Source organism: Chryseobacterium bernardetii (assembly GCF_003815975.1).
Lineage (GTDB): Bacteria > Bacteroidota > Bacteroidia > Flavobacteriales > Weeksellaceae > Chryseobacterium > Chryseobacterium bernardetii.
In genome coordinates this window covers 1,326,447-1,384,117 of sequence record NZ_CP033932.1, presented here as the reverse complement: position 1 = coordinate 1,384,117, position 57,671 = coordinate 1,326,447, and the positions used below count along the sequence as shown (strand labels likewise).

Sequence of the window (57,671 nt, the reverse complement as noted above, 5' to 3'; positions counted from 1 at the left end):
TCCTTTTGGAGATCCCTTCACATTAATGGTTTGTTTAGGTGCTCCTAATCTGTTAAAATATTGTATCTTATTAATTTGCTTAGCTGTTGAACTACTCACATTAACAGGTTCCAAATACTTCTTTTCTTGTATATAATTTTCTTCTGTACTTGGAGAACTTTGCGCATATGTTACTCCAATACAAGTAAAAATTTTAATTAAAATTATAATTTTTCTCATCTGTTACTAGTTTTTATCGTATTCAAAATATAATGTTGCTGAACTTCCTGAGTTTCCACCTGTAGATCTTACTGTAACATCTCCTGCTGGTCCTAATGATACGCTCCATCCGCTACCATTGGAGGAGACATCTATGCTTTTATAAGAATTTGGTCTGCATAAGCTATCTAGTGTCCCTATAAACACTCCATTAGACCAATTGGGTGTAGATCCATTATAGCCGGTTATAGGAAAACTTAGAATAACTTTTATATGACCCAAAGAAGTTTCTTGAAAAGATGAGTAATAAATATCTGCAAGATGAGTGGGGGTAATAGTACATACATAAGGTTTGCATACCCCATTACTATTCACATAGTTTTGGCCATTAGCGTCAACATCATTTTGTGCCTTTTGATCAGCATCGGGTTGACTTAAAGTAGAAGTATACTTCCCTTCCGGAACAGTATAGAGACTTGGTTCTGGTAGAGTTCCTGGTCCACAATTAGCTCTCAGAAAACTTCCGCTTTTTGGATTACTGTAGAATATTCTTGGAGCGTAATTGTAATTATATTCCTTTAAAATGTTTCCTTCCTGATCAATGATTTTTTGTAATTTATTAGTAGTGTTATATTTATAAACAGTTTTGATTCCTGTCTCGTCATATTCTGTCTTTATTCCTATTAAAGTATTATAAGTATAGGTGGAAATTTTATAATTTTTAAATTCTGCCTTTTTTCTAAATATTTCTAAATTAGAAATTAAATCTCCTTCTGTTCCATCATTAACATGTAAATCCGACTTCTTAACAATATCCAGATTTAAATAAGAATTAGAATTATTAGGATCTAATGAGAAGGCTTGCATTACCTCTGCATAGGTTGCGCCTTCAATTTTTGCAATTAATGAGTTTTGGCCATATCCCCAAATAAAAGTTGTTGGGGTCTGTACAGAGTTTTTTACTTCAATAATGTTTCCCTTATTATCATAGCGGGTAAAGTAAGTCTTATCAGAATCATCCTGTGGGTAACCTTTTATTCTTTCTGTTAAATTAATACTCCCAGTAGGCGTATAAATAAATTTATCAATGTTGGAATTCGTAAATTTCCCATTTTTAAACTCTTTATTACCAACAGGCATTGTTTTAACATTCTCATCGGTAGACATCTGTTGGTTAAATTGATCGCCTTGTTCAAAGCTGTATAAAACTTCATTTTTATATGTATCTGCACCTAAGTAATCTGTAGTACTCTTTAACAAATTATAAGAATCCAGATAACTATAAACCTTATTTTTAGTGAGACTTCGGCTATTAAAAAAGTCAGTTGTCTTTACCTCTAATAGGTTATTACGATACATTCTGCTATCCTTTCCTACGGTAAACGAGCCTGTACTAGCCCCAGGAACGAGGTTGAACAATGCAGCAGGAATCTTTACATTAACTCCAGGTCCTGTATAATCAAAAGCAAAAGTATATGGTATGTTATTATCTTGTATATATTGCTGGTTCGCATCATACCTAATCATATCCATTATAGGAAAGTCCTTATTTTCTAAAGTATATTTATATTCTGTCTTTCTAATTAAATCATTTGAATCATTATATTCATTTCTTTCTAATAGTTGCCCCACGAGAGGATGTTTTAACATATACAAAAACGATTCTGATCCAACAGGAAAATAATAATTATAAAGATCAAAGTTTGCATTTGTAACTGTATTTATAGCAGTCACTTTTTGAGGATTATCACTTATGGAAGAATATTTTTCAAATATTCTTCCACCATTAGGGAGTTTCTCTGTTACATTTTCGTATTGAACTACCCCGCCATTATATGTAGTCTCTTTACCATATAGATTTTGCGAAAGAAAAGTTGTTGGAATTGTGCCTCCTGAATAGAAAAAATTTTTCCCATTGCTTATTATTGGGAGGTGAGCAATTTGCCCACCAGAATATTGGTATGTAGTAGTATAAATTTTACCACCATCAATTAAGTCGATACTTGCAATTCTTATACCTGCTCCAGATATTTGCTGCCCCTTCCAATTAAATGTATTGAGTTCGTAATTGAATTTTTGCAATCCTTGAGTTGCATACTGAATTGATTTAAGACTCCAAGCTCTTGAATCCTCTAATGTTGAAAGCTCTTGATTATATCCACCATAATTTACTACAACTGGAGATAAAGCTGGTATTCTTAATGTTGAATAGTATTCTAGGTTAATACCGCCTTGATTTTCCGTATATCTATATACAATTGGTTTTCTAGGCATTCTTTTATTGACATATTTTTTCCCATATTCTTTAGTTGGCCAATCTACAGGATCCCATTCATTATTAGATAATAAATATGACGTTGCAGAAGGGTCCAAAGGGGACTTATAACCAAAAGGATCTACATGATAAGTCCCTATTTTAGGTTGATCACGGTCTTCATAATATTTAAAAACCTGATAATCAACAACATTTTGCATTTCTGCATCAGAATATTTATAAACTGATGTCAATTTCAATCTACGGCACTGCTCCACATTATATGTCAAATTATAATCCGTACATTTTGAATCAAAATAACTGTAATTAAAAACGTACAACCACTTAAGGTTACCCTTATAATCCTTAATATAAACTTTAGACAAATAAGGGTCTTTATTGTGTCCTACCCAGTTTGTTGGACTACTCAGCAAGATGTCAAGAGATTTGCTGTCTTCCCTTCCATTAACATACTCAAAATCTATGATTTCTTTATCTGTTTTAATTTGGGCAATATTTTTCTTAATAAATCCATCATAATCATGATTTACAGCATCTTGTATTGAACTTTCTGCCTGATAATCTCCATCATAACCACGTCTTAGTACATTATATGTTGCTCCCTGCCTAATATAATCATTTATCCCACTATGCACCATGTATGAAAAAAGTACCTTTTTCTTCGTTACATTGTCTGTAATAGAACTAATATGATATTTATTAACATATCTAGTTACTTCGCTGGAACGTGTAGAGGAATAGTTTGCCCCAGAATCTGTTAGATGCCCTAAATCAGATGCATTTGATGGTATTTGTACCGAGAAGTCATTAAAGTCATAAGTAAAGCGATCTTTAATGATATTAATTTTTTGTACATCTTTATATGGCAAATAAATCTCATTACAACTAAAATTATAATAAAGAGCTAAAAAATACACTGGTTCTTTAGTAAGACTAGGATTACTAGGGCATAAATGCCCTACTGGATATTCGTGATAAAATCCATATTTGTTTACAAAATTAGGATCAAACCGTCCATAAGTAAGTGATATTTTTTGTCCATTAAATGGACTAACGTGTACTGGTTGTAAATTAGGATCAATATAAAATGAAGAGTTTAAATTTAAAAAATTCACATCATATACATCGGGTAAATCTCTATTATAAGATGGTATGGAGTTCGCAAAATCCATCGTAATAGACGAAAGATATCCTAGACAAAATTCATACAACTTATACAAACCAAAAGAATATTGTATATTTGATTTTGCATCATTCATTTTTACAATATTTTTATTGATTTCCCCTCCAGTGTTTAATGCCCAACCCAAGCCAACCTCAGTAGCAAATTGATCAGCCTTAACTCCTCCAGAATTATAAACAAGTTCAATCGGAATCTTCAATCCCTGAAAGTCAACTTCATATAAAGGAATTTTAACATTAGCCTTACCTACAACCTTGTTCAAGCCAAAAGGTTCTATTTTATTAAATTGGAATAAATCTCTGTTAGTATTGAGAGCTTGTGTATTATATTGAGAGCCATCATTATCAGTAGAATTTTTACTCGTAGATCCACCAGGAGATGATATTTTGTCTAAAGATCTAAGAACATCACTTTTGGCCATTGAGTCTATTACACTTTTTTGAGAATATATACTACCATAGCTATATAATAGAAATATTAAAAATATTTTTTTCATTATTTATCCTTATTTTTTTATCAGCTTTGCATTCGCTGTTTTATTATTATCAGTTTTTATCGTCACCAAATAAGCTCCCTGTACTAAAGCTTGCGTATTAATTTTAGTCACTCTATTCTTGGTTTCGAAGTTTTGAAGTTGCCTTCCGCTCATATCATATAGCATAATATCAGCTTCTTTGAAATCAAATCCGATTTCTACATAGGCATAATCAGTTACCGGATTTGGATAGACTTTGATATCGTATTTTGCAATTAAATCATTCACCTGTTTGTCACCCAACTTTACAATCTTCCAGTTTTCTTTCCCTAATTCTTTGGCACTGGTTCCTGCTAAAACAATTGAACCATCACGATTTAGTTTCAAGTCCGAAAGCCGCTCTTCTTTTTGCCTAGATTCTCCTGCTACATGCTTTCTCCACTGCTCATTGCCGTTGCAATCCAGATATAACATCCAGAAGGTTTCATCATCTTTTTCTATTCTTCCCTCGGCTTGGGTGTAACCACCTAACAGAATTCCTTTAGATTGATTGTCTGAAGAATGAATCACATTCATTCCCATCAGTATATCCCGATTTTTGAAATTGTAGGACTTCTGCCACTGCTCATCCCCTCTTTCGTTAAGAGCAATGATCCAAAGATCTGTGCCTTCTTCAATTCCTACGGTTTTGTTGCCAGACCTTTCTGATCTCGATTCCCCACCGATGATGTAACCATTTGATGTTAAAGCCAATGTTCTGATATGATCATCTCCTTTACCACCAAAGTTCTTTTCCCATTCTACTTTTCCGTTTTTATCCAGCTTAACGATCCAGTAATCCCCTTCACCGAAATTACTGCTTTGTTTTGAGACTGCAGATAGCAGGTTGCGGGTAGCAGTATCTGCAGCAGAAGATCTTGCTTCAGGATATCTAATCCCGGATCCCGAACCTCGGAACTCGGAGCTCCTTGAGTAAATCCCTAATAAAGCGCCACCGTCTTTTGTGGGAATCATCTTTTCCACTTCATCCAGGCCTTTTCCGCCTAAAATCAGCTGGGAAAGTTCCTTGCCATCCTTATTGATCCTGGTGATCCAGACATCTTTTGAACCATAGCCACTGGAAGAGTTCTGTACATTTCCGGCGACAAAAAAGCCTAAATCTGTACTTTGAATTACTGCTCTGGCTTCTTCATCAGAAGAGGTTCCCAACGTTTTCTGCCATAATTCATCCCCGAATTCATTGATTCTGATGAGCCAGATATCTGATCCGCCTTTGGATTCCTCTTTTTTATCTAAACCTTTCTCCGAATAGCTGGTTCCGGAAATTAAAAATCCACCCTCCTGGGTGCTTACTGTAGAAGATAAATAATCGTGATTGTCCCCGGAGAAATATTTTTCCCAGACTTCTTCTCCCTGCTGGTTAAGCTTAACCAGATGGAAGTCGTAACCGTTGTTCTGTTTGCTTCCCTGCTGAAGTTTATCGCTCTGTATGGAGCTTCCCGTAATAAGATACTGCTGATCGATGGTAGTGGTAACCTGACTTAGAAAATCCTGGGTAGAAGATCTGATATCTTTCTGCCACAGAACCTCTTGGGCAGACACCCCAAGAACTGTACATATAAGACATGCACTGAGATAAATCTTTTTCATTCCCGTGTTGTTTTGAGTTTAGTAATTAGCTTTTCAAATTTTGCACAAATTTAACTTTTTTAGTTCATATAAGTCGTATATACGTGATTTAATACAAAATATTTCCAAACATTAGGAAATCTTCTGTGATTCTATAGCCCTTCATTGATTCTACAAATCTACTACAGTACAACGACAGAACTCGACGCAAAATATTAAATACTTTACGCCGATATCAACTACGGTAAGCACTCAATGATTGCATCAGTAAGCCTTAGACAAACCAGGAATTTCGATTTCAGAAAAATAGATCATCATCCAGGTAAATATAGCTTGCTACTCACTAATGGTTCATTACTCATTATGAAAAGTGACCTTTAGGAGTATGGGATATAGAATTTCTAAATCAACAGTACTATGAAAGAACTGATTAATTTAACTTTCCAACTTCGATTGAAATAAGTTTTTTAAACTAACTTGAAAATGTTTAATCATTTCATTTTGTTATAATGGAGCTATCCTTTAAATTACTTTCCTTAAACAAATCTCCGAACTCTTTAATGATATATCTTTGATTAGTTGTATTTTCAAAAATCACAAACTTATCATTATAATATCTAAATTCAGCTTTAGGATACTGAGCTTTTACTTTATCCGTTAATAAAGAAATATTTTCTATAGAATTATAATCAAATTGCCTATCCAAAATATTTAGTAGTATCGAGAATAAAACAGCAGTGATAACAAGTTCAAAAATCTTTAAACTAGTCTTTGCATTTCCCATATTTTTATAAAGAAAAATGAAAAAAATATTAATTCCAAGTAGCATAAAACTTTTGAAGAGTTTATAATAATTTTCATCTACGAAATCCCTATAAATATTTAGTCCTAGGGCTAGCAAAGCAAAAAATAAAGTAATCCAAAATTTTATGTGTTGTCGTTTATCATTCTTAATAGCCAGATAAAAACCATATGAAAGAATTCCTATAAGATATAAGGGAGACCTAATAAGTATTAAAATACCATCAATTAGAAGCTGACTAATAGAAAAGTATTCTATAAGAGATGGAGAAAGTGATACTAATTGGTAAAGCTGCCCCAATCCCCCTAATAATGTAGGAACAAAAATAATAATTGCGAAATATTCCTTTAAAAATGTTAATATACTATTTGCAAGAAGTGCATCAAAAAATCTTTTCATTTTTTATTTATTATGTTATTCGAATAAATCAAAGTAACAAATAAACAAATTAAACTATTCATAAAATTACGGATTCTCGTAAATAACTATTTAAAGTATAGATCACCTGAAATTACTTAATAATATCAGGTTTCCAAAATCCTTTTAACTTCCCCTATTTTATCTCCTATCAATTTAGAGAATATAATTAATTTCTTTTGAGTAACGCTCTCATCAAATTTCTTTCTAGCATCTTTTCCTTTATAAACAACAACACCTCTTTTTTCTGATGTGTCAATCAGCTTTCTTAATTCTACCTTTTTCATATAAAATTTACTTATCAGGTTCATTATATGTGCTGATAGGAACCTGCCGCATATTTTTATTCTTAGCAATTCTCTTAATTTTGATTTCCTTAATCTCAAGTTTAAAAAATTCCTTTAACATAAAATCTAAATCCTTTTCATTAATTTTTAGAATAACCTTCATCATTGCATTTAGATTAACTATTTCTGATTTAAAATTTTATTCTTTTCGGTTTCAAATTCTTCTTCATTAATAATACCTTGAGAACGCAAATTATCTAATTTACTAAGCTGATCGTACTTATCAAGTATTAAAGGGTCTTGTGACTTTCGCCTAAGATTAATAATATTCTTACTTGAAAAAGCCTTTGCAAATGCCAGCCACCAACCATATAAAGTCCAGCCAAAAAAAAGATTAATAAATAATACACTGAAGAATTTAAACTTTATAATTGGAGTTCTAAATAAAGCTATTATAGTAGGAGCAAAATAAATGAAAAGAATTATTCTAAAAAAAAGAGCTTCTCCATCACTATGGCTTATAGCAGAAAGTATTACCAACATTATTTATAATTTATTTTTAATCTATTTCTCTTTATGTCAGCAGCCTCACAATAAAGAATAGGTCAAATATAAAACTTTTCTTAAAAAAAGCTACTAATAAGATACATCTTTTTAGTGGTAACATAACTGGCGCTTATTTCCAAGCTTTGTATTCTCTAATTGAGGCTATATGGAGGAAAAAGAATTTTTAAAGGAAGAAATCCTGAAGAAGCTTGGGAAAAGAATAAGAGAACTAAGAATAGCTAAAGGTTATTCTAGCTATGAATATTTCGCTTATGAACACAATATTTCTAGAGCTCAATTTGGAAGATACGAAAAAGGAGAAGATTTAAGATTCAGCACATTGGCGAAAATAATATATGCTTTTGATATGACTCTGGAAGAATTTTTCTCAGAAGGATTCGAAGAATAATAAAAAATAATCATATACTTCCTTTTGAAAGCGACTTTAGTTATAGTTGAAAAAAATAAAAAGTTTCTATAAAGAAACTTTTTATACAAATAATACTAGCTTTTAATATTTAAAATGTCATCTAATTTTTTTGAAAATTTATTAAAGTAAGATTCATTCACTTTTTCACCATTAGCATTTTTTAAAAGAACTAACATTTCTCTAATAACATTTTTAATACTAAGTGAGTTCTTCTCATTATTTCCTGAATTTAGCACCAACCAAGTAATATAAAAATCTTGGTACGACCTTCTAAAGGATCTAGAGTTTTTGACATTAAAGAATTCATTTATTTCGTCCTTTCTAGTTGTTTCATCGAACAATTCACCAAACTTATCTATTAATTCTTGTGTTTTCTCAATACTTTCCATAAACAACTGTTTTTCCACACTGTTTTCATCTAACTTTGTTAAAAAATCTGTAATTGCAGATTTATTTTTTATTCTGCAAGTAATTCGATCTATTCGTGGAAACAACCCTAATACTTTGTTATAAGGTTCATTTTTTTGTAAATGATAAACTAGATAAGACAGAATAGTTATTAATTCCTCATTCTCCATTCTATCAGTTTTCCCATCTGTTCTTTCTTTGCTATAAAACCAAGAAATATTTTCATCCGTAACTTGCTTAATCTTATTGATAACATCATTATCTACAGTAGAATTCCACATTTCAAAAGAATTATTATTAATAGGATAAGGCTTTTGATTTAATCTTATAAATAAATCAGTCGCCGAAAACCCTTCATTTAAACTCTCCTCAATTATAATCTCATCAATAATAAAGTCTAAGATTTTATCTTTTTCCAAACTCGATAAAGCCGAATATACCATTCCATTCTTATCCAATATTTTTAAACCTTTTAGTTTAAAATTATTATTAATAGAATGTGTTAACTCTCCATTTTCGTTTACATATTTTCGTCCTAAAAAAGCAATAATAGACAACAATCTTTGTTGTCCATCTATCACCTCCTTAACATTATCTTTCCTCTTAAATATAAATACAGGAGGCAAATTAATACCCAATAAAATACTTTCAATAATAGATGAAGCCTTATATACAGATATTTTTTCCTGTCTTTGATAGGAAGGTCGAATCAAATATTTGAAGGACTGCACGTCTGATAATATTTCCTCAATAGGTTTAGAAACAGGGGATGGCTTATTAATACGTAAACTTGCTAAATTCTTTAACACATCTTGAGCATCACTATCCGTCTGCAATAGATCTTTTAACTCATCTTTAAATTCCGTCTTTCTAATATATATATCAAAATTAAACCTAAATTTTTTTTCAAAAAATTGAGTAATATTAGTAAAGCGATCTATGATATTTTTATAATAATAAGCACTATCCTCGGCATAAACAAATTGATTATCTTTTAAATATTTTAATAAATCTTTCTGAATTTCAATTGGTTCTATATTAATGCCCTCTTGCTCTAAAATGCGAATTGCCCAAAGTACAGCTTCATTTATAAATCTATTCCTATGAACAAAATTGTTATTAATAAAAAAGTTGTTAAGAATAAATAATTTTTCAAGCTGATTTTTATATAGTACAAACTCTTCGGATAAATCATCCGATGAATTAACGAATGTTTCATATAGTATTGACAATATCTCATTTCTCCTAGCCCCTCTTGCATATTGAGATATGGGAAATTTTGAAAGAATAAATGAGCGTCTTAAGAAATCATTCATTTTCTCTATAATGTCAGCAGTAGCATAATCATTTGCAAAGAAACATTCTTTCAAATTGGAATAAAACAATTCATTGTTTTTGATTTCTTTTTCAAATAGTTCTGATAAGTAGTCTGTATCATATTTAGCAGCATCAACTTCTACAGAAGTCAGTGAAGTAATTCCAGTATTATACCTCCTGAAAATTTCTTTTTTTATTTTGTCTTCCAACTTTTCATCAATTCCTACAATTACTTCAAATTCAAAAATTCTAATATTAGAATTCCAGAAAATCTCTCTAACTTCTTCACTTAATTTATTATAGTTTTGTTTAGCAAGAGCAGGAAGTGATAATAATCCTTTTTCTGTTAAAGTGAAATCGTTTTCAATGAACCTTTTTAATGTTTCAAATCTTTGCCTACCATCAATTACTTCAATACTAGTACCTGATTTAAATAAAATTAAAGGAGGAATTTCAGTTCCTAAAATCACACTTTCGATGAAAAATGTTTGTTTAACATTATCCCAAACATAATTACGCTGATAATAAGGTTTGTAGTCTATTCTTCTAAGATTACGTTCACTTAAAAGAGTTTTGATTGATATTGTTCGAGGGGTAATCTTTAAACTACCTTTAAATATATCTATAAAATTTTTCTCAATTAAATTGCTCATATTACAAATTTTCTAAGTTTTCGACAACAAATAAAAACTCTATTTTGTGTTCTCCTTCAATAACAGAAACATCTATTTCTGATTCAGTGGGATTTTGATATTTAGAGAAAAATAAAATTGCATATAAATGTCGACAAATAATTTTTTTTAGTAATTCTTTACTAAGTCCAAGTTGATTATTAAAATCATTTATGTCTAATACTATGGAAAACTGAAACTTATCATTTATAACAAGTTTATGTTCTAATTGTACTCCCAATAATTGATATTTACTCGATTTTGAAATATCAGAACTTGTCTCTATACTACCATATTCTTTTAACCCTTCAATAATAAGATGTTCATTTGATCTTAAAAATTGCTCTAGCTTATACTTTTTAATCCCACTTAATCCGCATTCAAACTCAAGTTTATCTAATATATTTAGGTGTTTAAATATATAATACTTAATAACATAAGATCTTGCTTTAATACCTAAACTCGTTTGATAATTATAATTTAAAATTAATAATTCATCGTCAGAAAGTTGAGACCTTATTAATTTGAAGTATTCGTTTTTTTTATACTCGTCAATATTTGAAGAATCAACTAGAGCCATCAGTCTATATAAGGTTTTAAAGTATGGTGATAACTTATCCCTATTTTCATTATAAATCTCCAAATACTTTTCACAAATAATCTCAATAGATTTACTCATATTCATACCTTCCAATTCAACATCTCTTAATTTTTCAGTAAGCATTCCAAAAAAATTACTAGACTTATGGGAAATATTCAGTGAATTCTTATAATCATTTAAAACAGATAAATAAGAAAAGAAGCTTGCATCAAATTGCTGAGCCTTAGCAATACCTGATTGTTCTTTCAGTTCCTTATTTTGCAACCTATACAAATTAGTTTGCTCCATAATTAGCCTAGTTTGTTCCTCGTAAACTTTTCGAGTTTCTACAAGCTCTTCCTTTTGATCTTTAAATTCATTTACTTGTTGATTTAATGCATCAGTTTGCAAAGTAAGGTTTCTCTGATTTATATTAATATCTTTCCTCTGTTCTTTTAAAGCAACATAAAAAAGAATAACACCAGCAAGGGAAAATAAACTTCCAATAAAGCCGCCAATAAAATCTCCAAACTGCCCCATTATCGCCTCATCAAAATACCATTCAAAGTACCAGCTACCCAAAAAAAGATATAAAATAATTGTCAAAGCAATGATTGCCAGACCAAATATGCTCAATATCTTACCTGTCTTCTCAGAAAAAAAATTCTCATTATCAATTGGAGAATCGTCGTTTACTATATCATTCATATAGTTTTAAGAATAAAAATTGTTAGTAGTTTTTTATACAAATGGATTTAAAACCCTATTCCAAGGTTTTTTCAATTGTAACTTAGTAGGCAATTCCTATTAAATAACAATAAAGCCATATACAATGTATTTTGTAAAAAATAAAAAGATTAATCTTTAAATTGAGCAACAGCTATTTTCAAAAGATTTTTAAGAATCATAATAATATTTAATTTAAGAGGTTAGTTATTAGTTTTTCTTGATAATTAGTTGGTAGCTAAAGTTTATTCTATTATAAAATACTATAACTAGCGTTATATAGAAACGTTTCAATCCTAAAGTTAGGCATTATTATACATTCCAATTCGTAAAGAAATATCTAAATAATAGTAAGTATTTTTAAATAAAAATTCAATTTTTCTTTTTAAGCCACTTTTAAATTTATACAAAAATATCTTTTTTTATTAATTAAAGCACTACTACAAATACTTCTATTTACGTAATAGTTAGATTAGATCAGTTTAAGATACAATTTTAAGTAAAATTTTATAACTATAATTATGGGAAACCGTAAATATTATCGAAATAGAGTTATCAAAATATTCATTGATTATCAATCTCTTATTATCATAAACTATTCTCAACTTACGATTAAAAATAACTTTCGATAATCAATACTATAAATTTCATAGTCTACAACATAAGAACAGGCAATATTAATGACCTGTTGGCTCTTATAGTTATAAAGTTCAAATTTTGCAGAAAAGCTTTTTACATCATGCTCTTTAAAAAGATCTTTGTATTGAAATGCTGGGGCTGCCATAGGAATTCCCAGGTCTTTTGCCTCCTTACTTCGGGATACAACACATCCATCGTTGTTGGAAAGTACCACAACGGGCTTGCCTTCAAGGTTAGGATCCAAAGTCCTTTCACAGGAAACAAAGAAGTTATTGCAATCTACCAGCGCATACATGATGATTGTGAATTATCTATACAAAATTATTATTTTTCAGAAATAAAATCACTTTTTAATCCGGAATTAACATCACATTTAACACACTGAAAAACAATTGAATATTATTTTTAAATACGACATGTTTTGTCGCATTAGGAGTATAGCTTTGTTTTCAAAAACAATTTCTAAATTATTCTTTAGTGCTGATGGTTTTTTAATTAATATACGTCAAGTTTTGTCGCTTCCTGCTCCTACTTTTGTTTCAAATAATAAAGATTATGGATAAAGTAACATTGGAACGAATTAACAGCCTTCACCCATTGGTAAGAGATGAAGTGAAGCAGATTATCAGGGAATGTGATGAGGCCCTCACCGGTAGAGCCAAAGTAAGAATCACCCAGGGGCTAAGGTCTTTTGAAGAACAGGAAAAACTTTATGCAATTGGAAGAATAACGTCTGGTAAAAAGGTAACAAAAGCTAAAGCCGGGCAAAGTATTCACAATTATGGTCTCGCTGTGGATATCTGCCTTATAATTGATGGGAAAACAGCCAGCTGGGACACTGTAAAAGACTGGGATAATGATAAGGTTGCAGACTGGTATGAATGTGTGAAGATTTTTGCAAAACATGGCTGGGACTGGGGAGGAAACTGGAAAACATTTAAAGATCTCCCTCACTTTGAAAGAAAGACAATCCCGTTAAAGAAAAAGGCCGCAAAAACCCATTGGAAAAGGCTTTTAAAGATGCAGAGAGACCAGCAGAATTATGTTGTTTTTTAATTCTTTTTATTCAAATTAAATATAATACGTCAAGTTCTGTCGCTTCCCCACCCTACCTTTGTTCTGCAAGAAAACAACAAAAAACAACAAGATCCGGACATGGGATTCAATCATTTTTTTCTTATCAAATTATGGGTTCCGTAGGATACGTTGCAAAGTATTCTTTTAAAAAATAAGTAACAAAATAACATGAAAAAGACAACCATTCTTTCTTTGGACGGAGGCGGAATAAGGGGAATTATTACCTGTATTATTCTGCGCTACATAGAAGAACAGCTCCAGTATTATGATAAACCGAGTGCTAAGCTTGGGGATTATTTTGATCTGGTGGCAGGCAGCAGCACAGGAGGACTGATTGCTTCTATTATTCTATGTCCCGATGAAGTCCGTAAAGCAAAATATTCTATCCAGAAAGGATTGGAATTGTATGCTGAAAAGGGCGGCGATATCTTCCAGGTTTCCTTTTGGGAAAAACTGGTTAATCCATTTGGATTATTGAATGAAAGAATTTCTCAGGAAGCTCTTGAGAAAAACCTGAACGACTTTTTTGGAAATTTAGAATTAAAGGAATTAATAAAACCATGTTTAATAACAAGTTATGATATAGAGAACAGAAGAGCTAAACTTTTCAATTCATCTGAAGCACATCTTAGCACAGATAATTTCTATGTAAAAGACGTCTGCAGAGCTACTTCAGCAGCACCTACCTATTTCAGCCCGGTACAGATCAAATCTATGTATGGCCAAATCTTCAGCCTGATTGATGGTGGGATGTTTGCAAATAACCCTGCGCTTTGTGCTTATGCAGAAGCCAGAAAAATTCCTTTTGCAGAGGTCTTAAAGAACCATCAGAAGGCCAACCATCCCGGAGTAAATGATATGATTCTTATTTCTATCGGGACAGGAATTGAAGCCAGACCATATTCTTTTAAAAGACTGGAAAAAGCTGGTAAAATTGGCTGGGTAAGCCCTATTATAGATATATTAATGTCTGCCAACGCAGAAACTGTGGACTATCAGCTTTCTCAAATGTTTCAGACTTTGGGGTTGAGAAATCAGAAAAACTATTACCGTTTAAATCCTTCACTGAAAAATGCTTCGCCGGCGATGGATAATGTAAGACGGTCTAATATTGAAAATTTGATACAGGCCGGATTAAGCTATATTGACGATCACAGGGATACATTGAACCAAATTGTTCAGAAACTCATTAAAAATAAAATATAAGCCTTTTACCTTATAATTCTCTCATATAAGCTCTGGAGATTATATTAAAAAAAATAAAATATTTTTTAACACGTCAAGTTTTGTCGCTTCACTCTTCTACCTTTGGAGTATCAGAAAGACACAAAAACAACTATCAACAAAAATCTAAAAACACCTTTGAATTCACCATTCACTTATGCTGAACAGCCCAAAATATGTTCAAAATATAACCAACACCAAATCACAAAACAAAACATGGAAACATCCAGTCACAATACAGATATACTCTTCGATGAAGATCTCTACACCGTGGAATGGAGTGACATCGAAAATGCTGAGATGGATTATGAAAACTATCTCAATGATATTGAAAATTTCTTCAGACAGGATTTTGAAGAAGATATTCTTGAAGAAGATACTTTTTAAATAAAGTTTAAAAACATGACTAGTTCTGGTGCTGTCTGCCATTATCTTTAGAATCTCTATAATACACAAACAGTCTCATTACATTCTCAATACCTTTGAATCGCCATTCACAAAATGTTAGACAGCCAGAACTATGTCTGAAAATATAAAATCACGTGGAAATTCGGTTTGTGACCACTAAAAACAAGGCCAAGATTCTGAAGCAATCTTATAAAGCTTCGCCTATAACCAAATCGCAATTTATTGTAAAGAGTTATTTTCAAAATTAAGATTAAAGTATTTTGAGTAATAATTCAATAAGCCACAGTATTTCTGTGGCTTATTATTTTGTCCAACTTCATAATAAAAAATTAAAACACGACAAGTTTTGTCGCATTAAGCCCATATATTTGTGGTACAAAATTTTACCATGAAGAAAGATTTTTATCTGACAAGATATGCCTTAATTATTAAAAGATTAGAAAGTTCCCCGGCTACCTATTCACAGCTGGAGGACTATCTTTTAAATTCTTTTGAATTCCAGGATGCAGGAATCAAAAGCTATTCTATCCGTACCTTGCAGAGGGATATCCGTGAGATTTCCGATCTTTTCAACCTTTCTATTCACAATAAGAAAAAAGGTGATAACCGATATTATATCGAAAGCCGCCCCATCATGGAAGTGGATGAATACAACCAAAAGCTGCTTGAATCTTTCCAGGTAAGCAATGCCCTGAATCTTCATCCTGACTTTTCAGACTTTATTTTCTTTGAAAGCCGGAAGCCAACCGGAATAGAGCATTTTTATGATCTCTTCTTTGCCATCCGGAACAAAAGAGTGGTAACCTTTGAACATTACAATTACAAAAACAAACTGATGACTTCCAGAAAGGTTCATCCATTGGCATTAAAAGAATCCAAAGACAGATGGTACCTTATCGCAATTGATACTAAAGATAAGGTTTTAAAATCATTTGGATTAGACAGGATTAATTATCTGGATGTAGCTAAAAACCAGTTCAGAGAGAAATACAAATACAATTTCCGAGAACATTTTAAAAATGCTTTTGGTGTGATGAATCTGGCAGAGCAAAAGCCACAGAATATTGTACTGAAATGCAGCCGTCATCAGGGGGAATACATCAGAAGTTTTCCTCTTCATCAATCCCAGAAAGAAACGAAAGAAACCCCGGAAGAGATCTATTTTGAGTTCTTCCTTCACCCTACTTATGATTTTATGCAGGAAATTTTATCTTATGGAAAAGAGGTAACGGTATTAGAACCGAGATGTTTAGTTGATGATATCCGTAACCATCTTCAGGAATCTCTGAACCGCTATCTGGAAAGTTAAAGAACCGTGAATCATTCTCATATTTTTTAATTATATTTACATAAATATCCCTTTTTGAGAACTTTATTCATTTGTGTCTTTTGTATGATCTCTTCGTTTTGCTTATCTCAGCAGAAAGAAGAATTCCGGCTGGTGAAAAATTATTACAACCAGCACAGAGGTATGCTGAATAATGAATTCAGGAAAAAGTTTGATGCGGAACCCAATGCCCTTAAAAAGAATGTAATAAAAGGAGATTTCCTCTTTTTCATGAAAAAAATGGATAGCATTGAGAATACCGCATTAATTGGAGCTTTATTGAGAGTAAGAAATATTGAAGATCTTCAGACTTTAAAAACTACAGCAGGAATTGTTCAGGATTTTAATGATACGTCTGCAAATGTGGAAAAGATTGCAGACTATCCCGGCGGCATCAATACCCTGAGGCAGGAGGTTGCAGATCTTTTGTATGTAGATGGTGTGAATTCCAACTCCAAAACAGTAAAAACAGATGTTGTCTTTATTGTAGAAAAAGACGGAACAATCAGTAATGTTCATGCCCAGGGAGATAATTTCACGTTTAACAGGCAGGCAGAAATTGCGCTGTACTCTATTTCTGAAAAATTTTCCCCAGCAATGGTAAAGGGTGATCCCGCAAGATTCCGTTTCAGAATTCCTTTAACGTTAACGATGGTTGATTAAATTAGATGTTTACTGACGAATATTATATGAGAATGGCACTGCAGGAAGCAGAGGCAGCTTTAGAGCAGGATGAAGTACCTATTGGATGTGTGGTTGTCTCCAATAACCGTGTTATTGCCAGGGCACATAACCTTACAGAAACGTTAAATGACGTAACAGCCCACGCAGAAATGCAGGCGATAACCTCAGCAGCCAATTTCTTAGGAGGTAAATATTTAAAAGACTGTACACTGTATGTTACGATGGAACCATGTGTTATGTGCTCAGGTGCCCTTTCATGGTCACAGATTTCCAGAGTAGTCATTGGTGCCCGGGATGAACAGAGAGGCTTTATTAATAAGCACCTTTCATTGCACCCAAAAACAGAGGTTGTAACAGGCATTATGGAAAACGAATGTTCTGCTATTGTTAAAGACTTCTTTAAAAGCAAGAGGTAATTTTTTCACCAAATATGAATGAATAAGAGCAATCAAATAAACTAAAAAAACAGCCATCAGGCTGTTTTTACATTTTTATAAAGGGTTACTCCAATGAATCTTTAAAGATAGAATACATGGCAAGGTCATAATATTCCCCGTCTTTTTTTACATGCTGCTTCAAAAGCGCTTCCTGTTCCATTCCTATTTTCTCCATAATTTTTCCGGAGGCAGGATTGTGAAGGAAATGAGTAGCATAAATTTTATTGATTTCCAGATCTTTAAAGCCAAAATTAATAACAGCTCTGGCTGCTTCGGTAACATACCCTTTGTTCCAGTAAGGAATTGCTATCCAATATCCTAATTCCGCCTTATCGTCCTCTCTGTCGTGAAGTCCGATAGCTCCAATAAGCTGTTCTTCCTTGTTTCGAATCCCAAACGTAAAGCCTGTCTTGCTATCAAAGGCCTCTTTAGACATTTTCAGCCAGAACTTAGCATCATTTTCAGTGTAAGGATAAGGAATATTGGATGTAAGATCCGAATAGATTCTATGCTGAAGAAATTCCACAATAAAAGGAATATCTTTCTCTTCCAATCGGGAGAGAATCAATCTTTCTGTTTCTATTACCGGAAATTCTTTTAACTCTTTCATTTTATTTATAGTTATCTGGGAAAAAAATTAATCACAGGTAAGATATTTACAAATCTTTTCCAAGGAAGTAAAGTCCTTTCAAAGTATGCAGCCTATCCATCACGTGAATTTTCTCCGTTAAAGGTTTATATACATGGGAAACACCTCCTGTAGCTACAACAAAGCAGTCATCATTCACCTCATCATTAATACGATCAATGAAACCTTCCACCATTCCAAGGAAACCATATACCATTCCGCTCTGCATACAGGTTACTGTGTCTAATCCAAGTACTGATTTTGGTCTTTTCAATTCAATTTCAGGAAGCTGGGCAGTTTGGCTGATTAAAGAGTTTAAAGAAGTAACAATTCCAGGAGCAATAATTACACCTAAGGTTTCACCCGTTTCCGCCACACAGCTTGCTGTAAGCGCTGTTCCGAAATCAATAACGATCTTTTTCCTGTTGGGATAAAGATTATGGGCAGCAACAAGGTTAGCATAAATATCTGTTCCCATCTGCTTTGATTTTGCCTGCACTCCTGATGGAGTTGCACGGTCTACAATTACCGGAGTAATGCCATGGATTTTTTTTATTCCGGAGCTCATTACTTTCGTAAGCTGAGGTACTACAGAGCCAATAATTACTTTCTGTATTTCTTTAGGTTCTACTTTATAAGTCTGATAAAGCATCAGCATCTGTACATAAAGTTCATCTGCCGTTCTGTAAGGTTTTGTATTGATTACCCATGAAATATCACAATTATCACCATTAAAAAGGCCGAATCTGATATTGCTGTTCCCTATGTTAATTACAATTGAATTCATTTATATTTAAACAGGCTATGATTTGAAAAAATTTGAGCTCCAAATTTATAAAAAAATAAAAGGAGTACTTATAAATACTCCTTTTATCTCTATGTTTATCTTTTATTTTACTTCTACAATATTATCTGCCATATTCACATCTGCAAGTCTCTGGCTGAAATCTATTCCCAATACAGACAATTGAGATTTTGTATATGGAATGGTGATGGTATATTCTTTTTGGGTCCAAGGCCAGTAAGGCATCGTCTTGAATTCTCCATAAGCATCTTTTTCCTTCCAGGTATGGGTCATATTCATTGGGATCTGATAGGTAACAATCTTTTTATCCGTAGTCATTATGCTGAAATCAATCGGCATTGGTACCTGACCGTTATTGATAAGGGTTACAGTTGTAGATTTCGCATCATATTTTATATCCTTAACTCCGTAATCAATTGTTTTGGTGGTATTGATCCAGTAATTGTGGAACCATTTTAAATCCATTCCTGAAACTTTTTGCGCAATATGAAGGAAGTCCCTGTCTGACGGATGTTTCATACTCCATTGATCATAATATTGTTTTAAAGTTTCTGCAAGGTTTTGTTCACCCATTATATAACCTAACTGTACCAGATACAATTCTCCTTTTACATAAGAAGCATAAGTATAAGATGTTCCGTTATCATGGTGATCTCCTAACCAGACAGCAGGTTCTTCAATGCCTTTTTTAACAAAGTTTCTGTATGCATTCAGTGTATTGGCAAACGGATTAGGAAGTTCTTCCGGAAACAGCTGATACATGGTATATCCTTCTGCATAGCTCGTAAATCCTTCATCCATCCATGGGCGTACAGATTCATTGGTTGCAAGCATTTGCTGATACCATGAGTGGGCTCCTTCATGCGCCATTAATCCCATCAATCCCTTAATATCTTTGGCTTCCCCAAGGATCATGGTACACATTCCGTACTCCATTCCTCCGTCACCTCCCTGAATAAAGGCATATGTTGGGTACACATACTTCCCGAAGTGGGAATTCATAATCTGGAAATACTTGGTAATATACGGCTGAGCTTCCTCCCAAACTTTAGTTTTATCATTTTTCTGATACACTAAATATACTTTTGGTCCTTCCGGAACATTAAAACTTTCTACAGAATAATCCCTGTCTGCACTCCATGCAAAATCAAGAATATTTTTTGCAGACCATTTCCAGGTTGCTTTTTTATCTTTCTCTGTCTTAATCTTGGCAGCAGCATCATATCCTTTTACCTCTGTTGGATTTTCTAGAATTCCTCCAGCTCCTACTACATAGTCTTTATTGATTTTAATAGTCACATCAAAATCTGAGAATGGTGCATGGAACTCTCTTCCCAGGTAATCAAAAGTTGCCCAGCCATCATAATCATACTCAGCAATTTTAGGATACCATTGAGTCATCGTCATATCCACCCCTTCTCTGTTGTTTCTTCCGCTTCTTCTGATCTGTTGAGGAATCACGGCATCCCAATCCATCGTGAAAGTTGTGGTTGAATTGGGCTTGATAGGTTCTGCCAGATATACTTTCATAATCGTTTCCTGAACTTCAAACTTCAGATCCTTACCATTTTGTTTAATCCAGTGAATATTCTGAGCGCCTTCCTGATCTTTTGGAATGGAAGCCAATCTTGAGATACCATCTTTCTGCAGTCTTCCGTCACCATTTTTGCCCTGAGAAGTTACTCTCTGATCCATCATAGAATTAGGTTTGAAAGCATTCCAGTATAAATGAAAATAAACCACATTCAGCTCATCCGGCGAATTGTTGGTGTATTCTAAAGTTTGTTTTCCCTGATAGGTAAATTTTTCAGCATTGACATCTATATCCATCCTGTACTTCGCAGCCTGCTGATAATAAGCTCCTTGCTGAGCCTGAAATTGTGAAATGATAAACGCAAAAATGATTGCAGCCGATTTTCTCATTTAAAATTTTATTTTTTCTAAAGGTAGGTAATTTAAACAAAACCCTCAAATGTGGAGTTATAACAAGGTTTTGTCCTGTTTTTATCTGGTTTTAGATGAATCTTATTCTAAATTGTTAAAGGAGTTGTAAATTTTTTTTACCCACTGATTTTCACAGATGATAATGGATAGTATCCATTAATCTTAATGGGCTTTCAATAATTTCTTAATCAAAGTGATTTGCCCTAAATGATAATAGGCATGCTCAATCATCCCATCAATATTTCTTTGATAGGTTCCATACCTTTCATCCACAAATACCTCATCGAGCTTTGAATCCGGTATCTTTTCCAATAATTCTGCAAACTGTTCAGAATCTGACCACAGCTTATTCAATAAAGCATTCCATTGCTCCTTAGATTCTATAGGTGGCAGGTCAAAACTGTATTGATCTTTTATTTCCAGATTTCCCCCCTTAAAAACAGGAATAATTCCGGCAATATAATAGTCAATATGAAAAGTAAGCATAGCAATGGTGTTTAAAGAGCCAATCTTTGTGACGGCCTGTTCCCAGGTGACGTCAGAAAGCTGATCTTTAAAGTTCGTATTGGCTATCCAAAGACCATCAAGCATTACTTCCCTGAATCTTTTAACTAATTGTGATATTGAACTCATAATAGATATGTTTTTCTAAAGATAAACAATTAAAGAACGGATTTTAAGCTATCGTTAATTTTGCAGATGGTAAGATCCCTTTAAAACAAAAAAACCTCAGCTGTAAAAACAGCTGAGGATTATATTATCGTAGGAAATTAAAATTATTTTTTAGCAGAAACTTCTTTCTTCCCGCTTTTTAAGATCTTTTCAAGGATTCTTAAAGTAATCAGATAGGTTGGTTTTACCCCTGTAAGACCTAATCCCCCTGAAGATAAGGTACTTCCCGTTTCCAACGGATTATCCGAAGCATAATATGCATAACAAACGAACAGATCCGGTGAAATGTGATGTCTGATCTTGGATGCTACCTGAATCGCTTTCTGATAATGAGCGCCTTCCATTTCAAGACCAATCGCTCTCCATGACGTGTTCATAAAGTAAGAAAGAATATCTTTATTCTGAAGAGAAGTCCCTAAAACAGTAATCATTGGTCCCTCAAAAGCTTTCAGTTCATCATCTTTAAAATCCTCAAGCTTCAACGCGTTTTCAAATGGATAGTTATCTGCGGTTCCTTCAAAGATGTGAGAAGTCGGAATCATAATATCTCCCTTTTCCCCGGTAAGAATACCAGCTTTACCCATAATGGAAACAGACTTTACGTGCATCATATACACTTCTCCTTTATGTTCGTAAGGCTTCAGCAATTCATCCATTACTTCAAAAGCCTGCTCTCCGAAAGCATAGTCAAATACCATTACCACATCATCTCCTGAAAACTTAGCATCGGCAAATGGAGTATTCTTCAGGTTTGTTTTGCTGAGGTCAATGATCTGTACATCGATATTACTTCCGCTTTTATCAGCAATATGGATCATTCCTTCATCCATGGCAAATTTTAATACCTTGTCACGAAGATCCTTTTTGTTGGAAATCTCTTCATACAGTTTATAATCTACCTCATGATGATGTTTCTTTTTAAGGGCATCATTAGCATACAGCATATTTTTTACGGAGTGCATGTTTGCAGAAATGATATGTAGCGGGCGGGTATGAAGATTGTTTTCAAATAAAACATCTTTCACTTTATTGGCCCATTTCTCACCAAAATAGTGATGTCCTACCCTTTCCTTTAATATCGCACTGAAATGAATTTCTCTTTCTGTAGTTCCTTTTGCATCTTCAAGACTTACTTTCCCTAGATTGTAGATGATTTTAAATAAACGGTCCGGGTTATTATCATCCCCAAAAGTATTGTAAGCTCTTAATGTTTCATCAAAAGTCCTTCCTATTAAAGAAGAAAGGTGGATTAATGCCACTTCTTTTTCTTTTCTGCTGAATTTCTTTTCCCCTTTCACTACTTCTTCAATAATTTTGAAGGCACGGGTAGGCTTCCAGTTTTCATCCTGAATGAACGCCAGGTTACGGATTTTATCAGCCTCTATAAATAAAAATGTAAGGTGGGTAAGAATGTCATAAATTTCAGAACGGCCCAAAAGAACCTCTATATTCATCTGGTGTTCGTCTATTCTATAACAGTTTCTTCTTCTTTTCTTCGGAACAATAGGTTCGAAACTTCCTTTATCAAACCCTTCATCAGATGTAAGATGAATAAAAGCACATTCCTCAATCCCTTCCGGAAGCCTATCTAACACATACATTAAACCATCAAGTTCCAATTTGTTCGGAATATTCATGGTACCATAAATTTCCGGATTGATGGTTTTCAACAAGCTTCTGATACTTTCTCCTGAAACACCTCCTGGCTTGAAAAATCCTCTATAAAATAAGTGTCTCATAGAGATGTATAATCTTTCAATAGCCTCTGTTGTTTCTCTTGCTCTAGAATTTGTCATAAAATAAATTTCACACAAATATACGAAATCTTTGTCCATTTTATTTTAACTATCTTTTAATAAGTAGCTTAAATTCGCATAGGATTACAGGATGTATCATATAAAATGTATTTACCATCTTCCACCTTCCCAAAAAGCCTTTCAACATTAGATTTTACCGCTTAAAACAACAAACACCCCCATCCAAAAACCACCAAACAGCCGTTTAATTTATATGAAATTTCAAAACACCCCTTAAAATTTCAGGGTCAAAGTATTTTTGATTCGTTTTTTTCGTAAATTTGCCCTATCAAAATTAACCCAAATATGTCAACCTTAAGATTCAAAGCGTTAGAAACCCTACCATTTAAGGATTTCAGAAGAGATAACTCTGTTGAAGTTCCTGTGAAATTATCAGAATTATTCTGCCAAAATGTTTTCTCAGAAGAAACAATGAGAGAATATTTAACGAAAGAAGCATTCCAGTCTATTATGGATGCAGTAAAAAAAGGGACTAAAATCCAGAGACACATTGCAGATCAGGTAGCTGTAGCAATGAAAGACTGGGCAATGAGCAAAGGAGTAACTCATTACACTCACTGGTTTCAGCCTTTGACAGGGACAACCGCAGAAAAACACGATTCTTTCTTCACTCCTATCGAAGGAGGAAGAGCTATTGAAAGATTCAGCGGAAACTTATTGATTCAGCAGGAGCCGGATGCGTCTTCTTTCCCGAACGGAGGAATCAGAAACACTTTCGAGGCCAGAGGTTATACCGCATGGGACCCCACTTCTCCGGCTTTCATCATGGGAACTACATTATGCATCCCATCTATCTTCATCTCTTATACAGGAGAAACTTTAGATTATAAAGCGCCTCTTTTAAGAGCATTGAACGCTGTAGACGAAGCTGCAACCAGCGTAATGCAGTATTTCGACAAAAATGTAACAAAAGTAACTCCTACTTTAGGTTGGGAGCAGGAGTATTTCCTGGTAGATTCAGCATTATACCAATCCCGTCCGGACCTTGTATTAACAGGTAAGACATTGTTAGGACACTCTCCTGCAAAAGGACAGCAGCTTGATGACCACTATTTCGGTTCAATTCCTACAAGAGTAATGAACTTCATGAAAGAGTTGGAGATCGAATGTATGAAATTGGGTATTCCTGTAACCACAAGACATAATGAGGTAGCTCCAAACCAATTTGAGCTGGCTCCAATGTTTGAAGAAGTAAACGTTGCTGTAGACCACAACTCTTTATTGATGGATATCATGGCAAGAGTAGCCCACAAACACCACTTCCACATTTTATTCCACGAAAAGCCATTCGCAGGAGTAAACGGAAGCGGAAAGCACAATAACTGGTCTTTAGCTACAGATACAGGTGAAAACCTTTTAAGCCCGGGAAAAAACCCTAAGAAAAACTTACAGTTCTTAACTTTCTTTGTTAACACTATCAAAGCTGTTCACGAGTATGCTGATCTTTTAAGAGCAAGTATCGCATCTGCAAGCAACGACCACAGATTAGGTGCTAACGAAGCTCCACCGGCAATTATCTCCGTATTCATCGGAAGCCAGCTGTTCAGCGTTTTGGAAGAGCTTGAAAAAGTAACCAACGGAAAATTATCTCCGGAAGAAAAAACAGAATTAAAATTAAATGTAGTAGGAAAGATTCCTGAAATTTTATTAGACAATACAGATAGAAACAGAACTTCCCCATTTGCATTTACAGGAAATAAATTTGAGATCAGAGCGGTAGGATCATCTGCAAACTGTGCAGAATCCATGACAGTAATGAACACTATTGCTGCTAAACAGCTTAATGATTTCAAAAAAGAAGTAGACGCACTTATTGAAGGAGGCCTGAAGAAGGATGAAGCAATCTTTAACGTGTTAAGAGAATACATCAAGCAGTCTAAGAATATTATGTTCGAAGGAGACGGATATTCTGACGACTGGGCTAAAGAAGCTAAGAAAAGAGGATTGAACAACCTTAAAACCACTCCGGAAGCTCTTAAGCAGGAAATGGACAAGAAATTCCTTGATCTTTATGAAGAAATGGGAATCTTTAACCACAGGGAAGTTGAAGCAAGAAACGAAATCAAATTAGAGAAATATTCTACTGTTATTGATATTGAAGCAAGAGTATTAAGTGATATCGCAAGAAACCACATTATTCCTTCTGCTTTAAATTATCAGAACAGATTAATTGAGAACGTTAAAGGTCTTAAAGATATCTTCGGAGACAAAGAATTTAAACCGTTGGCAAAAGAACAGATGAGCCTAATCACCAGCATTTCTGAAAATGTTTCTAAAATTAAGCTGGGTGTTGAAGACCTTATTAAAGCCAGAGAAGCGGCAAAAAGCATATCAGACAGCCAAAAGCAGGCAGAAGCATACTGCAACAAAGTAAAACCTTTATTTGAAGGAATCAGAGAAGCTTCTGACAACCTTGAAATGATGGTAGACGACGAACTTTGGCCGTTGACAAAATACAGAGAAATGTTGTTTACAAAATAACATCTGTAAAGTTCCATATTAGTTTAAATTCCTCAGTTTTCCTGAGGAATTTTTTTATTGTATTTACCCCTCCCTTTGTTAAGATTTAGAAAACTCATATCTGAAATACTTTTCAAAATCTGATTTAAGATGAAAAAGAGACATAAGATCTAAAGGTGTCTGTAAAAAACGTCCAAAACCCTTATTAATAATGAATTTCCGTAAAATTTATTTTGTTTTTTTAACAGCATCGAAAATTAGAGTTTTAAATTACAAAACATGATTTATAGAAGAAAATCGACATATTTTGTTAAAGAATCTTAATAAAAAAAACCGCAGGCTTACCAAAAATAGGCAGTTGCGGTTTATTTTTCTTTAACATATGTAAATAATATGTTAAATAGTGTTAAAATAAGATCCTGACAATTATCATATCAGGGGTCTTTTGCTCGGAATCTCTACTTTTGTAATGCTTTTGAAAATAAATATTCCATTTTAACACGGTTAATCAAATATATATGAAGAAAAGAGTTTTGTTTTATTTAGTCGCTTTAGTTACTACAGTATCATTGCAATCGTGTGCTACCAATTATGTAGTGTCAAAACCAGCAACTTACAGTAAAGAATACAAAACAGATGCCAAACTAGCTTCTATTGACAACAAAAAAATGGAGCTGGATAAGCAGAAATTAATTGACTCTTTCCTTGCTGAAAAAGCGGCATCTATAGCAAATGCTAAAAAAGCTGTTAAGAATTCTGAGATTGCAAAAGCAATCAAACATAATAAAACCATCGACGGTATCCTTGAAGAAGCTGAAACATACCTTGGAACTCCTTACAGATATGGAGGAACTACAAGAAAAGGTATTGATTGTTCAGCTTTTGTTCTTTCTGTTTTCGGGGCTGCAGCAGGGCTTACTCTACCAAGAGTAGCGGCTTCTCAGGCTCAGGAAGGGGAAAGAGTAGAAAAAGGAGAATTACAGAAAGGAGACTTAATCTTCTTTTCTCATGGAAGAAGAATCTCTCACGTAGGTATTGTAGAAAGTGTTACTGAAGAGGGTGAGATCAAATTCATCCACGCAGCAACATCTAAAGGAGTAATGGTTTCTTCACTGAATGATTCTTACTGGGGGCCTAAATTCAGATTCGCAAAAAGAATAATTAATGAAGAAGGAGAAGCTTACAACAATCTAGCGTCTACTACTCCGGCTACACCAGCAAATTTTTAATTTTATAAATAATTGATTTAAATAATGAAGCCATCAGAATTCCTGATGGCTTTTTTATTTATAATAAATTTTGATATTTGTTGTGACCCAATATTTCGGGCCATTAACCTTAGCTTTTAAAACCTAGTTACTCCTGTCTATTTCAATGTCCAGCTTATATAACAGACCATAGACTTCTGAGAGCGAGAATTTGGCCTTTTTAAGCCTATTTAAAGCTGGATCTATAGAATAGTTAACAGAAGTTCTTAAATCTGCCTTTTCGAGATTAGTGTTATCGAAAACAGCTCCGGACAGATCACAGTTGCCGAAGACTGCATTTGATAAATCACATTCTGTAAAATCCACTTCAACAAGCTTAGAATTTTTGAAAACAGTTTTCTTTATGGAAGTCTGGTAGAAAACTGAATTATGCAGAATACAGCCATCAAACTTAAAAGACAGGCCAAAAGCATTACAGTCATTAAACTGCAGCCCAAGCATTTTACATCCCATGAAAAATACATCTCTGAATGCTTTAGAAGCAAGTTTTGTCATGCTGAGGTTACAACCTGTAAACTCACAGTCTGTAAAACTGAAACCGGATAGATTTCCATATTCAAAACTACAATTCTTAAAGGTACAGTTCTCATATTCACCTTTTTCCAATGGAAACCGGGTAAAATCTGTATTTTCAAAATTTTGATCCAAAATAAAAGCGTCTTTCATAAAAAGTAGTGATTTATAAGTATACCAATAGCGTCCACAGATTCTGCAGATCTAAAAATAAGTTAAGTTGTTTTGGAAATAGCTATACTAAGCTGTTCTTATCCGAATAATTAAGCTTAAAGAAAATAAAAGTCATCATAGAAAAGGCCAGCAAAGAACTTCCTCCATAACTGAAATAAGGAAGCGGAATCCCAACAGTTGGGAAAAGCCCCATAACCATTCCTAAATTGATGGAAAAGTGCATCAGAAGGATGGAAGCAAAGCAATATCCAAATACGCGGTTAAAAGTGGATTTCTGTTGCTCTGCAAGGTAATAGATCCGTCCGATATACACCATATAACATAAAATCAGAATAGCGCTTCCTACAAATCCCCATTCTTCTCCTACGGTACAGAAAATATAATCAGTTTCCTGCTCCGGAACGAATTTCCCCTGGGTAACAGATCCTTCCCGATATCCTTTTCCTAAAAGCCCTCCGGATCCGATGGCTGTTTTGGAATACAATAAGTTATACCCCGAAGTATCTCTAAACGCCTTTTCACCTTTATAAAGAACCTCAATTCTTTCTCTCTGGTGCTTAGGCAGTTTTTCTAAAATATAGGGAGACCCGAACGCCAGTCCGCATAATAAAAGAATAGATCCTGAAATTCCAGAAATAGAAATCACATCCCAGGACATTCTATGGTAATTCATTGCGATCAGAACACCAGCAATGATTATAATAGCTGCAGCTACATAAACGGGAGGTATTGCTAAGGCTACTAAAAAAACAGCAGCGAAAATAAAACCTATCCCAAATAATAACCCACTTAATCCTTCCCTGTACAAAGCAATAAAGAAGGCAATAAACACAAGCATAGATCCCACATCCGGAATAGCCAAGACTACTGCTGCCGGAATACCGATAATTCCTAAAGCTGTAAATAATGATTTCCTGTTCTTAAGATTAAAATCAGGCCCGGAAACATAGTTTGCCAGCATTAAAGCGGTACCAATTTTAGCAAATTCAACAGGCTGCATGGTAAAGCTTCCGAACTTATACCAGTTCTTTTGCCCTAAAATCTCCTTTCCGAAAGGGAAAAGACCAATAAGCAGAAGTACTCCGCCTATATAAATAATAGCTGCCATATTTTCGAAAAACTTGCTTCTTCCAACAAATATGATAAGCCCTACAAATACAGATATACAGAAAAACATTAATTGCTTCTCTCCCAGTTTCTGGTCAACACTGTAAATATTCGCAATAGCAAAAATGCAAAGCAGGAAATACAGCCCAAGGCCCAGTTTATCTATTCCTTCTGTCCATTTCATTGCTTTGTAGTTTTTTTAGCAGTGTTATTTTTTTTAGCGTCCTCTTCTAATTTTTTTTGAAGCTTGGCTTTCTGTTGTTTAATAAGGTCCAGACTATCCTTTATTCTTTTCTGTTTAATTGAATCAGGTTTAGGATCTTTATAAAGCCCTTTACGTTTTAAATCAGCAATCCATTGCCTTTTGTATTCCGGCATGAAACTCGAGGTAATCATTTTTTTGTACAGATTTTCCCTTTTCAGATCTCCGGTAATATATTTTTCAGCAATCACGGTACACGCCGGGCCTGCCCAGGTAGCTCCAAATCCTGCATGTTCCATTACTGCCACCACAACAATTTTTGGTTTTTCAGCAGGAGCAATAAGAACAAAGATAGAGTTATCCTTTCCTTGCGGAACCTGCGCTGTACCTGTTTTCGCCAGCTGTGTAAAATCATTTGACTTCAATCCTCTTGCAGTTCCTCTTAACACTACAGCTTCCATACCTTTCAGAACAGGTTCAAAATGCTTTGGATCTACCAGAGTTTTATGTTTAACCTTAAATCTTGGGTCTGGGTTTGGTTTCCCATCAATGGCTTTTACAATATGAGGTGTATAATACCATCCTCTGTTGGCAATAGCAGCCACATAATTAGCCAGCTGAATAGGTGTTACCAGAACATCTCCCTGCCCCATTCCATTATAAATGGCACCGGTTGACATTTCATCCCAATTCTTAAAATCTGTTCTCTGGGATCCGCTGGCTTTCATGATGGCTTTAAACCTTCTCTCATAAAAGTCTCCGGAAGGGATTCTTCCCTTTGCCCCTACAGCAAAGTCATTATTTAAAAATTCTCCAACACCAAAGCTGCTCATGATCTTTTTCCATTCATCAACACCTTTTGAAGGATTTCCAGGATATTTTTTGATAATGGCAATAAATGCATACGTAAAGAAACAGTTACTGGAAACCTGAATGGAAGGAATAAGCGGATCAGCTCCACCATGTCCTTTAATTCTTTTTCCTTTATAAAAAAATCCACCTCCACAAGGGAAAATAGTCTTTTCATCCATTACTCCCATCTGCATGGCAGCCAGAGCCGTTAGCAGTTTAAAAGTGGAACCCGGCGGATATCCTGCCTGTAAAGAACGGTCAAAAGTGGGTTTATTTTCATAAAGCGTATCTTTTGACAGGGCATATAAGTTTTTAGATTTATTAGGTCCGGTGAAAAGGTTCGGATCAATATCCGGTCCGGTTGCAGCCACCAGCACTTCTCCATTATTAGGATCTATGGCTACTATTGCACCATGCTTGTTGACAAGCATTTCTTCAGCGGTTCTCTGAAGATCATAATCAATAGTCAGAGTGATATCTTTACCCGTAACTACATCTTTATCTAAAGCTCCGTTTTTATAAGACCCGATATTCCGGAGTCTGATATCTTTCTGGATGTACTTCATCCCTTTTATCCCACGAAGTTCTTTTTCATAAGACTTTTCTACTCCTGTTTTCCCGATAAAGTCTCCTGGTAAATAGTAAAGGGAGTCTTTTTTAATCTCTCTTTCATTGACTTCACTGGTATATCCTAAAAGGTTTCCGGAAGTAGATACTTCATACTGACGCTGAGGTCTCTGTACAATATTAAAGGCTGGATATTTAAAGATAATCTCCTGCACTCTTGCAATATCTTCTCTGCTAAGATCCTTTAAAAAAGTCATAGGAGTCAGCTTAGAATAATACTTTTCTTTTTTTATAACATTGATCTTGTTGATGAAATCCGCTTTAGAAATCTTCATCAGACTGCAAAAGCCTAAGGTATCAAAATCAGGTTTCATTAAAGCCTGGGTAAAGGAAATTTCGTAAGCAGGCTGGTTTCCTACCATGATCTTCCCATTTCGGTCAAAGATAACTCCACGCTGGGGAATTACATATTCAATTTTAATGGAAGTGTTGGCCGCGTTCAGTGCATAGCGGTCTGTAAACAACTGCAAATACGCGAGTCTCGCCACAAAAATAAGGGCGATAACAACAAGAACAGAAAAGATTTTTAAATAACGTGTGTTCAAACTTTTTGTTTGATTTTAAATATTAATGCGTAGATAACGATAAATATAAATGAAATTACACTAGTCACCAAAACATTAAATAATATTTCAAAAAACCTGCTAAACTTAAAGAACTCAATATATTGTACTAAAAGCTGATGCAGGAAAATACTTGAAAATAAAAACAGCAAAAACTGCGCCCATTGCAGGGACTGAAAAGAGAAAAAGTCTGTGGATGTATCCGTAGACGTTCTGAATATCAACGTTCTGAAATAAGCTATCAGCGTTGTTGCAAAGGCATTAATTCCCCATGAATAAAGGAAACCATCAATAGATAACCCTATTAAAAAGCTTAATGCCAGGAATTGAAATTTATTTCTAAAAAAAGGATAGAACATAACAAATACAGGATATAATACCGGAGTATATTTCCCGAAAATAGTAATCCTGTTCAATACAAAAATCTGTAATGCAACAAGAAAGATCATGATCAATATATCGGTAAATAAAGTCCTGCTAATCATTTTCCTTTTTTATTACAGCCTGCATCGTGTCCTGAATTTTCTGTACTTCAGCTTTTTTCAGGTTTTTCACGACATACACTTTACTCAATGCACCCATTTTTTCACTCAGTTCCACGGAAATATCCCAAAAACCGGTTTTATTATCTACTGAATATCCGGCAATAGTGCCAATCATTACCCCTTTCGGGAAAATAGCAGATTTCCCGTCTGTTACAACGGTATCTCCTACTTTTAAAGCAACATACTTCGGAATATCTGCAAGGTGCATCACCCTGGAGTTATCTCCGTTCCATGTTAACGTTCCAAAATATCCGGAATTTTTCAGTGACGCATTAATTCTGATCTTATTGACACTCAATACCGACTGAACCAATGCATAACTGTCTGTAGAATTGATAACAATCCCCGCAATACCTCTTGGCGCCATCACCCCCATCTGAGGGAATACTCCGTCTCTGCGGCCACGGTTGATTGTAAAGTAGTTATTTCTTCTGTTGATACTGTTGAAAACAATTTCACCGTCAACAAAAGTATAGATCTGACCGCCTCCGATGGTATCATGCACTCTTTTGAAAACCGGATTTTTCGCTCCGTCTTTTCCATAAAGTTCTGCCATAAGAGCTTTATTCTGAACCACAAGATCTTCATTGATCTGTTTTAACTTCAGATAAGAAACCCCTTCATCAATATATCCGGAAACCCATGAGTTCAATGCAGCCGTCTGGCCTGCAATCCAGGATCTCTGCATGGCATTTCTGGAGAATATCAGAACCAGAGCAATAATTTGCAGGAATATAAAGAAGACAAAGAGTGTGTTCTTCGAAAATAATCTCAGCAAAAATCCCATTCAGATATACAGTCGTAAAAAGTTAAAATTATTTAATTAAGAAATTGAATTTATCCATATTCTTAAGGGCAATACCAGTTCCACGAACTACAGCTCTTAGCGGATCTTCTGCTACAAACACAGGAAGACCTGTCTTTTTATGGATTCTGTCCGCAAGACCTCTTAACAAAGCTCCTCCTCCGGCAAGATAAATACCTGTTTTATAAATATCAGCAGCCAATTCCGGCGGAGTAAGGGAAAGCGTTTCCATTACCGCATCCTCAATTCTGATGATAGACTTATCTAATGCACGTGCAATTTCCTTATAACCAACCATAATTTCTTTAGGCTTACCTGTGATAAGGTCTCTACCCTGTACCGGGATATCCTCAATATCAACATCAAGATCTTCTACTGCAGAACCTACTTCAATTTTAATTCTTTCAGCAGTTCTCTCTCCAATATACAGGTTATGGTGAGTTCTTAAATAATAAGCAATATCGTTAGTAAATACGTCTCCAGCAATTTTCACAGATTTATCACATACAATACCTCCTAAAGCTACAACAGCAATTTCTGTAGTACCTCCACCTATATCGATGATCATATTTCCTTCAGGCTTCTGTACATCAATCCCAACTCCTATAGCAGCAGCCATTGGTTCATAGATCAATCTTACTTCTTTTGCGTTTACTTTCTGAGCAGAGTCTCTTACCGCTCTTTTTTCAACTTCAGTAATACCAGAAGGAATACAGATTACAATTCTTAATGCAGGCTGTATGAATTTACCTTTAATACCGGGAATTTTTTTAATAAATTCCTTAATCATGTGCTCGGAAGCATGGAAATCTGCGATAACTCCATCTTTCAGTGGACGGATAGTCTTAATATCTTCGTGAGTTTTACCTTGCATATGCTTAGCCTGTTCACCCACAGCGATCGGCTTACCCGAAGAACGTTCAATGGCAACAATGGACGGTTGATCTATAACAATTTTATTATTATGGATGATAAGGGTATTGGCCGTTCCCAGGTCTATCGCAATTTCTTGCGTAAACATATCAAATAAACTCATATTTTTCTTCTGATTTTAAGTTTACAAAGATATAAATTTAACACTAGTAAAGAAATTTCATCACAACTTAATTTGGTTAAAATTTTATTAAAATTTATAATTCTTTATTAACTTTCTGTTTAGATAATTACAGAGTTTGATTTCAACTAAAATTAACCGGGTAATTTGGTTGAAAAAACACAAAGAAAAGTAAAAAAACAATGGTTCAATAGAGGAATTTCCAAAATTCCCTTTGCAGCAGAAGCTTTTGGACTTTTTACTTCTCTACATAATTGAGTTAATAATCATAGTTTTTTACGATAATTATCATATACACTATCAGAGAATGATTAATTAAAAAAAACGTAAATTTGCCACTGCTTATGTTACAGTATTCCAACATCCATCAAACATCGAATTTTGCCGTGCTTTCTATAAGCTACGAAAAGGCCGATGTAGAAACGAGAGGAAAGTTTGCATTCTTTGATGAAAACATCAAAAACTTTGTTTCCCGCGTCCATCAGGAAGATCTTGGGGATGCTTTTGTGGTTTCCACATGTAACAGGACCGAGATCTATACCACATCTTCCAATTATCTTTTAGTGGCAGAAGAATATTGCAAAACCATCGGAGTAAATCTTACGGATTTTCTTCAGTTTGCTAATATCCTGACTAAAGAAGAGGCTTTAATACACCTTTTCAGAGTGGCTGCCGGCTTAGAAAGTCAGATTATCGGAGACTTTGAGATTATCGGTCAGATCAAAAAAGCATATAACCGCTTTAAAAAGGAAAGACAGAATTCTAATCCATATCTGGAAAGAGCCATTAATGCAGCCATTCAGATTTCAAAAAGGATCAAGAACGAAACGGGAATTTCCAACGGGGCAGCTTCTGTTTCCTATGCAGCCGTTCATTATATCCTAAACAGCCAGAAAAGAATTACTGAAAAGAATATTCTTCTTCTTGGTGTAGGTGAGATTGGACAAAATACGGTTGAAAACCTGGTAAAGCATGTTTATCAGCCAAAAATTAAAATCGCCAACAGAACTCAGGAGAAAGCTGAGAAAATTTCCCAGAAATATAATATTCCTCACGTTGATTATGCTGATGTTGACAAGGAATTAAAAAACACGGATATTCTTATTGTAGCTACCGGGGCCAAACACCCCATCATCAACCAATCGCATTTCCCGAACGGAAAGGAAACACTGGTGATAGACCTTTCTATTCCTCACAATGTTGAAAAGAATGTTACAGAAAATAAGAATGTAACCTTAATTGATGTTGATGAGCTTTCAAAACAGATTCAGGAAACAATCCAGCAAAGGGAAAAAGAAATTCCTAAAGCAGAGAAGATCATTAAAGAACTGATGAAAGACTTCATTGAATGGGAGAAAAAGAGAAAACTGGCACCCAACATTCATCATTTCAAAGCAGTCTTAAAGAACATGGAACGCAATGAAATGCATAATTTTTACAAGAAAAATAAATATATAGACATTACGGACATGGAACTTTCTGATAAAATGATCCAGAAAATTACCAACCGTTTTGCAAAATATATCATCGATAATCCTTTAAAAGCCGAAGAAATTAGTAAATTAATGCACGAAATATTAGTTGAACAACCAAACAACGAATTCAATGAAAAGCATTAGAATCGGAACAAGAAATTCCGCACTTGCACTTTGGCAGGCTAGAGAGGTTGCGAGGCACCTTCAGAACAACAATTATTTAACGGAAATTGTTCCTATCGTTTCTTCTGGCGATAAGAACCTTAATCAGCCCTTATATTCACTGGGAATTACCGGGGTTTTCACAAGAGACCTTGATGTAGCCTTATTGAATGATGAGATTGATATTGCTGTTCACTCTTTAAAAGATGTCCCTACTCTGTTGCCTCAGAATATTGAGATGGTAGCTTACCTGGAAAGAGATTATCCTCAGGATATTCTGATCAGAAAAGAATCTGCAAAAAACAAAGAACTTCATGAACTGAAGCTTGCCACAAGCAGCCTGAGAAGAAGAGCTTTCTGGTTAAGACACTTCCCGAACACTGAATTTTCAGATATCCGTGGAAATATACAGACCCGTCTTCAAAAACTTGAAGATGGAGACTTTGATGCCACTATCCTATCGTTGGCCGGCATTAAAAGGATGAAAATGGAAATTGATTATGAAATGCTTCCGGTAATGATTTCTGCCCCATCCCAGGGTGTTATTGCCGTTGCAGGACATTCTGACAAGCCGGAGATCAATGAAATCCTGAAGCAGATCAACCACCAACCTACTCAGATCTGTGTAGAAATCGAAAGAAACTTCCTGAGCACTTTAGAGGGAGGATGTACAGCGCCTATCGGAGCTTTTGCAGAAATCATTGAGGATCAGATCCGCTTTACAGCAGCATTGTGCTCGCTGGATGGTAAAAACTGCATTGCTCTTGATGAGAACTTCGAATACAACGCTACAGAAAATTTTGGAGAGAAATTTGCAAAAGTAGTGCTTGAAAATGGCGGGAAAGAATTAATGGCAGAAATCAAAAGCCAGATCTAAGATTATTTAGATTTCAAATTCTTTTGTAACATCTTTTCATATTCTAATCCTACAGACATGAAAATCTTATTTACCAAAAATATAGACCAGGCAACAATATCCAAAGAATTAGGAGAGGATATTTCGGTGGACTGCGTTGAGGTAATTAAGACCAAACCTATTCTGATCAGTCCGTTTGATCTGAAAAACTATTCACTGATCTTTACCAGCGTAAATGGTGTTGCTGCTTTTTTCAAAAACAGATTTAAGCCTAATGAAAATTTCACGGCTAAAAACTACAACAAGATCTACTGCGTGGGTGAAAAAACGAAGAAAGCACTAAGAAAACATGGTTTTGGGACATTTAAAGTATTACGGAATGCTGATGCTCTTTCCCGATTTATAATAGGGAACTGCCAACATGAAAAGTTTCTCCACTTCTGTGGCAATCTTGCCATCAATGTCCTAGACAAGGAGCTTCCGCTTCAAAATATTAAATATAAAAAGATTACGATCTACAATACCGAGGAAATCAATCCTTTAATTCCTGAAAAATATCATGCTGCAGTATTTTTTAGTCCAAGCGGAGTTCGTAGTTTTGCAAAGCAAAATTCCCTGAAAGATATGAAGCTGTTTTCGATTGGAGAAACTACCTCAGGGGAATTGAGAAATTATACTCACGAGAATATTTTTACGTCTGAAGAAAATACGCTGAGCTCTGTTTTCGAGCTGATAAGACAGGAAATCGTGAACCAATTTTAGAATATCTGTTACCGGATTTACACGGTGATATTAGTTTAAATAGATTATGATAAAAAACGACCTATATTTAAAAGCACTTCGCGGAGAAACCGTTGAAAGACCTCCTGTCTGGATGATGAGGCAGGCTGGAAGATATCTGCCGGAATTCATTGCTTTAAGAGACCAGTATGATTTCTTTACAAGATGCCAGACCCCTGAACTTGCTGCTGAAATTACACTACAGCCTATCCGCAGATTTCCTTTAGACGCAGCGATCCTGTTTTCTGATATTTTGGTAGTTCCTCAGGCTATGGGGATTGATTTCAAGATGAAAGAATCTGTTGGGCCTTGGTTGGATACCCCGATCAGAACAATGGAACAGGTTCAGAATATTGAAACTCCGGATGTGAATGATACTTTAGGATACGTTTTTGATGCTATTGAATTAACACTACAGAAATTAGACAATGAAATCCCACTGATCGGTTTTGCCGGTTCTCCGTGGACTATCCTTTGCTACTGTGTGGAAGGAAAAGGAAGTAAAGCTTTTGATATTGCTAAATCTTTCTGCTTCCAACAGCCTGAAGCTGCTCATTTATTACTTCAAAAGATTACTGATACTACAATTGCTTACCTTAAGAGAAAAGTAGAAAAAGGGGTTTCTGCAGTACAGATTTTTGATTCCTGGGGTGGAATGCTTTCACCTAGCGATTATCAGGAATTCTCATGGCAGTATATCAACCAGATCGTTGAAGCATTAAGCCCTCTTACCCATGTGGTCGTATTCGGAAAAGGATGCTGGTTTGCATTGGAAGACATGACCATGTCTAAAGCCTCTGCCCTTGGTGTTGACTGGACTATTAAGCCGGAATTCGCAAGGACATTAACTAACCATACGATGACTCTGCAAGGGAATTTTGATCCTGCAAGGCTGCACTCAACTCCTGAAACAATCAAAAAGATGGTGAATGAAATGATTAACCGTTTCGGAAAAGACAGATATATTGCCAATTTAGGACACGGAATCCTTCCTAATGTTCCTGTCGAAAATGCTGAGGCATTTATCAGAGCAGTTGTTGACTGGAAACCTACTCTTTAAAACAAGAATTAACTTTCACAATGAAAGTTCAGATCATAAAGAAGCCCTGTCATTATTGGCAGGGCTTTATTATATTTATACTATAGATCATTAACTCAGCATTCTCTGGGCTTTTTTAACGCCTTCCACTAAAAGATCAATTTCTTCAAAGGTATTGTAAACAGCAAAGCTGGCTCTTACCGTACCGGCAATGTTAAAGAACTCCATGATAGGCTGCGTACAGTGATGTCCGGTTCTTACAGCAATACCCATTTTATCCAGGATCATTCCTACGTCGGAAGAAATCCCTATTCCTTCCAGATTAAAGGAAACAACTCCTGTTCTCTTCGCTTTTTCACCATATACTTTCAGACCTTCAATTTCTAAAAGATGTCTTTGAGCATATTCCAATAAAGCATTTTCATGGTTCTGAATATTCTCATGCCCTACCCTGTTCATAAAATCAACAGCTGCTCCCAGAGCAATATTACCGCCTACATTGGGCGTTCCGGCTTCATATTTAAATGGCAACCCTGCGTAGGTTGTCCCTTCAAAAGAACATGTTGCAATCATCTCTCCACCTCCATGGAATGGCGGTAAAGCTTCCAATATCTCACGCTTTCCGTATAAAATTCCCGTTCCCATAGGAGCATACATTTTATGTCCCGAGAATACAAAGAAATCGCAATCCAGTTTCTGAACATCAATATTGAAGTGAGGGGCAGACTGTGCTCCATCAATAACAACATAAGCATCCGTATTCTTTCTTGTTCTGGCAATGATTTCCTCAATAGGGTTTACAATTCCCAATGCATTGGAAACCTGATTAACAGAAACTACCTTTGTTTTTTCACTTAAAAAATTATCAAAATAATCTAACTGAAGAACTCCGTTTTCGTCAATAGGAATCACACGAAGTTTTGCCCCGGTTCTTTCACAAAGCAACTGCCATGGAACAATATTGGAGTGATGCTCCAGGTAAGAAATAATAATCTCATCGTCTTTTTGCAATTTTTGCGTTAAAATATAAGAGATAAGGTTCAATCCTTCCGTTGTTCCTTTTGTAAATATAACTTCGAAATCATGTTCTGCATTAATGAACTTCTGGATCTTCCTTCTGGAAAGTTCCATTTCTTCTGTTGCGAGTTGGCTTAATGTATGGATTCCTCTGTGAACATTGGCATTAAGCTCCGTATAATATGCGTGACAGACGTCCAAAACCGAATTTGGCTTTTGAGATGTAGCTGCATTATCCAGATAAACCAACGGTTTACCATTCACTTCTCTGTCCAATATAGAAAACTGGCTTCTTATTTCCTGAATGTCAAACATTTATTTATTTTTTAAATTAAAACGCCCTTATTTAGAACTCTTCAAATTTACGGCTTTTTTTCCGAAAGGAAGCATGAAGATATAGCCTGATACTTGTCAGTTGATAGAAATATTCAATGAGAAATAGTGAGCGAAGCTAATGAAGCAAAAGATAAAAAGTAAAATTACTTATAGCTTATCCTGAAATATTACAAATAAAAAAAACCCGTCAAAAAAAGACGGGTTCTATATTGTTTAAATAAGCAATTCTTATTCTGCTGCAGTTTCTTCTGCTGGAGCTGCTCCTTCTTCAGTTGCAACTTCTTCTTCATCTTCATCATCCATTGCAGCTGCACCTCCTTTCATTGCATTTCTAGACATCTTAACAGCAACTACTACTGCATTGTCCGGGTGCATGAAAGAATATCCTTCAGTTTTGATACCACCGATGTAAAGTTTGTTACCGATTCTTAATGGAGTAACGTCAACAACGATCTCGTCAGGTAGGTTAGCAGGGATAGCTTTTACTTTTAGCTTTCTGAAAGACTGACGTAAAACACCACCAGCAACAACACCTTTAGAACGTCCTGTAATTCTTACTGGAACTTCCATAATAACTGGCTTATCGTCAGATAACTGGTAGAAGTCAACGTGAAGAATTTTGTCTGTAATTGGGTGGAACTGAATATCCTGAAGAACAGCTGGAATTGTTTGTCCGTCAACTTCAATAGATACCGTGTGTGCTTCAGGAGTGTATACTAATCCTTTGAAAGCGTTCTCTTCAGCAGAGAAGTTTAAAGGTGCCTCACCTCCATAAACAACACAAGGAACTAATTCAGCATCACGTAAAGCTTTTGTAGACTTTTTGCCCACGCTTTCTCTTTTTGTACCTTGAATTGTAATAGATTTCATTTATAAAAAATTTAAAAAATTGTTCTTAATTTAATTTGTAAACTATTCAAAATCAATTAAATAACAAACTTGCTACTGATTGATTTGTGCTCATGAACCATTGTCATAACGTCCGCAAATAATGGGGCGCAAGATAGCACTTTTATTTTAGATGACAAATTATTTTTAACAGGAATTGAGTCAGTTACAATAACTTCCAATATTTTTGAGTTCTCAATATTCTCGTAAGCCTTTCCTGAAAGCACTCCGTGAGTAGCCATAGCTCTTACTGTTTTTGCTCCTTTCTCAATCAGGATATCAGCTGCTTTGCAAAGCGTTCCTGCAGTATCAATCATGTCATCAATAAGAATTACGTTCTTACCTGTAACATCTCCAATAAGGAACATCTCTTCTACAACGTTTGCTTTTTTTCTTTCTTTATAAGCAATTACTACTTCTGCTCCTAAGTGACCGGCATAGTTTTTTGCTCTTTTTGCCCCTCCCATATCCGGAGAAGCAATCGTAAGATTATCAAGATTTAAAGATTTGATGTAATCTACGAAAATAGTAGAAGCATAAAGATGATCTACCGGAATTTCGAAGAATCCCTGAATCTGATCTGCATGAAGATCCATTGTCATTACTCTTGTTGCTCCCGCTGCTGTAAGAAGGTTAGCAACTAACTTGGCACCGATCGGCGCTCTTGGTTTGTCTTTTCTGTCCTGTCTGGCAAGCCCGAAGTAAGGAATTACAACGGTAATGCTCTTTGCAGAAGCTCTTTTTGCTGCATCAATCATTAGAAGAAGTTCTAAAAGATTGTCTGCAGGCGGGAATGTAGATCCGATTAGGAAAACTCTTCCACCTCTTACAGATTCGTCCAAAACAGGCTCAAATTCCCCGTCGCTGAACTCCTGAAAGTTGATTTTTCCTAATTCTTTCCCATAACTCTGGGCAATTTTCTCTGCCAAGTCCCTGCTGGTTCTTGTACAAAATAGATAACTTAACTGATCGGCCATTTTTACTTTTTAAAAGATTTTGCAAATTTAAAAAAAAACCACAAGATTTACTCCTGTGGTTTTTAAGTTTTTATTTAATCAATAATTATGGTAGTGTAACTCCCGAGTATTTATTAGGGTCTACAAGAGGTAATGACGAATTATAAGTTGCATTAATTGCGGTAATAAATTCGTTGGCAATAACACCATACCCTCTACCTGTTAAGTGAACCCCATCCAGAGAGAATGCTCCTCCTGAAACAAATTTAGCTGTATATTTTACACCATCCCAAGAAATTCCCGAGTCTGCTGCCAATTGTTTAAGTTTAGCATTTGCATCCACAAAAGCATATCCTTTTGCTGTTGCTGCAGCCTTTATTGTTACGTTGTAAGCATCAATAGCATCATTAATTTCTTTAATTTCAGACGGAATCAGAATATACTTATCCGCAAATGGGTAAGCTATCCCTCTGGCTCCAAGTGATGCCGGAATACCTGCAGGAAGGGTCTCAAGTGTACCAATGGCTGCTTTTGTTGTTAAAGGAACAAGATCTCCTGCCTTGGCCTGTCTTGCTTGTCCATAAGTAGCACCAAGATAAGCAGCAAGCATCACTAAAGTTGGATTTCCGGAACCAGCTGCAGCTGCAGTGATTTGCGGTCCTAAATTGGGAATACTTTCATCTTTAATCAACAATGGATTGGCTGCTGTTTTAGAAAGAGGTTTAATTCTGTCTCCTGCACCTAATGCTGTTAAGATTTGGCTTAATGGCCCATACACATTCTTATTTAAGTCATCGATTGTTGCTTCTCCAACGGCAACGTTTCCTTTTCCTAAAACAGCAGAGGTTAAAGGATTGGTTGGAATTGTTGTTAAAGAAGGAATAGAAGTTACACTTGGAATATTGGCAATAACTCCCTTAGCTTTTGTTGCTTCAATTTTGGAAATCAGCAGATCATAATATGTTTTAAACTGAGCAGGAGGTGTTAAAGTTTCAATAGAACTGTCTGCACCTGCCAAGGCATACAATAAAGCATCATTATTTCCAATCCATAATGAGAAGAATGTAGGATTTTGACTAACAAAATCATCAATTACTGATACATTAGGTGAAGAAGCAAATCTTACAAAATAAGGGTTCGCCGTTTTTGTTGCGATTCCCGCAACATCACCATATTTCGGTGCTAATAAATGAGCGACCTTTGCTCCCGGAACTCCCATATTATTGAAGGGTCCTTTCACAAAATTGGTTACTAAATTAGCGGCCTTATTATTATTAACCGGACCAATATCAGGAGCTCCATCAACAAAACCTTTTATATAAAGCTTTGTATCTTGAATCTGAAGTGTAGCACTGCCTCCCAGAGGAAGAAGTAATCCTCCGTTATTATCTCCCATTAAAGGCTGCTTAAACTCTCCTCCACCTACAAGTTTCATTTGCTGAGCAATCATAGATGGATAAGATTCATTTTGTCCGTCTATATAAAGCGCTCCATCTCTATAGCCCGAAGTAAGTGAATTTCCTAAAGCAACATATTTTGAGAAATCAGCACTTCCTTTTGACACCTGTATATCTTTTACATCCGTATCAAAATCCGTCTTACAGCTTGTTACGGTAAAAAGAAGTGCAGAAACTGCTATTGTTGATATTATAATTTTTTTCATAGTCTTTTAAATTAAAAAGGATTATAAGATAAACCTAGACCAAAATAGAACGCTCTTGCTTTTGCTTGTCCGTAGAATCCAAGGTTAGCATTATTTACGTTTCTATACTGAGGCATTGCATATCCTCCTGCAATGTCAACTCCAAACTGCTTCAGTTTAAATCCTACCCCACCTGTAATTACATATGTATCAAAAGAAGGTGTTTCCGGTATGAAGTTTTCATTAGAATAAGGAGACTCATCATAATATGCACCTAAACGTCCATAGATCATATCAGTGAATGCATACTGAGTTCCTAATCTGAAAGTTTTAGAGTTTTTAAAGTTCTTAGGATTAACAAGTATTGTAGGATCTGATGGATTATTAGTTGCAAGCGGCGCATTATCAAAATCCAGAACGAGCCTGCTGTATCTCTCCCATCCATGATAGTTGAAATCAGCAGAAACCTGCCATTTTGGTGTCACTTTGTATGTTAAACCAATTGTATATTCTTCAACTAATGGAAGTGTTGCCGAGAACCCGTCCTGTCCTGCAGCATTTAATTTTAATAATGAATATGGTGTCTGAGTCGGGAACTTGAATGTAGCCGTTCCGTTTTTAGCCTTCATATCAATTGCTGAGCGGTAAGCAATACTCACATCCAATTTCGGATCAGGTCTGAAATAGAAACCAAATCCATATCCGTGTCCGCTTGCTTTTTCGTCATTAATGTTTACCTGTCCGTTAAATTGGGTTACAGCTTTATCCCAGTCTACTTTTCCTCTTGCATAGATGTAACTCGCCCCAAAAGCTAACCAGGGAGCCAGCTTTACAGAGACCATCGGCTGGAAATAATAACTCTTCAGCTCCATTTTCTGTACCATCTCCTTACCTTCCCAGTTATCCGGCCATTTAATCGTACTTCCGAAAGGTGTTGAAAAACTGAAACCTACAGATAGCTTTTCAATTGGTTTATAAGTAATTGCTGCATAGACCGGAGTTCCCAGAGGGTTATCCGTCTCTGTACTCTGCAAAGTATTTAAGTTTTGAAAAGTAACTTTATTACTTGCACCAAACCCTCCTGCCACTACACTCAGCCTGGAAGGAATAAATGACATACCTGCCGGGTTGAAGAATGCAACACTTGCATCTTCGGCATGAGCACTAGTATGCGCCATTGCCAATTGCTTTACCCCCTGCAGAGAAACCCTGAAGCCTCCTGCGTAAGATAAAACGCCCGCCAATAAAGCAGTTGATACTAATATTTTTTTCATAGACTATTATTATATAACCCAAATATAAAATTATTTTGAATACACCTGTTAATATTTCCTAACATTTTAAACAATATGCAAAAAGAAAACTATGTTTAAAATAGCATTCTAAACATAACAAACCACAAATAAGTAATTAACAATATCTTATAGAAACACAAATAAGGAATGGATGAAATCGTTTAATCTTAAACAAATGTTTAACACAAGTGAATTATCAGCTTTCAAAACAACGAGAGAAGTAAAAATTTGAAAAAATGTTAAAGTGGCCAACAGTAAATCCTTCGGGAAACCCAGCATTTTGAAATCATCAAAACCGGTTTAATAAACCTTTTGAACACGCCTTCTTCAGAACATGCTCTTCATATCTTTACTAAAATATAAAAATGTTTTACCCGGAATTCAGGTTATTTAAGTATTTTAGAATTGCATAAAGATAAAAATACATAAATTTGCAAGATTATAAATAATAGTAATATGAGTTGTGGATGCAAAACATCCGGCGATTCTGCACATTCTTGTGGTCCTAAAAAAACCGCAAATGGCTGTGAAAATGTAAATACCTGCGGGAATAGTTATAAATTAAGTGTTTTTGACTGGCTTTCTAACATCAACAATCCGGCACCAAACAGGTGTGATTTTGTAGAAGTTAGATTTAAAAATGACAGAAAATCGTTTTATAAGAATGTAAATAATATTCCTTTACATATAGGTAGCGTAATTACAGTAGAATCTAGTCCGGGACACGATGTAGGCGTAGTAAGCCTTACGGGAGAATTAGTAAAGATTCAGATGAAAAAGAAAAAATTTTCTGAAGAATCAGCACTTAAAATATACAGACAGGCCAACCAAAAGGATCTTGAGGTATGGCAGGAAGCAAGAAAAAAAGAGGACGCTGTAAAGCTCGAAGCAAGAAAAATTGCCCAGAGATTAGGTCTTGAAATGAAGGTAACTGATGTTGAATATCAGGGAGATTCTTCAAAAATAACGTTCTATTATACAGCTGATAACCGAATAGATTTCAGACAGCTGATTAAAGATTATGCCGGAGCTTTCAGAACCAAGATCGATATGAAACAAATCGGGTTCAGACAGGAAGCGGCTAAAGTAGGCGGAATTGGTTCCTGCGGACGTGAGCTTTGCTGTTCTACATGGCTTACAGACTTCAGATCTGTAAATACCAACGTGGCAAGATACCAACAGTTAAGCATTAACCCCCAGAAACTTGCAGGACAATGCGGTAAGCTTAAATGCTGCCTTAATTATGAGCTTGACAGCTACCTGGATGCATTAAGCAACTTCCCATCTTCTTCCACCACGCTGGAAACAGAAAAAGGAAAAGCCTTCTGTATTAAAATAGATGTCTTCAAAAAGAAAATGTGGTTTGCTTATGTAGAAAACTCCATTGCTTGGTATGATTTCGACATTGATCTTGTTAAAAAACTGATTTCAAAAAACAAAAGAGGAGAAAAAATACTTCCTCTGGAAGAATTGAAGCAGCCTGAAACATCCTCTCAAAGCATTGACCTGATCCAGGAAAACAATGTGGATCGCTTCGAGAAGAAAAACAGGAACAACAGAAACAGGAACAACCAGAATAAGCAGAATAATAATCAAAATCAGGGGCAAGGACAAGGGCAAAAGAAAAACAGAACTGAAAGACAGGAAAAACCTAACAGATCTGAAAAACCAGAAAACCCTAATGCCAATTCCGGAAACCAGCCAAGACAGCCAAAACCGCAACAGCAACAAAAAGCACCTGTGGAAAAGGTAAGAGCTGAAAGTAATCCTGATACAGATAAAGCTCAGCAAGGCAATCCGAACAAGAAAAAATTTAAAAAGAAATATCCTCCAAAAAAAGATAAAAATGCGTAACATTTTAGGATTATTCACCTTTATCCTTTTCTTTAGCTGTACCTCTTCTTCAGGAGAAGATGTTATCATGAATTCCGTTGACAATAAGTGGAATAAGAAAAGTGAACAAAAATTTAATCTTGAAATTTCAGATCCGCAGAATCCTAAAAATATTATATTTGTCGTAAGAAATAACAATAATTACCCTTACAGCAATATAAGGTTTATTGTAAATTTCACCAACCTTCAAAACAAAAAAAAGGAGACTGATACCCTGAACTATATTTTAGCAAAGCCAAACGGAGAATGGCTTGGTACGGGCTTTGGTGACACAAAAGAAACGTTGTTTCAGTATAAAATAAATTACAGATTTCCAGCGAAGGGAAAATATGAAATCGGCCTGATTCAGGCGATGAGAAATGACAACCTTCCCGGAATTGAGGATGTTGGGATAAAAATAGAAACGGCTAAACCGTAATCATAAATGGAAGTAAACAATAAAAATGCAGGAAATAAGGGGAAAACATTTCCTCTGCCTCCCAAAAAAAAGGACACCTCTTGGAAAAAATGGGTCTCATTTATTTGGATTGGACTCATTGCGGTGGTTTTAGGGATTTCAGGACTTTTCTTTGCAGTTTCCCAGGGATTCCTTGGTGAAATGCCTGATGTAAAGGAACTTGAAAACCCGGATATCTTCGTAGCTTCTGAAATCATATCTTCAGATGGGGTAACACTTGGGAAATTTGAGAAAGAAAAAACTCAGCCTATTGTGTATAAGGACCTTCCTCCTTACCTTATCTACGCCCTTCAGGCAAAAGAAGATGAACGTTTTAAAGAACATTCAGGAATAGATTTGTACTCTATCGCCAGAGCCGTGGCTTACGGTGGTGGGCGTGGTGGAGGTTCTACCATTACCCAGCAGTTAGCAAAACTTCTTTTCACAGGAACAGCTTCTCAAAATAAAATAGAAAGAGCATTCCAGAAACTGAAAGAATGGGTAGTAGCTGTAAGTCTTGAAAAAAGATATACCAAAGAGGAGATTATCACTCTTTATTTCAATAAGTTCGACTTCTTATTCAACGCTAACGGCATTGAAATGGCGTCCAGAGTTTATTTTAACAAAAAGACCTCTGAACTTACGCTTCCGGAAGCTGCAACTTTTGTAGCCATGCTGGAAAACCCTAGAAAAAACAATCCTTACAGATATCCTGAAAAAGCGAAGGAGAGAAGAAATGTGGTACTGGATCAGATGCAGAAAACAGGATATATTGATGCTGCTACATACGAAAAGGCAATCAACACTCCTGTAGAAGTAGATTTCCATCCAATAAAAAGCATCACTGACGGATATTCTGCTTATTACAAATTCTACCTGAGAAAAGAGATTGATAAATATCTTGAATCTCACGAAAAGGAAACCGGAAAAAAACTTAATCTATATAAAGACGGTTTAAAAATTTATGTTACCCTTGATTCTAAAATGCAGAAATATGCAGAGGAAGCAATTAAGGAACACTTAACTGATCTTCAGAAAAGATTTGATGCTGAGCAAAGAGGCAGAAAGAACAGACCTTTCTACTACCTTACAGACAAGCAGATTAATGATGTAATGGTTCAGGCTATGAAAAGAACCGGCCGATACAAACTGTTAAAAGCTGACGGTATGCCTGATGACTCTATCATGATGGAGTTTAAAAAACCGATCAAAACATCAAGATTTACGTGGGCAGGGGAAGAAGAGGTTGAAATGTCTCCTTGGGACTCTATCAGATATCACAAACAGATTGCACAGGCAGGCTTAATGTCTATGGTTCCGGGAACCGGAGAGATCAAGGCCTGGGTAGGGGGTATCGATTGGCAGCACTTCCAGTATGACCATATTAAGCAAGGTAAGAGACAGGTAGGATCTACCTTCAAGCCTTTCGTATATGCAACTGCTATTATGAAACTAGGCATGACACCTTGTTCAACGGTTTCTAACGGGACTTACGACCATAACGGATGGCATGTACCGGGAAGAGGAGGAATGCTTACTTTAAAAGATGGTTTAGCACATTCTCAAAACCCGATTGCCGCAAGACTTATAGAAATGACAGGTGTAGACGCTGTTATCCAGACTGCAAGAGACCTGGGGGTAACAGAAGATATTCCTAGAAACAACACCATTGCTCTTGGTTCATCAGATATTACCATCTATGAAATGTTAGGTGCCTACAGTACTTTCGCCAACTATGGAAACTACAATAAACCGGAAATGATCTGGAGAATTGAAGATGCTAACGGTAGAGTTATTAAAGAAGTAAACGTAGAGCCTAAAGAAGTAATGAACCCAATGTATGCTTACACTATGATCGAGCTGATGAAAGGTGTTGCACAATATGGTACAGCTTCAGGAGAACTGGGAAGAAGAGGAATATCAAAAGGTGTTGAGATTGCTGCAAAAACAGGTACTACACAGAACAACTCCGATGGTTGGTTTATGGGAATCACTCCTAAACTGGCAACAGGAGCCTGGGTAGGATGGGAAGACAGGGCAACCCACTTCTTCGGAACCGGTGAAGGTCAGGGGGCGAGAATGGCGTTACCGATATGGGCGATCTTCATGAAGAAAGTATGGGCAGACAAAACATTAGGAATTACTCCGGATGATAAGTTTACCAAGCCTTCAGACTGGAAAGACGGCTGTTCAAACCTTAAAGGACTAGGCGGTGGATATGGAGACGACGGAAGCCTTCAGACCATTGATGAGATCAAAAATCCAAGGCCGGCAGATCCCACTCCTAAAAAATCTACAGAAAAGAAAGAAGAGAATATCAATGAAAACCTTCATTCAAACGATGAGGTAGATTTTAATAAATAAATTCTCTTTTAGAAATACATAAGACCTTTCAATAATTCGGAAGGTCTTTTCTTTTATAATTAATACCTTTGATGTATGAATATTGAACGCATCAGCCAACCTTTTATCAAGAAATTTCCTGGAGATTTTTCCAACAACCCTATGCAGAGAAATACTCCAAAGGTTTTATTTTCAACCATTAAACCTGCGGGATTTGATAAGCCTCAGTTAATCGCTTTTAATGAGCCATTATCCGAAGAAATAGGATTAGGCAGGTTCGAAGAAAAAGATCTCGATTTCCTGGTTGGAAATAACCTTCCTGACAATGTTCAGACCTATGCCACAGCTTATGCAGGACATCAGTTTGGAAATTGGGCAGGCCAACTTGGAGACGGAAGGGCCATCATTGCAGGTGAAATAACCAATACTTCAGGCAAAAGGACAGAAATACAATGGAAAGGAGCCGGAGCAACACCCTATTCCCGGCATGCTGACGGGAGAGCCGTTCTGAGATCTTCCGTAAGGGAATACCTGATGAGTGAAGCAATGTACCATTTGGGAGTTCCTACCACCAGAGCTTTAAGCCTTGCGTTTACCGGAGAAAATGTTGTTCGTGATATCATGTATAATGGAAATCCACAACTGGAAAAAGGAGCAGTGGTTATAAGAACTGCTGAAAGCTTTCTCCGTTTTGGCCATTTTGAACTGATGTCTGCCCAACAGGAATACAAGACACTGCAGGACCTATTGGATTTTACTATTGAAAATTATTATCCGGAAATCCAATCATCAGGCACTCAAAAATATAAAGATTTCTTTGAGAATATATGCACCCGCACAGCAGACCTCATGGCTGAATGGTTCAGGGTTGGATTTGTACATGGCGTAATGAATACTGATAACATGTCAATTTTAGGTCTCACTATTGATTATGGTCCCTATTCTATGATGGACGAATATGATTTAAACTTTACACCCAATACTACTGATCTTCCCGGCAGAAGATATGCGTTTGGGAAGCAGGGACAAATTTCTCAATGGAACCTGTGGCAACTGGCTAACGCACTTCATCCTATCATCAAAGATGAAAGGTTTTTAGAAGATACATTAAACAGATATGGCAGCTATTTCTGGGAAGCTCATGACAAAATGCTCTGCAGAAAATTTGGTTTTGACGAGCTGAGAAAAGATGATGATGAATTTTTCACCAACTGGCAGGGATTAATGCAGGAACTGGAGTTAGATCATACTTTATTTTTTAATCTGCTGGAAAAATTAACCGCAGAAATAGATTTAAAAGAACATTTCAGCAAGATCTCCTATACTTTTTTGAATGAAGAAAAACTGGGTAAGCTTAAAAAATTTATTGAAAAATATAAATCCAGGGTAAGCTCAAATACCATTTCGGGAGAAGAATCTCTACAAATGATGGCAGAATCAAATCCAAAATTCATTCTAAGAAACTATCTGCTCTATGAATGCATTGAGGAAATAAACAATGGCCAAAAAGAAATGCTGGAGAAATTAACTAAAGCATTGGAAAACCCATACGAAGAAATATATCCTGAGTTTTCAGCTAAAAGACCATCTGGCTATGACAATATCGCAGGATGTTCTACACTTTCGTGCAGTTCTTGAAAAATATACCACAAAAGCTCTTAAAAAATGAATTATTTATATCATATTAAATATTTTCACTAATTTTAGAAAATTTTTTAATATGAAAAAAACTATACTTTCATTAAGCTTATTATTAGGAATAGCAGTGAACTCCCAAATAGTTCTGCTTCAAGAAGGATTCGAATCCTATACTGATTTTTCTATTAATAACTTTGGCAGCTGGTCTACATTAGATCTGGACGGTTTAAATACTTATACAGGCGGAGGCCCCGTAATTGGAGGCACAGCATCACCTACCTGGTCTCCAGCCTGGGCAAATGCCGGACAACCTATGGCTTTTCAGATTTTTAATCTTTCCACCAGTAATGCAACCAACAATCTGACATCAACTGCTGCTGATGAAGAAATAAGAAACTTCAGTCCACATTCAGGGCAAAAATGTGCCGTCTCATGGGCTGGTGTACCCGCCGGAGGTATTTCTGCCAATAATGACTGGCTGATAACTCCAGCAGTGACTTTAGGAGCCAGCTCAAATGTATTGACATTCTGGGTAAAAGCATTATCTCCTGCTTTTGTAGAAAACTATAAAGTGGGAGTTTATACCGGAACCGGAAATCCAACAGCAGCCTCTAACTTCACCATCATTTCCTCACCAGCAACATCAACAGCTCCCTATGCTGCCTGGCAGCAAGTAACCATTAATCTGGATGCGTATGCCGGACAAACGGTAAAAATAGGATTTCAATACATGTCTTCAGACAAATACATGTTCATGCTTGATGATGTAAATATTACTACTTCAGGAACACTTGGTACTAATGAAGTTTCAAAAGCAAAAACAAACACTGTAATCTACCCTAACCCTACAAAAGGAGAGATCACTATTAAAACTGATAATAAAATAAAATCAGTTTCAGTTATTGACCTGTCCGGTAAAATGCTTAATAAAACGGAATCCGCAACCACAGATATCTCATCCCTGCCAAAAGGAGCCTACCTGATGAAAGTAGAATTTGCAGATGGGACTTCCGCTACAGAAAAAATTATCAAACAATAATCACCACGTGTATACAATCTTCATAAAGCCACCAATTATGGTGGTTTTTTATTTTACTTTTGCAAAAAAATAAGACGCGTGTCATTTATCAAAACAAAATTTATCAACTTTTTCAGGCTGGTTTTCCCGTCCACTTATACCGAACTGGCTGTTTTTCTCTTTTTCATTATTTGTTACGGAATCCTCGGTTCTTATATTGCCGTTCATTACAGAATCATTTTTGACAGCCGAATCCCATGGGATGCCTATTTCAGTTTTGATAACAAATCTATCCTGATGACTGGCGGCAGCTTTGAAAGACATCCTCTATCCTATTATTTTTTCACCTGGATCAGAGAATTCTGCCTATTTATTTCCGGCGGAAAGATGAATATGACTTTCAGACTGTCTCTCGCCTGGCTTAGCAACTTCATCATCACCTTAAATGTTATTCAGGTTTTTAAATACCTTAAGAACATCATCAGGCTTCCGTTACCTTACAGCCTCCTGATTATAGTATTTTTCGGAATCTTTTCTACCAACATTGTTCTTTCATTTACTCCGGAAAATTTCACTTACACCCTGTTTTTACTTTCATTGTATAATTATTATGCCGCAATAAAGCTCAGAAAAGAAGAAAAAATTCCTGCAACAGCACTATCAGTGGCAGGCATTACCATTGGAGGGCTTACCATTACTAATATTGTAAAGGTTTTTATTCCGGTATTCTTTGAAAAAGGACTTTTTAAAAGCTGGAAAAAAATAGGCTGGGCTATTTTAAGAGGAATGATAGCGGTCATTGTATATATATTCCTTTACCTCTATAGGATTGATTTTAAATACCAGAATATTTTTTCGAAAACAAACCAACAGTACGAAAAGTTCTCCAATGTGGAGTCTATGCCGACCTGGGATATGATACTTTCTTTCTTTTTTGGTGGCAATATCCTGTTCCCTGGTTTCATTCTATCTGACAAACACAACATGAAAGGATTTAACTTTAAAGGTCTTTATATGGATCTTTATACATCCATATTTTCATATATTCTTATAGCTGTAATATTGATACTGATAAGTTGGAGTTATATAAAGAATTTCAAAAACAAATGGGTTCAGGTTATTACAATTTCTTTCCTGTTTGACATCTTCATCCATTGTATTATGAGATTCGGGCTCCACACTTCATACATTTACGGCGGACACTTTATTTTTGTATACCCATTGCTTATCGGATGGTTGTTTTACGCATACAGATCATCACCAAAAATGATGGCTTTTTTAACACTTATTACCGGTTTATTATTGGTTTATTTACTCTCAAATAATCTATTCAGAATGTCAGAATTCTTTTGGTTTCTAGAAACCTATTATCAATAAAAAAAGCCGGAATATTTCCGGCTTTTATATTTTGAAATCTTCAATATTATTTTGCTTCTGAACAGAAAATTCTATACTGAACAGCTACTGCAGACTTGAAGTACTCTCTTATTTTAGAAAGATCACCTGAAGCACTTTGTTTAGTAAAATAACTTCCTGCTAAAATCTTATAATTGGGTCTCAAAGAAGCATCTGTTTCTACTTTCAGGTTAGGAAATCTTTTTCTGAAATAAGATTTCACTTCATTAGCTTCTTCATTACTTTTCACTGTTGTAATCTGAATTTTATACCCCAAAATTCTAGGATTTTTTCTACAGATTTCTGCATTCGTCAATTCCCTATTCGGAACATAAATTTTATTAGGTTTTGTACTCGTTCCGGCAGAAATACCAGAGTCATTATTACTGTAATCTTTGGCCGGATTATTAGTAATAACCCTTGAACATTTATCCTCAACACCTTCCAAAGCTGCATTTATTTTGGAATCCATAGTGATGACAAGCTCTGTTCCTGAAAGCGTATCTTTTTTAACAACCTGCTGGGCTTCAATACTATAAAAACTAAATAATGATAATATCGAAAATATTTTAATCAAATTTCTCATTTAAACTTGTTTCCGCAAATTTATACAAATTAAAAAACTATACCAAACAGGTTATTTAGAATCAATACAAATTAAACGTAAATGATATTTTCCCTTTTCGATATGCCGTTAAATTTCTGTTAAAAATATTATTTTTGCGGAATTGATTGAATGTTCAATAATTTACTAACATAAGATAATTTAAATGATTAGTTGGAGAAAGCATTATAAAAAAACGTTGATCGCAATAGGCTTATTGCTATCAACCAGTGCTTCATTTTACGGGCAAGACGGCGATCCTAAAAACGGAGAGAAACTTTTCAAAGCGAATTGTACTGCATGTCACGCGCTGGACAAACAAGTTGTAGGACCACCATTAAAAGGGGTTGTAGAACGTGTAAAGACAGAAGGTGGTGTAGACAAAGATTGGCTTCACAAGTGGATCAAAGACAACAAAGCTCTTAGAGCTTCTGGGGATAAATACGCTAATGAGATTTTTGAAAAGTTTAACAAGACTGAAATGCAGGTCTTTCCAAATCTTACAGATAAGGATATTGACGACATTTTAGCTTTCACAACTAACCCTCCTGCTCCGGAGGAGAAAAAGCCGGAAGCAACTCCTGCAGCTGATGCAGCTACGGCAGCTCCTGCAGACAAAAGCACAACAAACATCGTTATTATTTCACTTTTAGCCATTGCAGGTCTATTAGTTTGGATTTTGGTTAAACTGAGACAATTGGTAAAACTAGGTCAATCTGAAGAATTATCAGGGCTTAACGAAACCAGAGTTCGTTCTTTCAGTGAAATGTACGAGAAGTTCCACTACATTGGTAAAGGGTTACTGGCTATTCTTGCTATCCTTGCCGCTTACGGAGTTTGGAACTGGTTAATGTGGATCGGTGTTTACAAAGGATACAAGCCTGAACAACCAATCTACTTCTCACACAAAATCCACGCTGGAGAACAGAAAATTGACTGTCAGTTATGTCACTCTAGTGCTAAATACGGAAAAGTATCTGAAATCCCTTCTATGAACGTTTGTATGAACTGTCACAGAACAATTTCTGAATACAATGGTAAATACCTTGAGCCAGGAAAAGATAAGGCATTCTATGACGGAGAAATCCAGAAGATCTATGCAGCAACAGGTTGGGATCCTGCAAAACAACAGTACACAGGAAAAACACAGCCGGTTGAATGGACAAGAATCCACAATATGCCAGACTTCGTTTACTTCAACCACTCTCAGCACGTTATTGCAGGTGAACAAGCGATCATCAATTCTTTCAACAAAAAGAACCCTAACAACAAAATTGATGTTGTATGTAAAGCTTGTCACGGAAAAATTGATACAATGAATGTTGTTCAGATGGCTAACGACTTTACTATGGGATGGTGTATCGAGTGCCACAGAACTACTGAGGTTGATATGAACAACGGTTATAATAAAGAGTACTTCAAGAATCTACACGACAAGTTGAAAAAACAATATCCACAAGATGGAGGTAAAATCACTGTAGATGCAATTGGAGGTCTTGAGTGTGGTAAATGTCATTATTAATAACTAAAAAATTAGAAGTATAAATGGCTTCAAACAAAATACAATTCAGAAGTATTCATGAACTTAAAGATCCGGCTTTAAATAATAAGCTGGCTCAGAAAGAGTTTCAGGAAGAAATTCCGGTAGAAGATTTCCTTGGAGATGCTGAGAAAAACGGATCCAGTACTTCAAGAAGAGATTTCCTTAAATTATTAGGATTCTCTACAGCAGCAGTAACATTAGCTGCCTGCGAAGCTCCGGTAATCAAAACGATTCCTTATGTGGTAAAACCACATGATATTATTCCGGGAATCCCTAACTATTACGCTTCAACATATTTTGATGGGTTCGACTTTGCTAGTGTTTTAGTAAAAACTCGTGAAGGTAGACCAATCAAGATTGAACCAAACCCGGCTGGTGGTGATTTAGGTAAAACTAACGCAAGAGCTCAGGCAAGTGTACTTTCTCTTTATGATAATGATAAAGTAAAACAGCCTAAACTAGACGGTAAAGATGAGACTTTCGACAAAGTAGACAGTTTCGTTATTAAAGGTTTGGAAGAAGCTAAAGCGTCAGGCAAAAAGATTGTGGTATTGTCACACTCTTTTGCTTCACCAACATTCAAAAAGTTATTCGCTGAATTCAAAGCTAAATATCCTACAGCTGAATTGGTAACTTTCGATGCTTATCCTTATTCCGCAGGACTAGATGCTGCTCAGGAAGTATTCGGACAAAGATCATTACCTGTTTATGACCTTAACGGTTCTGAATTGGTAGTTTCTTTCCAGGCTGATTTCTTAGGAGATTACAACGCTTCAAGCTTAGAGTCTTCTTATGCAGCGGCTAGAAAACCAGGTCCAAACATGTTAAGACACATTCAAGTGGAATCTAACATGTCATTAACAGGAGCTAACGCTGACTCAAGATACAGATTAAAGCCAAGTGCCGTAAACAAAACTCTGGTTGAAGTTTACAACGCAATCGTAGGGGGTGGTACTTCTGATAAGACTGCTACTGAAATTGCTAACGAACTTAAAGCAAAAGGAAGCAAAGCTGTTGTTTTTGCTGACGGTTCTAAAGGAGCACAGGTTTTAGCACACTTAATCAACCAAAAATTAGGTTCAGTAGCTTTCACTGGTAAAGCAAACTTCCTAAAAGAATTCGACGGTGCAAGATATCAGGAATTCCTGGGATGGATCAACGGTGGACAAGTTGGGGTATTAGTTACCAACAACGTAGATCCTATCTATGCCCATCCAAAAGGAGAAGACTTCAAAAAGTCTTTATCTAAAGTTCCTTATGTAATTGCTGTTGCTGATAAGAAAAATGAAATGTACAAAGCAGCTAAGGCTGTTATTCCGGTAGCAAACTGGTTAGAGTCTTGGGGAGATATCGAACCACAGACAGGAGTATATTCATTAATGCAGCCTACGATCCAGAAGATCTATAAATCAAGACAGATTGAAGAATCTCTATTGGTTTGGAAGAATGGTAAAAACAATGCTGCCAACAATTACTACGATTATTTAAAGGCAAGCTCTGCTTCCCTTTTAGGTGGTACTTCTTTCAACAAAGCTTTATATAACGGTATCAACCCTTCTACTAATTCAACAACATTATCTTATGCAGGAGGAAACGCCGCACAAGCTATTGCTGAATTAGGAAATTTCAAAGCTTCAGAATTAGAATTAGTATTATACACCAAGACTTCAATGGGAGACGGTACTCAGGCAAACAACCCTTGGTTGCAAGAATTACCTGACCCAATCACAAGAATGTCTTGGGATAACTACCTTACAATTTCTCCGAAAGATGCAGAAAAGTTTGGTATCGACAACGATCTTAACGCAAGAATGCAGTTGGATGGTTCTATCGTAAACCTTACTGTAAACGGAGTTACAATAAAAGATGTTCCTGTATTCGTACAGCCGGGTCAGGCAGAAGGATCGGTAGGTCTTGCGCTTGGTTATGGTAAGAAAAACTCAGGAGCAACTGCTGATACTGGGGTAAATGCTTATCCTTTATTCGATGGTTCTAACCTTGTTGTTTCCGGTGTTAAAATTGAGAAAACAGGAGAAGATCACGAATTCGCAGGGATCCAGCTTCAGAATACATTAATGGGTCGTTACGAAATCGCGAAGGAAGTTCCTTTAGCTGAATTCATCAACGTACCATTCGATGACGAGCACAAAGGATGGAATAAGCCTTTGGAATACCACACCATCAGTGGAGCTCTTCCAGCAAGAAAAATTGACCTTTGGGATGCATTTGATGATACTGACGGTCCTCACTTCAACTTATCTATCGACTTAAACTCTTGTACAGGTTGTGGAGCATGTATCATTGCTTGCCAGGCTGAGAACAACGTTCCTGTAGTAGGTAAAGAAGAAGTAAGAATGTCCAGAGATATGTATTGGTTAAGAATTGACCGTTACTATTCTTCAAGACAAACTGTAGAAGTATATGAAGGATTAAAAGACGGAATGGCTGTACCAGAATTATACGGTACTGCATTCAACAAGGAAGGAGGTGCATTGAACCACCCTGCTGATAATCCGGATGTAATCTTCCAGCCAGTAATGTGTCAGCACTGTAACCACGCTCCATGTGAAACTGTATGT

General features: G+C 35.6%; 47 protein-coding genes (2 of these 47 cut by a window edge). 21 read left to right on the top strand and 26 right to left on the bottom strand.

The features are described 5' to 3' along the window. The 6 genes from EG339_RS06485 to EG339_RS06455 all read right to left on the bottom strand — a co-directional run. Positions 1–219: the 5' end (the start) of a DUF6443 domain-containing protein gene (locus EG339_RS06485; protein ID WP_123869399.1), read on the bottom strand. It extends 3,309 nt beyond the left edge of the window; the window shows 219 of its 3,528 coding nt (coding positions 1–219); its start codon is at positions 217–219; the stop codon falls past the left edge of the window. Positions 220–225: 6 nt separating this feature from the next. After that, positions 226–4,152, bottom strand: a complete 3,927-nt coding sequence (locus EG339_RS06480) for a DUF5977 domain-containing protein (RefSeq protein WP_123869398.1) — start codon at positions 4,150–4,152, stop codon at positions 226–228. Positions 4,153–4,161: 9 nt separating this feature from the next. Beyond that, a complete protein-coding gene (locus EG339_RS06475; RefSeq protein ID WP_123869397.1) occupies positions 4,162–5,781 on the bottom strand; it encodes a T9SS type A sorting domain-containing protein in 1,620 nt (539 codons plus the stop codon). Positions 5,782–6,256: 475 nt separating this feature from the next. Further along, positions 6,257–6,961 carry a hypothetical protein gene (locus EG339_RS06465; protein ID WP_123869396.1) on the bottom strand — a complete coding sequence of 235 codons (705 nt, stop codon included), beginning with the start codon at positions 6,959–6,961 and terminating at the stop codon, positions 6,257–6,259. Positions 6,962–7,086: 125 nt separating this feature from the next. Then, on the bottom strand, positions 7,087–7,266 hold the full coding sequence (locus EG339_RS06460; protein ID WP_123869395.1) for a hypothetical protein: 180 nt from the start codon (positions 7,264–7,266) through the stop codon (positions 7,087–7,089). A gap of 180 nt (positions 7,267–7,446) precedes the next feature. Then, on the bottom strand, positions 7,447–7,809 hold the full coding sequence (locus tag EG339_RS06455) for an SHOCT domain-containing protein (protein ID WP_123869394.1): 363 nt from the start codon (positions 7,807–7,809) through the stop codon (positions 7,447–7,449). 169 nt (positions 7,810–7,978) lie between these two features. Between EG339_RS06455 and EG339_RS06450 the strand changes: the two genes are divergently transcribed. Then, positions 7,979–8,221, top strand: a complete 243-nt coding sequence (locus EG339_RS06450) for a helix-turn-helix domain-containing protein (RefSeq protein ID WP_123869393.1) — start codon at positions 7,979–7,981, stop codon at positions 8,219–8,221. A gap of 95 nt (positions 8,222–8,316) precedes the next feature. On the opposite strand, the gene EG339_RS06445 is transcribed toward EG339_RS06450, so the two are convergent. The 3 genes from EG339_RS06445 to EG339_RS06435 form a co-directional block, all read right to left on the bottom strand. Next, positions 8,317–10,620: a DUF262 domain-containing protein gene (locus tag EG339_RS06445; RefSeq protein ID WP_123869392.1), complete on the bottom strand. Its 2,304-nt coding sequence runs from the start codon at positions 10,618–10,620 to the stop codon at positions 8,317–8,319. A gap of 1 nt (position 10,621) precedes the next feature. Then, positions 10,622–11,926: a putative phage abortive infection protein gene (locus tag EG339_RS06440; RefSeq protein WP_123869391.1), complete on the bottom strand. Its 1,305-nt coding sequence runs from the start codon at positions 11,924–11,926 to the stop codon at positions 10,622–10,624. 619 nt (positions 11,927–12,545) lie between these two features. Then, positions 12,546–12,878, bottom strand: a complete 333-nt coding sequence (locus EG339_RS06435; RefSeq protein WP_228459712.1) for a Y-family DNA polymerase — start codon at positions 12,876–12,878, stop codon at positions 12,546–12,548. 260 nt (positions 12,879–13,138) lie between these two features. Here EG339_RS06435 and EG339_RS06430 point away from each other — a divergent pair, with 260 nt between their 5' ends. The 6 genes from EG339_RS06430 (at position 13,139) to EG339_RS06410 (ending at position 17,719) form a co-directional block, all read left to right on the top strand. Then, on the top strand, positions 13,139–13,639 hold the full coding sequence (locus tag EG339_RS06430) for a M15 family metallopeptidase (protein WP_123869390.1): 501 nt from the start codon (positions 13,139–13,141) through the stop codon (positions 13,637–13,639). Positions 13,640–13,828: 189 nt separating this feature from the next. After that, positions 13,829–14,866 carry a patatin-like phospholipase family protein gene (locus EG339_RS06425; RefSeq protein WP_123869389.1) on the top strand — a complete coding sequence of 346 codons (1,038 nt, stop codon included), beginning with the start codon at positions 13,829–13,831 and terminating at the stop codon, positions 14,864–14,866. A gap of 234 nt (positions 14,867–15,100) precedes the next feature. Further along, the gene (locus tag EG339_RS24185; RefSeq protein WP_164466418.1) at positions 15,101–15,271 is read left to right on the top strand and encodes a hypothetical protein; all 171 of its coding nucleotides are present in this window, start codon (positions 15,101–15,103) and stop codon (positions 15,269–15,271) included. Between the two features lie 409 nt (positions 15,272–15,680). Next, positions 15,681–16,601 (top strand): helix-turn-helix transcriptional regulator, encoded by a 921-nt coding sequence (locus EG339_RS06420; RefSeq protein WP_123869388.1) that lies wholly within the window; start codon positions 15,681–15,683, stop codon positions 16,599–16,601. Positions 16,602–16,685: 84 nt separating this feature from the next. Then, positions 16,686–17,282, top strand: a complete 597-nt coding sequence (locus EG339_RS06415; RefSeq protein ID WP_228459711.1) for a hypothetical protein — start codon at positions 16,686–16,688, stop codon at positions 17,280–17,282. Between the two features lie 5 nt (positions 17,283–17,287). After that, positions 17,288–17,719 carry a nucleoside deaminase gene (locus tag EG339_RS06410; RefSeq protein WP_123869387.1) on the top strand — a complete coding sequence of 144 codons (432 nt, stop codon included), beginning with the start codon at positions 17,288–17,290 and terminating at the stop codon, positions 17,717–17,719. Positions 17,720–17,804: 85 nt separating this feature from the next. On the opposite strand, the gene EG339_RS06405 is transcribed toward EG339_RS06410, so the two are convergent. The 5 genes from EG339_RS06405 to EG339_RS06385 all read right to left on the bottom strand — a co-directional run bounded on the left by EG339_RS06405 (position 17,805) and on the right by EG339_RS06385 (position 23,585). Then, a complete protein-coding gene (locus tag EG339_RS06405; protein WP_123869386.1) occupies positions 17,805–18,350 on the bottom strand; it encodes a GNAT family N-acetyltransferase in 546 nt (181 codons plus the stop codon). A 46-nt stretch (positions 18,351–18,396) separates the two neighbouring features. Then, entirely contained in the window at positions 18,397–19,155 is a 759-nt protein-coding gene (locus EG339_RS06400; protein WP_123869385.1) for a type III pantothenate kinase, read from the bottom strand. Positions 19,156–19,257: 102 nt separating this feature from the next. Beyond that, complete coding sequence (locus EG339_RS06395) at positions 19,258–21,096, bottom strand: M1 family metallopeptidase (RefSeq protein WP_123869384.1); 1,839 nt, start codon at positions 21,094–21,096, stop codon at positions 19,258–19,260. 183 nt (positions 21,097–21,279) lie between these two features. After that, positions 21,280–21,750: a DinB family protein gene (locus EG339_RS06390; protein ID WP_123869383.1), complete on the bottom strand. Its 471-nt coding sequence runs from the start codon at positions 21,748–21,750 to the stop codon at positions 21,280–21,282. A 143-nt stretch (positions 21,751–21,893) separates the two neighbouring features. Next, positions 21,894–23,585, bottom strand: a complete 1,692-nt coding sequence (locus EG339_RS06385; protein ID WP_123869382.1) for a DUF6909 family protein — start codon at positions 23,583–23,585, stop codon at positions 21,894–21,896. A 306-nt stretch (positions 23,586–23,891) separates the two neighbouring features. Between EG339_RS06385 and EG339_RS06380 the strand changes: the two genes are divergently transcribed. Next, positions 23,892–26,087 (top strand): glutamine synthetase III family protein, encoded by a 2,196-nt coding sequence (locus tag EG339_RS06380; RefSeq protein ID WP_123869381.1) that lies wholly within the window; start codon positions 23,892–23,894, stop codon positions 26,085–26,087. Positions 26,088–26,584: 497 nt separating this feature from the next. Further along, positions 26,585–27,295, top strand: a complete 711-nt coding sequence (locus tag EG339_RS06375) for a C40 family peptidase (protein ID WP_123869380.1) — start codon at positions 26,585–26,587, stop codon at positions 27,293–27,295. 123 nt (positions 27,296–27,418) lie between these two features. Here EG339_RS06375 and EG339_RS06370 read toward each other — a convergent pair whose 3' ends face one another. From EG339_RS06370 to EG339_RS06345, 6 genes are all read right to left on the bottom strand, one after another. Then, a complete protein-coding gene (locus tag EG339_RS06370; protein WP_123869379.1) occupies positions 27,419–28,000 on the bottom strand; it encodes a pentapeptide repeat-containing protein in 582 nt (193 codons plus the stop codon). An 82-nt stretch (positions 28,001–28,082) separates the two neighbouring features. Continuing rightward, positions 28,083–29,312, bottom strand: a complete 1,230-nt coding sequence (gene rodA / locus EG339_RS06365) for a rod shape-determining protein RodA (RefSeq protein WP_123869378.1) — start codon at positions 29,310–29,312, stop codon at positions 28,083–28,085. After that, the gene (locus EG339_RS06360) at positions 29,309–31,354 is read right to left on the bottom strand and encodes a penicillin-binding transpeptidase domain-containing protein (protein WP_123869377.1); all 2,046 of its coding nucleotides are present in this window, start codon (positions 31,352–31,354) and stop codon (positions 29,309–29,311) included. The genes rodA and EG339_RS06360 overlap by 4 nt, the downstream gene beginning before the upstream one ends. Beyond that, positions 31,351–31,857, bottom strand: coding sequence for a rod shape-determining protein MreD (locus tag EG339_RS06355; RefSeq protein WP_066694303.1), 507 nt, complete (start codon positions 31,855–31,857; stop codon positions 31,351–31,353). The genes EG339_RS06360 and EG339_RS06355 overlap by 4 nt, the downstream gene beginning before the upstream one ends. Beyond that, positions 31,850–32,704, bottom strand: coding sequence for a rod shape-determining protein MreC (mreC, locus tag EG339_RS06350; RefSeq protein ID WP_123869376.1), 855 nt, complete (start codon positions 32,702–32,704; stop codon positions 31,850–31,852). The genes EG339_RS06355 and mreC overlap by 8 nt, the downstream gene beginning before the upstream one ends. 28 nt (positions 32,705–32,732) lie before the next feature. Next, the gene (locus EG339_RS06345; protein ID WP_002982450.1) at positions 32,733–33,758 is read right to left on the bottom strand and encodes a rod shape-determining protein; all 1,026 of its coding nucleotides are present in this window, start codon (positions 33,756–33,758) and stop codon (positions 32,733–32,735) included. A 362-nt stretch (positions 33,759–34,120) separates the two neighbouring features. Between EG339_RS06345 and hemA the strand changes: the two genes are divergently transcribed. Genes hemA through hemE form a run of 4 tightly spaced genes read left to right on the top strand, consistent with a single transcriptional unit; the run spans position 34,121 to position 38,109 of the window. Next, positions 34,121–35,395, top strand: a complete 1,275-nt coding sequence (hemA, locus tag EG339_RS06340) for a glutamyl-tRNA reductase (protein WP_123869375.1) — start codon at positions 34,121–34,123, stop codon at positions 35,393–35,395. After that, positions 35,382–36,290, top strand: a complete 909-nt coding sequence (gene hemC, locus EG339_RS06335; protein ID WP_123869374.1) for a hydroxymethylbilane synthase — start codon at positions 35,382–35,384, stop codon at positions 36,288–36,290. The genes hemA and hemC overlap by 14 nt, the downstream gene beginning before the upstream one ends. A gap of 57 nt (positions 36,291–36,347) precedes the next feature. After that, entirely contained in the window at positions 36,348–37,031 is a 684-nt protein-coding gene (locus EG339_RS06330) for a uroporphyrinogen-III synthase (RefSeq protein WP_123869373.1), read from the top strand. A 46-nt stretch (positions 37,032–37,077) separates the two neighbouring features. Beyond that, positions 37,078–38,109 carry a uroporphyrinogen decarboxylase gene (gene hemE / locus EG339_RS06325; RefSeq protein WP_123869372.1) on the top strand — a complete coding sequence of 344 codons (1,032 nt, stop codon included), beginning with the start codon at positions 37,078–37,080 and terminating at the stop codon, positions 38,107–38,109. Between the two features lie 90 nt (positions 38,110–38,199). On the opposite strand, the gene EG339_RS06320 is transcribed toward hemE, so the two are convergent. The 5 genes from EG339_RS06320 to EG339_RS06300 form a co-directional block, all read right to left on the bottom strand. Then, positions 38,200–39,420 carry a cysteine desulfurase gene (locus tag EG339_RS06320; RefSeq protein ID WP_123869371.1) on the bottom strand — a complete coding sequence of 407 codons (1,221 nt, stop codon included), beginning with the start codon at positions 39,418–39,420 and terminating at the stop codon, positions 38,200–38,202. 249 nt (positions 39,421–39,669) lie between these two features. Then, the gene (locus tag EG339_RS06315) at positions 39,670–40,311 is read right to left on the bottom strand and encodes a 50S ribosomal protein L25/general stress protein Ctc (RefSeq protein WP_123869370.1); all 642 of its coding nucleotides are present in this window, start codon (positions 40,309–40,311) and stop codon (positions 39,670–39,672) included. Between the two features lie 56 nt (positions 40,312–40,367). Further along, positions 40,368–41,306 (bottom strand): ribose-phosphate pyrophosphokinase, encoded by a 939-nt coding sequence (locus EG339_RS06310; RefSeq protein WP_047098691.1) that lies wholly within the window; start codon positions 41,304–41,306, stop codon positions 40,368–40,370. An 85-nt stretch (positions 41,307–41,391) separates the two neighbouring features. Beyond that, the gene (locus tag EG339_RS06305; protein ID WP_123869369.1) at positions 41,392–42,948 is read right to left on the bottom strand and encodes an SGNH/GDSL hydrolase family protein; all 1,557 of its coding nucleotides are present in this window, start codon (positions 42,946–42,948) and stop codon (positions 41,392–41,394) included. Positions 42,949–42,959: 11 nt separating this feature from the next. Further along, positions 42,960–44,201 (bottom strand): OmpP1/FadL family transporter, encoded by a 1,242-nt coding sequence (locus EG339_RS06300; protein WP_123869368.1) that lies wholly within the window; start codon positions 44,199–44,201, stop codon positions 42,960–42,962. A gap of 477 nt (positions 44,202–44,678) precedes the next feature. Between EG339_RS06300 and EG339_RS06295 the strand changes: the two genes are divergently transcribed. The 6 genes from EG339_RS06295 (at position 44,679) to EG339_RS06270 (ending at position 52,927) form a co-directional block, all read left to right on the top strand. Then, positions 44,679–46,076 carry a PSP1 domain-containing protein gene (locus EG339_RS06295; RefSeq protein WP_123869367.1) on the top strand — a complete coding sequence of 466 codons (1,398 nt, stop codon included), beginning with the start codon at positions 44,679–44,681 and terminating at the stop codon, positions 46,074–46,076. Further along, positions 46,069–46,533 (top strand): gliding motility lipoprotein GldH, encoded by a 465-nt coding sequence (locus EG339_RS06290; RefSeq protein ID WP_123869366.1) that lies wholly within the window; start codon positions 46,069–46,071, stop codon positions 46,531–46,533. The genes EG339_RS06295 and EG339_RS06290 overlap by 8 nt, the downstream gene beginning before the upstream one ends. A gap of 6 nt (positions 46,534–46,539) precedes the next feature. Next, positions 46,540–48,915, top strand: a complete 2,376-nt coding sequence (locus EG339_RS06285) for a transglycosylase domain-containing protein (RefSeq protein ID WP_123869365.1) — start codon at positions 46,540–46,542, stop codon at positions 48,913–48,915. 75 nt (positions 48,916–48,990) lie between these two features. Continuing rightward, positions 48,991–50,532: a protein adenylyltransferase SelO gene (locus EG339_RS06280; protein ID WP_123869364.1), complete on the top strand. Its 1,542-nt coding sequence runs from the start codon at positions 48,991–48,993 to the stop codon at positions 50,530–50,532. A gap of 82 nt (positions 50,533–50,614) precedes the next feature. Further along, positions 50,615–51,571, top strand: coding sequence for a T9SS-dependent choice-of-anchor J family protein (locus EG339_RS06275; protein WP_123869363.1), 957 nt, complete (start codon positions 50,615–50,617; stop codon positions 51,569–51,571). Positions 51,572–51,649: 78 nt separating this feature from the next. Next, entirely contained in the window at positions 51,650–52,927 is a 1,278-nt protein-coding gene (locus tag EG339_RS06270) for a DUF6080 domain-containing protein (RefSeq protein WP_228459710.1), read from the top strand. 46 nt (positions 52,928–52,973) lie between these two features. On the opposite strand, the gene EG339_RS06265 is transcribed toward EG339_RS06270, so the two are convergent. Next, the gene (locus EG339_RS06265; RefSeq protein WP_123869362.1) at positions 52,974–53,531 is read right to left on the bottom strand and encodes an SPOR domain-containing protein; all 558 of its coding nucleotides are present in this window, start codon (positions 53,529–53,531) and stop codon (positions 52,974–52,976) included. 184 nt (positions 53,532–53,715) lie between these two features. On the opposite strand from EG339_RS06265, the gene EG339_RS06260 reads away from it, so the two are divergent. Beyond that, positions 53,716–55,071, top strand: a complete 1,356-nt coding sequence (locus EG339_RS06260) for a c-type cytochrome (protein WP_123869361.1) — start codon at positions 53,716–53,718, stop codon at positions 55,069–55,071. 23 nt (positions 55,072–55,094) lie between these two features. After that, a protein-coding gene (locus tag EG339_RS06255) for a TAT-variant-translocated molybdopterin oxidoreductase (RefSeq protein WP_123869360.1) crosses the window boundary here: on the top strand, positions 55,095–57,671 show its 5' portion. Its footprint extends 486 nt past the window's final position; only the first 2,577 of its 3,063 coding nucleotides appear in the window; the start codon lies at positions 55,095–55,097; its stop codon lies beyond the right edge, outside the window.

Coding starts and splice junctions, on each gene's coding strand:
- EG339_RS06480 (WP_123869398.1), bottom strand. CDS start 4,152: ATGAAAAAAATATTTTTAATATTTCTATTATATAGCTATGGTAGTATA.
- EG339_RS06475 (WP_123869397.1), bottom strand. CDS start 5,781: ATGAAAAAGATTTATCTCAGTGCATGTCTTATATGTACAGTTCTTGGG.
- EG339_RS06465 (WP_123869396.1), bottom strand. CDS start 6,961: ATGAAAAGATTTTTTGATGCACTTCTTGCAAATAGTATATTAACATTT.
- EG339_RS06460 (WP_123869395.1), bottom strand. CDS start 7,266: ATGAAAAAGGTAGAATTAAGAAAGCTGATTGACACATCAGAAAAAAGA.
- EG339_RS06455 (WP_123869394.1), bottom strand. CDS start 7,809: ATGTTGGTAATACTTTCTGCTATAAGCCATAGTGATGGAGAAGCTCTT.
- EG339_RS06450 (WP_123869393.1), top strand. CDS start 7,979: ATGGAGGAAAAAGAATTTTTAAAGGAAGAAATCCTGAAGAAGCTTGGG.
- EG339_RS06445 (WP_123869392.1), bottom strand. CDS start 10,620: ATGAGCAATTTAATTGAGAAAAATTTTATAGATATATTTAAAGGTAGT.
- EG339_RS06440 (WP_123869391.1), bottom strand. CDS start 11,926: ATGAATGATATAGTAAACGACGATTCTCCAATTGATAATGAGAATTTT.
- EG339_RS06435 (WP_228459712.1), bottom strand. CDS start 12,878: ATGTATGCGCTGGTAGATTGCAATAACTTCTTTGTTTCCTGTGAAAGG.
- EG339_RS06430 (WP_123869390.1), top strand. CDS start 13,139: ATGGATAAAGTAACATTGGAACGAATTAACAGCCTTCACCCATTGGTA.
- EG339_RS06425 (WP_123869389.1), top strand. CDS start 13,829: ATGAAAAAGACAACCATTCTTTCTTTGGACGGAGGCGGAATAAGGGGA.
- EG339_RS24185 (WP_164466418.1), top strand. CDS start 15,101: ATGGAAACATCCAGTCACAATACAGATATACTCTTCGATGAAGATCTC.
- EG339_RS06420 (WP_123869388.1), top strand. CDS start 15,681: ATGAAGAAAGATTTTTATCTGACAAGATATGCCTTAATTATTAAAAGA.
- EG339_RS06415 (WP_228459711.1), top strand. CDS start 16,686: ATGATCTCTTCGTTTTGCTTATCTCAGCAGAAAGAAGAATTCCGGCTG.
- EG339_RS06410 (WP_123869387.1), top strand. CDS start 17,288: ATGTTTACTGACGAATATTATATGAGAATGGCACTGCAGGAAGCAGAG.
- EG339_RS06405 (WP_123869386.1), bottom strand. CDS start 18,350: ATGAAAGAGTTAAAAGAATTTCCGGTAATAGAAACAGAAAGATTGATT.
- EG339_RS06400 (WP_123869385.1), bottom strand. CDS start 19,155: ATGAATTCAATTGTAATTAACATAGGGAACAGCAATATCAGATTCGGC.
- EG339_RS06395 (WP_123869384.1), bottom strand. CDS start 21,096: ATGAGAAAATCGGCTGCAATCATTTTTGCGTTTATCATTTCACAATTT.
- EG339_RS06390 (WP_123869383.1), bottom strand. CDS start 21,750: ATGAGTTCAATATCACAATTAGTTAAAAGATTCAGGGAAGTAATGCTT.
- EG339_RS06385 (WP_123869382.1), bottom strand. CDS start 23,585: ATGACAAATTCTAGAGCAAGAGAAACAACAGAGGCTATTGAAAGATTA.
- EG339_RS06380 (WP_123869381.1), top strand. CDS start 23,892: ATGTCAACCTTAAGATTCAAAGCGTTAGAAACCCTACCATTTAAGGAT.
- EG339_RS06375 (WP_123869380.1), top strand. CDS start 26,585: ATGAAGAAAAGAGTTTTGTTTTATTTAGTCGCTTTAGTTACTACAGTA.
- EG339_RS06370 (WP_123869379.1), bottom strand. CDS start 28,000: ATGAAAGACGCTTTTATTTTGGATCAAAATTTTGAAAATACAGATTTT.
- rodA (WP_123869378.1), bottom strand. CDS start 29,312: ATGAAATGGACAGAAGGAATAGATAAACTGGGCCTTGGGCTGTATTTC.
- EG339_RS06355 (WP_066694303.1), bottom strand. CDS start 31,857: ATGATTAGCAGGACTTTATTTACCGATATATTGATCATGATCTTTCTT.
- mreC (WP_123869376.1), bottom strand. CDS start 32,704: ATGGGATTTTTGCTGAGATTATTTTCGAAGAACACACTCTTTGTCTTC.
- EG339_RS06345 (WP_002982450.1), bottom strand. CDS start 33,758: ATGAGTTTATTTGATATGTTTACGCAAGAAATTGCGATAGACCTGGGA.
- hemA (WP_123869375.1), top strand. CDS start 34,121: ATGTTACAGTATTCCAACATCCATCAAACATCGAATTTTGCCGTGCTT.
- hemC (WP_123869374.1), top strand. CDS start 35,382: ATGAAAAGCATTAGAATCGGAACAAGAAATTCCGCACTTGCACTTTGG.
- EG339_RS06330 (WP_123869373.1), top strand. CDS start 36,348: ATGAAAATCTTATTTACCAAAAATATAGACCAGGCAACAATATCCAAA.
- hemE (WP_123869372.1), top strand. CDS start 37,078: ATGATAAAAAACGACCTATATTTAAAAGCACTTCGCGGAGAAACCGTT.
- EG339_RS06320 (WP_123869371.1), bottom strand. CDS start 39,420: ATGTTTGACATTCAGGAAATAAGAAGCCAGTTTTCTATATTGGACAGA.
- EG339_RS06315 (WP_123869370.1), bottom strand. CDS start 40,311: ATGAAATCTATTACAATTCAAGGTACAAAAAGAGAAAGCGTGGGCAAA.
- EG339_RS06310 (WP_047098691.1), bottom strand. CDS start 41,306: ATGGCCGATCAGTTAAGTTATCTATTTTGTACAAGAACCAGCAGGGAC.
- EG339_RS06305 (WP_123869369.1), bottom strand. CDS start 42,948: ATGAAAAAAATTATAATATCAACAATAGCAGTTTCTGCACTTCTTTTT.
- EG339_RS06300 (WP_123869368.1), bottom strand. CDS start 44,201: ATGAAAAAAATATTAGTATCAACTGCTTTATTGGCGGGCGTTTTATCT.
- EG339_RS06295 (WP_123869367.1), top strand. CDS start 44,679: ATGAGTTGTGGATGCAAAACATCCGGCGATTCTGCACATTCTTGTGGT.
- EG339_RS06290 (WP_123869366.1), top strand. CDS start 46,069: ATGCGTAACATTTTAGGATTATTCACCTTTATCCTTTTCTTTAGCTGT.
- EG339_RS06285 (WP_123869365.1), top strand. CDS start 46,540: ATGGAAGTAAACAATAAAAATGCAGGAAATAAGGGGAAAACATTTCCT.
- EG339_RS06280 (WP_123869364.1), top strand. CDS start 48,991: ATGAATATTGAACGCATCAGCCAACCTTTTATCAAGAAATTTCCTGGA.
- EG339_RS06275 (WP_123869363.1), top strand. CDS start 50,615: ATGAAAAAAACTATACTTTCATTAAGCTTATTATTAGGAATAGCAGTG.
- EG339_RS06265 (WP_123869362.1), bottom strand. CDS start 53,531: ATGAGAAATTTGATTAAAATATTTTCGATATTATCATTATTTAGTTTT.
- EG339_RS06260 (WP_123869361.1), top strand. CDS start 53,716: ATGATTAGTTGGAGAAAGCATTATAAAAAAACGTTGATCGCAATAGGC.